Source organism: Marinobacter excellens LAMA 842 (assembly GCF_001574445.1).
In the GTDB taxonomy this organism is placed as follows: Bacteria; Pseudomonadota; Gammaproteobacteria; order Pseudomonadales; family Oleiphilaceae; genus Marinobacter; species Marinobacter shengliensis.
Genome location: NZ_LOCO01000014.1, coordinates 1 through 57671 on the forward strand (window position 1 = coordinate 1; position 57671 = coordinate 57671).

The window sequence follows — 57671 nt, forward strand, 5'->3', positions numbered from 1 at the left end:
CCAACTGAAGCTGGTCGTGGATAACGTACAGTTTCAGGATGGAATACAGGTGGAAGATCAATCTGACAGGAACGCTGCCTGATGGTCATACACCAGATTTGACAATAACTCATGACTACCTCCTGGCCCTCAATGTTAAAGACTGGATTCAGCCTCTGGGCAGGGGTAGGCGCCGAGGATTTGGGCAACAGTGGCACAACAACTCGGGTGTTCAAGCCACTGAGAAGGTCTGACTGAACATCCAGCAGATAGCCAGCCCCATCCTTATTTTCAAAGATATCGAAACGGGCCATCAGAACTGCCGGTGCCGTGCAAGAGGCAGGCCGTTAGCTTCAACGTATGCATTAGAGCTTGCGAGGGCTCTGGCATTTTCTTTCAACCACTTCTGCTGTTTATGAAGCTTCACAGCCTCCGCGATCCCTGCCTCTGCTGATCGTGAAACATTGATTCCCAGAGCTTTCGCCTCTTTTAGGAGGGCACTATCTAGCGACAGGTTCGTTGGCTTTCGTATGGATTTGGTAGCTTGGGCGGATTGCATGGTTCAGTCCTTGCACAGATCGATGCGCCAATTTTATGCGCATGTTAATTGCACATCAATAGCCCGCTGACTCAGACTGATTCGAGAAACAGTAGGCGGCGCGGTGACAAATCCCACTCCAGACTATCCAGAAGATTCTTCAAAGCCAGCCCCAGCTCGGTATCCCCCTCAATCACCAGGCGCCGCTGGAAAAACAGCTGGTCCGGGTCTTGCCGGCGCTCTGCGAGGGTTTTGAAGGCTGCCAGCGAACCCCGAATGGTCGCTTCGCCTGGGCTTTCCACAACGCGAAGCCGGCCAGCCCAGAAACCGATGGTGATGCCCGGTTGACCACCGTTCACTTCCAGCCGGATTGTGCGGCCTTCAAAATCATCGAATTCGCCCTCAGCCAGCGCTTCTGCAAACAGGCGGTTCAGCGGGGCTTCGGCAACCAGTTGTTTGAAGCTGACGGGTATGTTGCGGTCGATGGTGTCCAGCAGCGGCGTCGGGGAGGGCAGGTATTCCTGCAGAACCGCGATGGATTGCTCCAGTAATGGGCTGTGCAAAGACGCGATGGGAGGTAGCGAAAAGGCCATATTTAACTCCGGGCAGGACGACAACCCGCCCAGAGTATCAAAAGGTCGCCGGCGGCGACTTGATTTAACTCAGCCCTTGTGGAGACCTTCTTCCACGGCCCAAACGGCTACTTCAACCCGCGAGCGCAAGTTGAGTTTCTTGAGCAGGTGCTTTACGTGCACTTTTACTGTGCCGTCGCTGATGTCCAGCTTGCGGCCGATCATCTTGTTGGAGAGGCCTTCGGCAATCAGGCGCAGTATGTCTTTTTCACGCGGCGTCAGGCTGTCGAAGTCCGGCCGGGATGACTGCTGCGGTTTGTTGGAACGCAGGGCCTGGGCCAGTAACGTTGTTAGCCGGTCACTGATGACCATTTTGCCAACAGCCGCCTGGTGTAACTGGGCGATCATATCTTCCGGCTCCATGTCTTTCAGCAGGTAGCCGTCGGCACCGGCACGCAGGGCGGCAACCACATCGTCTTCCTGGTCAGACACGGTAAACATGACAATACGCGAGCTGATGTTCTGGTCCCGCAGGTGTTTGAGAGCTTCAATGCCGTCCATCTCGGGCATGTTCAGGTCCATCAGGATCAAATCCGGCTCGGTTTCCAGGGCCAGCTTGATGCCGTCGGCGGCGTTGCTTGCCTCGCCGATCACTTCCATGTCGTCTTCCATGCCGATCAACTGCTTGATGCCCTGTCGCAGCAGGGGGTGGTCGTCAATCAGCAGTATACTTGCGGGTGTCTCAGCCATGGTTTCTCTCGTTGATGTTGGTGTTTGGGTCAGGCCGGTGAAGATTCGGTAGGAATCAGGTTACGGCTTTTGGGAACGAATGTTAATGTCACTTCCACGCCGCCTTCGTCCCGGTTATCAACCTTTACCTTACCCCCGAGCGTTCGGGCGCGGTCCTGCATGATCACCAGGCCGTAATGGTTAACCGGCTGGTCGCCGCCGGGCAGGCCCTTGCCGTTGTCGCGAATACTTGCCCGAACCTGCGGAGACTCGAACAGCACCTTAACGGATATGACCGTAGCGTCGGCATGCTTGACGGCGTTTGCCAGTCCCTCGCGGATAATCTGCAGGGTATGGATTTCCTCGTTTGGCGACAGCGTCTGAGGCGGCAGGTTGTATTCAAAGTCCACCGGGTGGCCCAGCCTTTCGGAAAACTCATCAATGGTTTTGCGCAAGGCGGTGGCCAGGTCTGGCGTGTCCAGTTTCAGGCGGAACGTGGCCAGTAGCTCACGCAATTGGCGGTAAGCGCTGTTCAGACCGGTACTGAGTTCATCCAGAATGTCATCGTGAACAGGCTTCTGGTCGCCGGTGATATTGAGCCGGCGTAGCCGCGTCACCTGCATTTTCAGGTAAGACAGCGACTGGGCCAGTGAATCGTGCAGCTCCCGGGCGATCACGGTGCGTTCTTCCGCCAGGGTCAGTTGCTGTTCCTCGGTTATTTGCCGTTCCAGGAAAATCGCCGTTGCCAGTTGGTCGGTGAGGGTCTCCAGCAGTCGGCGGGAGGTGGCAGACAAGCCTTTTTCTGCCGGGTACCACACCTCCAGGGTGCCGAGTAACTGACCGGGTGTCCGGATGGGCAATAACAGACGGCGCCCATCGTTATTTTCCAATGGCATCTCATCATAGACCTCGGGTGTTACGAGGCAGGCATTACAGTGATGGTCGCGGCAGTAGAACGGGCGCTTGTCTGTGGCCGTGGTGATGGCCTCTACCGGCTCAGCGGATTCTTTGTCATGCAGGAACAGACGGATCGGACCAATGCCCAGCAGCAGCTCCAGCTCCTGCAGCATGGGAATGGCACCATTACAGAGGTCATGATTGGCAAACAGGTCTCTACTGGCCGAATGCATCACCTGCAGGGCCTGGTGGCTGACTTCCAGTTCCTCGGTTTTCTGCCGGGCCTTGGCTTCCAGTTCGTAGTAGGTCAGGGCCAGTTCGCTGGTCATCTGGTCGAAGGCCTGGCCCAGTTGTGCCAGCTCGTCTGCACCTTTCAGGTCGGCTTTCCGGGAGAAATCTTTCTCGCCAACGGCGCCGGCGATAGCCACGAGTTTTCGCAGGGGGCGAAGGATCCGGTTTTTCAGGTCGTAGAACAGGGCGATCACGATCAGCACCGAGAACACCATGCTGATGATCTGAATCAGGTGCAGCAGATCAACACGTGCTTCTGTGCGCTGTTCCAGCATAGTCACCAGGCGGTCAACTTCCTGGATGTAGTCCTCCACAGCCTGAACCATAGCCGGGGTGATGGGTGTGCCTACTTCATGTTGTTCAAGGGCTGGTTTAAGTTCGTCCTGCCATGCCGCCAGCATCTGACGGTACTGTCGTGCCAGAGGGTGGTCGTCTGCGCCGGGAACCGAGCGAAGGATGGCGGTGTCCTCAAGGCGGCGCTCATAATCATTGATGCGTGCGCCTGAGGTAGCCCGTCCATTTTCGTAATCTTCGGTGGCAGAACGGGCAATTAACTGGAAGGCGCCCATTCGCAGCGCTCCGGCCAGGTTGATGGCCGTGGCATTGCCTTCAATGCTGTTGGAAACCGCCAGGGTTGTAGACATGCTGACGATAGCGGTCAGCACGATGGCGCCGATCACCACAGCGAGTCGGTTTACTAGCGGACTTCTGGATGTCATGGGTTGTTGTCTGTTAGGGAGTTCGAAAGGTGCCTTTCCAGGCCAGATTATGACCGAGGAACTGCGGTTCCGATACCTCCTTGAGGATAGTCAATTACCCCAATGGATAGTCCTCCATCATAGCCTTTGACCCTTTGGAGAGCAAAAGCCGACACTAAAGGTTGGTTAATTCGAGGTGACAGGATGCAAACCCGACTGGAGCAGGACGATGACAAGCTGGCATCGCTGGTGGTGATTCTGCCGCTGGCAGTGACAGGCTTTGTTGTTGCGGCAGGATGCTGGACGCTGTTTGCCGTGGCGGGAGTGCACCTCAGGGCCGATCTTGCCTTGAGCAGTCTTCAGTTCGGCATATTGCTGGCCGCGCCCATGGCCGTCAGTGCTGTATTGGCAGTTCCGGCCGGGTTGGCCGCCCAGCGTTTCGGTGCCCGAGCCGTGATGCTCGCCTGCCTGGCAGGGTTGGCAATGTGTATGGGGTTACTCCTGCTAGTCGATAGTTTCTATGGTTACCTGCTGGTTGCCGGCGGGCTGGGGCTGGCCGGTGGATTCTACAGTGCCGGCCTGCAGTTTGTGGTTAGTCACTGCAAGCCGAAACGGTTGGGGCTGGTTCTTGGCGTTTTTGGTGCGGGAGTCACTGGGGCCGGCTTCAGCTATTACCTGGTGCCGCTGTTTCACGATGCGTTCTCATGGCAGGGAGTGCCTCTGGCCTACCTGATTGTATTGCTGCTGGTGATTGCCCTGCTGGTGATGTTGACCGATCCGGAATCCAGTGAATCAGGGGCGGACAGGCCCTGGTCTGTAGGGCAGATGGTTCGAATACTCAGACGTGGTCGCTCGCTCCCGCTCACTGCCTACTTTGGCGTGGTGGCTGGAAGCTTCTTTGCCCTGGCGCTCTGGTTGCCGGATTTCCTGTCGGCACAGTTTGGCTTGTCCCTGGACGCGGGCGCACGCCAGGCCCAGTGGTTCGTTATTCCTGGTGCCCTTGCGCAGATTCTGGGTGGTGGCCTGGCTGACCGGTTTGGCAGTGCCAGGGTCGCCACGCGGTCATTGGTGTTGTGCCTGGTGGCGCTAGCGGTGTTGTCTTACCCGCCAATGACGTTATTTGTCAGGGGGGTGGATGAGATCATCACTGTGGAATTTGCCCTGCCCCTGATGATTGAAGGTAGTTTGATTTTGGTGCTGGGTGTCGCTATGGGGAGTGCCATGGGGAGCCTGCAACGAATGGTGATACTGGTCAATCGTGCCGAGGCCGCCTTGTTCGCAGGCTTCTTGTTGGTCTCCGCCTGTTCCGTTGCGTTTGTTCTGCCGGTCCTGTTTGGTGCCGTCAACCAGTGGCTGGGGGTGCGCACGGCAGTGTTCATGATTCTGTTCCTGTTGCTCAGCAGCAGCCTGCTGATGTTTGCCCGCGACACCCGTCGTGAGGAGCGCAGAACCCTTCTCCACCCGGGGATATAGCTCTGCTACCACCTCGGTGGTACAGCCCGGTTATGTGGTAGTAACCACGCAGATTTCGCGGTTTTTCTCACACACAATGGTCTCAAATCGGAGCAACGATCCGGCAGACGGAGAGAGAGACCATGAGTCATTTGATCGACAAACTGAGTTACTTCAGGAAGAAGCGCGAGCCGTTCGCGGGCGGCCACGGCGAAACCCATGAAGTCAGCCGCGAGTGGGAAGACAGCTACCGCCAGCGCTGGCAGCACGACAAGGTTGTGCGTTCCACCCACGGCGTAAACTGCACCGGCTCCTGCAGCTGGAAGATTTACGTCAAGAACGGCCTGGTCACCTGGGAAACCCAGCAGACCGACTACCCCCGTACCCGCCCGGACCTGCCAAACCACGAGCCCCGCGGCTGCCCCCGGGGTGCCAGCTATTCCTGGTACATGTACAGCGCTAACCGCCTGAAGTACCCACTGATGCGCAAGAGCCTGATGAAGCTCTGGCGTGCGGCCCGAATTCAGTTCAACGACCCGGTGCAAGCCTGGGCGTCCATTGTTGAAGACCCCAAGAAAACCGCCGAGTACAAGCCCCGCCGTGGTATGGGTGGTTTCATTCGTTCCAATTGGGACGAAGTCAACGAGCTGATTGCTGCCTCCAACGTCTACACCGCCAAGAAGTTCGGCCCGGACCGCATCATTGGCTTCTCGCCGATTCCTGCCATGTCCATGGTGTCCTACGCCGCCGGCAGCCGCTACCTGTCGATGATCGGTGGCGTGTGCATGAGCTTCTACGACTGGTACTGCGACCTGCCGCCGGCTTCCCCGCAAACCTGGGGTGAGCAGACCGACGTGCCGGAATCCGCTGACTGGTACAACTCCGGCTACATCATTGCCTGGGGTTCCAACGTGCCCCAGACACGTACCCCGGACGCCCACTTCTTTACCGAAGTGCGCTACAAGGGTACCAAGACCGTTGCCATCACCCCGGATTACGCGGAAGTGTCGAAGCTGTCCGACGAGTGGCTGAACCCCAAGCAGGGCACCGACGCGGCCCTGGGCATGGCCATGGGCCACGTGATCCTGAAAGAGTTCCACGTCGACAAGCCCAGTGAATACTTCACCGATTACGTGCGCCGTTATACCGACATGCCGTACCTGGTCATGCTGGATGAAAAGGACGACGGCAGCTATGTGCCGGGCCGTTTCCTGCGGGCCAGTGATCTGGTGGACGGACTGGGTGAAGAAAACAACCCGGAATGGAAAACCATCGCCATTGACGAGAGCACTGGCGAGCTGACCGCACCGAACGGCTCCATCGGCTATCGCTGGGGCGAGAAGGGCAAGTGGAATCTGAAGCAGACCGCCAAGGGCTCCGATGTAAACCTTCAGCTGTCCATGGTCGAGAAACACGACGACGTTGTGGACGTTGCCTTCCCGTACTTCGGTGGTATTGAGCACGACCACTTCAAGCACGTGGAAATCAAGGACATCCTCAAGCACAAGCTGGGCACCCGTAAGGTCCAGCTGGCTGACGGCACCGAAGGCCGTGTGGTCACCGTTTACGACCTGATGGTGGCCAACTACGGCATCAGTCGTGGCCTGGGCGAGGACGACGGTGCCACTTCCTATGACGAAGTGAAGCCCTACACCCCGGCCTGGCAGGAAAAGATCACCGGCGTGCCCGCGGAGAAAGTGATCCGCATTGCCCGCGAGTTTGCGGATAACGCCGACAAGACCAAGGGCCGCTCCATGGTCATCGTGGGTGCCGGTATGAACCACTGGTACCACATGGACATGAACTACCGTGGCCTGATCAACATGCTGATCATGTGTGGCTGTATCGGCCAGAGCGGTGGTGGCTGGGCCCACTACGTTGGCCAGGAAAAACTGCGCCCACAGACCGGCTGGCAGCCGTTGGCGTTCGGCCTGGACTGGCAGCGCCCGCCACGCCACATGAACTCCACCTCGTTCTTCTACGCCCACTCCGGGCAGTGGCGCTACGAGAAGCTGGGTGTGGATGAAATCCTGTCGCCGCTGGCGGACAAGTCCAAATTCAGTGGCAGCCTGATCGACTACAACGTGCGCGCCGAGCGCATGGGCTGGTTGCCGTCTGCGCCGCAGCTCAACCGCAACCCGCTGGGAATTGCCGCAGAAGCCGAGAAGGCTGGCATGGAAGTTTCCGACTACGTGGCCAAGTCCATGAAGGATGGCTCCCTGGCGTTCGCCAGTGAAGATCCGGAAGCTCCGGAAAACTGCCCGCGCAACCTGTTCATCTGGCGTTCCAACCTGCTGGGCTCTTCCGGCAAGGGCCATGAGTACATGCTCAAGTACCTGCTGGGTACCAAGAACGGCCTGCAGGGCAAAGACCTGGGTGTGGAAGGCGGTGCCAAACCGCAAGAGGTCAAGTGGCGCGATGAGGCTCCGCAGGGCAAGCTCGACCTGCTGGTGACCCTGGACTTCCGTATGTCCACCACCTGTCTGTATTCAGACATCGTTCTGCCGACTGCCACCTGGTACGAAAAGAACGACCTGAACACTTCAGACATGCACCCGTTCATCCACCCGCTGACCGCCGCCACCGATCCGGCCTGGGAAGCGCGCAGTGACTGGGAAATCTACAAGGGCATAGCCAAATCCTTCTCCAAGGCGGCCGAGGGCCACCTGGGTGTCGAGAAAGACGTAGTCACCCTGCCGCTGCTGCACGATGCGCCGGCGGAACTGGGCCAGCCATTCGATGTGAAGGACTGGAAAAAAGGCGAATGCGACCTGATTCCCGGTAAAACCGCGCCCAACTTCATCACCGTTGAGCGGGATTACCCGAACACCTACGCCCGCTTTACCTCCCTGGGTCCGCTGATGGACAAGCTGGGTAACGGTGGCAAGGGCATCAACTGGAACACCGAGAAGGAAGTCAACTTCCTGAAGGAACTGAACTACACCCACCTGGAAGGCGCCAACGCGGGCCGTCCGAAGATTGAAAGTGCCATTGATGCAGCGGAAGTGATTCTGACCCTGGCGCCGGAAACCAACGGGCAGGTCGCGGTGAAGGCCTGGGCCGCGCTGTCTGAAATGACTGGCCTGGACCACACCCACCTGGCGAAAAACAAGGAAGAGGAAAAGATCCGCTTCCGGGACATCGTGGCCCAGCCGCGCAAGATCATCTCCAGCCCGACCTGGTCAGGCCTGGAGGACGAACATGTGTCCTACAACGCCGGCTACACCAACGTGCACGAACTGATCCCCTGGCGCACCCTGACCGGCCGCCAGCAGTTCTACCAGGATCATGAGTGGATGCGTGCCTTTGGCGAGAGCCTGCTGGTGTACCGCCCGCCGATCAACACCAAGGCGGTCGAGAGCATGCAGGACCAGCGCAGCAACGGTAACCCCGAGAAAGCGCTGAACTGGATCACGCCGCACCAGAAGTGGGGTATTCACAGTACCTACAGCGACAACCTGTTGATGCTGACCCTGTCTCGCGGTGGCCCCATCGTGTGGATGAGTGAAGACGACGCCAAAGACATCGGCGTTGAGGATAACGACTGGATCGAGCTGTTCAACAGTAACGGTGCCATTGCGGCCCGGGCGGTGGTCAGCCAGCGGGTAATGCCTGGCATGGTGATGATGTACCACGCCCAGGAACGCAACGTGAACGTACCGGGCTCTGAAATTACCGGTACCCGGGGCGGCATCCATAACTCGGTTACCCGAGTGTGCCCGAAACCGACCCATATGATCGGTGGCTATGCCCAGTATTCCTACGGCTTCAACTACTACGGCACCGTAGGTTCCAACCGGGACGAGTTCGTGGTGGTCCGCAAGATGAAGAACGTGGACTGGCTCGACGGTGAAGGCAATGACTATGCTCAGGAGGCAGTAAAATGAAAATCCGTTCCCAAGTCGGCATGGTGCTGAACCTGGACAAGTGCATTGGTTGCCACACCTGTTCCGTCACCTGCAAAAACGTATGGACAAGCCGTGAAGGCATGGAATACGCCTGGTTCAACAACGTCGAAACCAAGCCCGGTATCGGCTACCCGAAAGAGTGGGAGAACCAGGACAAGTGGAAGGGCGGCTGGATGCGCGACAGCTCCGGCAAGATCCGCCCCCGCATCGGTGGCAAGTTCCGGGTACTGGCGAACATCTTCGCCAACCCGGACCTGCCGGAAATCGATGATTACTATGAGCCGTTCGACTACGACTACCAGCACCTGCACACCGCCGGTGATGTGAAGCACCAGCCGGTCGCCCGGCCCCGGTCGCTGATCTCCGGCGAGCGCATGAAGAAAATCGAATGGGGCCCCAACTGGGAAGAAATTCTGGGCACCGAGTTTGCCAAACGCCGCAAAGACAAGAACTTTGATCAGGTGCAGGCAGACATCTACGGCCAGTTCGAAAACACCTTCATGATGTACCTGCCTCGCCTGTGCGAGCACTGCCTGAACCCGGCCTGTGTGGCCAGCTGCCCGAGCGGTGCCATCTATAAGCGCGAAGAGGACGGCATTGTACTGATCGACCAGGACAAGTGTCGCGGCTGGCGGATGTGTGTCTCCGGCTGCCCGTACAAGAAGATCTACTTCAACTGGAAAACCGGCAAGTCCGAGAAGTGTATTTTCTGCTACCCGCGTATCGAAGCCGGTCTGCCGACCGTGTGCTCCGAGACCTGTGTCGGCCGTATCCGCTACCTCGGTGTGCTGCTGTACGACGCAGACCGCATTGAAGAAGTGGCCAGCGCCCCGGGCGAGCACGAGCTGTATGAAAAGCAGCTGGAAATCTTCCTGGACCCGTTCGACCCGAAAGTGATCGAGCAGGCGAAGAAAGACGGCATCCCGATGAACGTCATCGAAGCCGCCCAGCAGAGCCCGGTCTACAAGATGGCCGTCGACTGGAAACTGGCCCTGCCGCTGCACCCGGAATACCGCACCCTGCCCATGGTGTGGTACGTGCCGCCCCTGAGCCCGATCCAGTCTGCGGCGGAAGCCGGCAAGGTGGAGTTCGACGGCGTGCTGCCGAAGATCGAAAGCCTGCGGATTCCAGTGAAATACCTGGCCAACCTGCTGACTGCCGGTGATGAGAAGCCGATCGTTCGTGCCCTCAAGCGAATCATGGCCATGCGTTTGTACAAGCGGGCCGAGACCGTGGAAGGCAAGGAAGACCTGCGTGCCCTCGAAGAGTGTGGCCTGACCAAGGCCCAGGCGGACGAAATGTACCGCTACCTGGCCATCGCCAACTACGAAGACCGCTTCGTGATTCCGACCAGCCATCGCGAACTGGCCAAGGAAGCCTTCCCGGATGCAGACGCATACGGCGAGCGCGGCGGTTGCGGCTTCAGCTTCGGCGACGGCTGCAACGGTGGTGACAGCGACTTCAGCCTGTTCGGCGGCAAGAAGCAGACCACCAGCATGGTCAGCAAGCTGGCGACCGTAAAGCAGGTCGACCCGAAACAGCTGCAGGATTGAGGAGCGAGTTATGCAACTTCTGAAAGTACTGGCGCGGGTACTCGAATACCCCACCGACGAACTGCAGCAGTCCAAAGACGCCCTGGTAGCCGCTGTCCTGGAGGACAGCCGGCTGCCCCGGCAGAACAAAGAACAGCTGCTGACCTGCATCGACCGCCTGTGCGACGGAGACCTGATGGACCTTCAGGAATCCTACGTAGGCACCTTCGACCGGGGCCGGGCCACCTCCCTACTACTGTTCGAACACGTTCATGGTGAATCCCGTGACCGCGGCCAGGCCATGGTAGACCTGATGGAGCAGTACCGGGCCAACGGCCTGGAGATTGATGCCCGGGAACTGCCGGACTACCTGCCGCTGTTCCTGGAATACCTGTCTACCCGGCCGTGGGACGAAATCAGGAACTGGCTGGAAGACATCCACCACATCCTCGGCCTGCTCGGTGAGCGGCTGTACCAGCGTGAAAGCGTCTACCACGTGGTGATGGATTCCCTGCTGGTGCTGTCCGGCCGCAAGACCAACCGCCAGGAGCTGGCCCGGATCGTCGCCTCGGAAGAGCGCGACGACACGCCAGAAGCCCTGGACAAGGTCTGGGAAGAAGAAATGGTGAAATTTGTGGATGACCAGGGCAGCTCCTGCAGCACCGGTGGCGTGGTTGGACAACGCCGCCGCGAGCTGGAACAGACCCAGACCATTCACCTGAGTGATCAGCTGATGACGAACGCCACACCCCGTCAGGCAGGGCGCGCTTAAGCGCAGGAGGAAATGACAATGTCCTATCTACACACACTGGTTTTCGGGGTATACCCGTACATCGCCCTGGCGGTCCTGTTCATCGGCACCTGGGCGCGCTATGACCACGGTCAGTTCACCTGGAAAGCCCATTCCAGCCAGATGCTGAGAAAGAAAAACATGGTACTGGCCAGCGTGCTGTTCCATGTGGGTATCCTGGTGATCTTCTTCGGCCACCTGGTTGGCCTGCTGGCTCCGAAATGGGCCTACGAATGGCTGCTGACCCCGGGCCAGAAACAAATCGTGGCAGTCGTGGTTGGCGGTATCGCCGGCGTCATGTGTCTGATTGGCGGCGCCATGCTCGCCTGGCGCCGACTGACTGATCCCAGAGTACGTGCCAGCAGCACTATGGCCGACAACCTGGTTATCTGCATCCTCGTGGTACAGGTTACTTTGGGCTTGCTGACCATTATCCCCACCATGGGTCACCTGGACGGCTCCCAGATGCTCAAGTTCTCCGCCTGGGCTCAGGGCGTTTTGACCTTCCAGGGCGGCGTGGCCGTGTATGTTGCTGACGCTCACTGGATTTTCAAGATGCACATCTTCCTGGGCCTGACCCTCTTCGTACTCTTCCCGTTCACCCGACTGGTACACATGCTCAGCGTGCCGGTGGAGTACTTCGGGCGGAAGTACCAGGTGGTTCGCAAACGCGCCTGAATCTGAAGCAGCCACGGACGGCTCGGACTCACACGGACAGGAATGATTTTATACAAGTTCCTGTTCGTCTTTGTCCGTGAATGTCCGTGCCGTCCGTGGCAAAGAATCTTTTTGGAGAAGCAACATGCAAATAATCCCCGTCGGCGAAGCCGGCAAACCCAGAAACCAGTTCCCTCCGGTGTATGTGGGTGACACGCTGATCCACGAAGACGACATCGCCCGGGAAATGCAGCACCATCCCGCCGAAGAACTGGCCCAAGCCTGGCACGACGCCGCCAAAAGCCTCGTCATCCGCGAGTTGCTCCTGCAACAGGCCAGCCGCCTGAACCTGGACCACATCGAAGACGAAGAAGACCGCATCGCCCGGGTACTGGAACTCGAACTCAACGTCCCGGACCCCGATGAACAGGACTGCGAACGCTTCTACGCCGCCAACCCCGGCCGATTCTGCAGCCCCACCATCATGGCCGTCAGCCACATACTCCTGGCTGCCGCCCCGGACGACATCGAAGAACGCATGCGCCAGGAAGAAGCCGGCCGACAACTCCTGTCCGCGCTCCTGGACGGCCGTTCACAGTTCAACGAACTGGCAAAACAATACTCCGCCTGCGAATCCCGCCACCAGGGGGGCAGCCTGGGGCAGATCAGCAAAGGCCAGACTGTCGAAGAATTCGAACGCCCGGTACTCAGCCTCACCGAAGGCCTCAACCCCGAGCTCATAGAAACCCGCTACGGCTGGCACATCGTCCGCGTAGACCAACGCATCGATGGTGAACAGCTACCGTACGAACACGTCAAACCCCAGATTCGCCAATACCTCAGCGAAAGCGTCACCCGCCGCGCCTTCCGCCAGTACCTGCAAGTCCTGGCCGTTGAAACCGGCATCGAAGGCGTCGATCTGGAGCTGCCGGATTCGCCGTTGATGCAATAAATAGGAATATTACTCCGGAGTGCGAAGGCCGGCAGTTGTAGACCCTTCCAAAACCTTGCGGAGCCAGGGATGGCGGAGCAGAGCGTACAGGGATGTATTCACAGCGTGTTTTGGAAGGGTCTACAACTGCTGGCCAAACTCCATGATCTGATTTCCAGTTTGGTTAGCAAAGCGAATAATTGAGTTAAGTCAACTACTCAACAAGAACCCGCCTTATACCCCCATCGGGGGAGCGATTTTTCACCACTATCCCTCTACTATTTAAAACAAGATATTGAATGCATTAATATGCAGAGAGGATACTCCAATGGCCGTCACCCAAAGCGCCGAAAGCCGATACACCAAACCCGTACTCGTCGCCATCAACAAACCGCTTGATGAAGAAGACGGCCTGGAAGCACTACGCAGCCACGCCCTGTTCCGCAGCCTCAAAGCCCACGACCTGGACTACCTCATCCAGCAGTCCCGGCGCCTGCGTCTCGGCCACCACCAGCTGCTCTACCGCCAGGACATGCCAGCGCACCACTTCTTCTTTGTGATCAGCGGCCGCCTCAGACTCTACCGCCTGGACTCCTCCGGCATCGACAGAACCCTCGACAGCATCGCCCCCGGCGACTGCTTCGCCGAAGTCATGATCTACGCCGATCCGCCAAGGTACGCCTGCTACGCCGAAGCACTCAAATCCAGCGAAGTGCTGATGATCCCGGTCAAAGCCTATCAGGACCTGCTCGACCGGCACCCGGAGTACGCCCAGGCCGCGCTTCGCCATTACGCCATGCGCGCCGTCACACGGTTCCACGACCTGGAAATCATGACCGTCCAGAACGCCCGTGACCGCCTGATCCGCTACCTGATTGACCTGCTGCCTAATGGCGCCCTGGAAGGGGGCGAAGTTGAACTGCCCCTGCCCAAATGCCTGGTGGCCTCGCGCCTCGCTATGCAGCCGGAAACCTTCTCCCGAATTCTGGCCGACCTCAAGTCCAACGGCCTGGTCCGGGTGAATCGTAGCAGACTGTTTATTTCCGACCCTCAACGACTGATCGAAATCAGTCAGTAGTTTTCGGGTCCTCCGGGCCCTTTTTTCAATCTTCGCCAAGTCAGGGGCATTTATATGATCAGCAGTTACCAGGACCTTGTTAAGGCCAGCCAGAACGAACATGAGCCCCAGCGATTCCTGTTTGTGTTCTGCAAAGCCGAGCTGCCGGATGATGCATCCGCCGCCGAGCGGGCCGCCTTCCAACGTGGTGAGGGTGGGGCGCTGACCCCGGTAATCTGCGTGGATAAAACCCCTGGGGAAGCGCCAGACTTCACTGTGTTGGCTGAAGAGTCCCGAACCACTGGCCAGGACTGGGATATGGTTTTCGTGGCGGCCATGTCTGGCCGTGGCGGCATAGAACCCTCCAGTGATGAAGCCCAGCAACCCATGACCATGATGGTTGAAAGCATCCGTGTGGGTAACGTCGGCAATTACCTGCCCCTCGATAAAGCCGGTCAGGCCGTGAGCCTGGTCTGAGCTTCGCCGGTTACGCCTTTGGCGTATCCAAAAAGAGGTATGTGATTTTTATCAATTGTCATCCACCCTTGTTGTATTCCATCAGGATTGGGGGTTTGAGTGTTTAACGGATTAGGTCTGGTATTTCTCGCGTTGATGGCTCTCGCCTCGTCCGCCAACGCTACCTCATTGAGCGAGTATGAACCGGTCGCCGGGCGTCAGGTGATTCAGGTCGCCATTCCGTCGGTCACTCGCTATGAGCCCCGGGAAGACAACCGGGCCATCCAGCAACTCTATGCTGGCGATGAACTGGTGGGCTATGCCTACCAGACCCTCGATTTCGTGCAAACCCCGGCATACTCCGGGAAGCCCTTGAATGCCATGGTGGTACTGGATACCGAAGGCGAGATCAAAGGCGCCCGGGTGATCCATCACGATGAACCGATTCTCTTGATCGGTATTCCCGAAGCCAAGATGCATGAGTTCACTGACCAATACGCCGGCCTGAAAGCTGACCAGCGAGTAACCGTTGGGGGTAAATCGTCCGAACGTAGGGTGGCAGTCGATGGTTTATCCGGTGCCACCGTCACGGTCATGGTCATCAATGAAGTCATTATGCGCACGGCGCATCGAGTTGGCGGTGAGCTGGGCCTGGTCGAAGGTGTTGGTGTTGGTAAACGGCCACCCAAGGCTGAAGTGATCAAGGACAGCTTCCGGCAACGTTCCTGGACAGAATTAACCGGTGACGGCTCAATCCGCCGGATGCTGCTGACCCGGGGCCAGGTTGATGATGCCTTTGCCGGTGGGCCGGCAGAAGGTTTTGAAACCGCCGCGCCGGATCAGCGTGACGAACCCCTGATCGATTTGTACGCCGCTTACCTGGATGCCCCTTCCATTGGCCGCAATCTGTTGGGTGATCGCCAGTACGAGTGGCTGATGTCTGAGCTAAAGGACGGCGAACATGCCATTGCGGTGCTGGCTAACGGCTCTTATTCTTTCCGTGGTTCAGGCTATGTGCGCGGCGGCATTTTTGACCGGCTGCAGGTTCGGCAGTTCGGCGATACCTTTAACTTCCGCGACCTGGACTACTACCGCCTGAGTGATGTGTATCTCGGTGATATGCCGCGCCTGCCGGAAATGGCCATCTTCATCATTCGCCAGAAGTACAACTTCGACCCCGGCGAGCCCTGGTCTCTGGAGCTTACGGTTAAACGCCAGACCGGTCCCCTGGACAGTGAATTTGCGGTGTTCCCCCTGGAATACCAGTTGCCTGACAAGTATTACACCCGCGCAGAGCCCGAGCTGACCCAGGAAGAGTGGTTGGAAGAGCAACCCATGTGGGTTCAGGTCTGGTATCAGAAGCAGTTCCAGATCATCGTGGTGGGACTGGGTATTGGCGTGCTGCTGTTTATCCTGTTCTTCCAGGACTGGTTGGTGCAAAAGCCGCGGATGATGCGCTGGATTCGCCACGCATTTCTCACTTACACCCTGTTCTTTATTGGCTGGTACGCCCTGGGGCAGTTGTCGATTGTCAACGTGCTGACCTTTGTAAACAGCCTGATCAGCGGCTTCCGCTGGGAAACTTTCCTGATTGATCCCATGCTGTTCATTCTCTGGTCGGTGGTGGCCGGCATCGTATTGCTCTGGGGGCGTGCGGTTTACTGCGGCTGGCTGTGCCCGTTTGGCGCCCTGCAGGAACTGACCAACGAAATTGCCCGCAAACTGAAGGTGCCCCAGTACACCGTGCCGTTTGCCGTGCATGAACGGCTCTGGGCAATCAAATACATAATTCTGCTGGTGTTGTTTGGCGTCTCGCTGGATTCTCTGGCAACCGCCGAGCGAATGGCGGAAGTGGAGCCATTCAAAACCGCTATTACCCTTAAATTCGATCGTACCTGGCCGTTTGTGGCCTACGCGGTGTTGCTGCTGGTGGTCAATTTGTTCACCCGTAAAGTCTTCTGCCGCTATCTGTGCCCGCTTGGAGCCGCCCTGGCTCTGCCTTCCAAGCTGCGGGTGTTCGACTGGCTCAAGCGCCGCAAAGAGTGCGGCAACCCCTGCCGCCTCTGCGACCACGAATGTGAGGTGCAGGCTATCCATCCGGATGGGCACATCAATTACATGGAGTGCCACTACTGCCTGGATTGCCAGATGACCTATTTCGATGACCACAAGTGCCCACCGCTGATCGTCAAGCGCCGAGGCAAACGCCGTGGTCACAACGCACCGGGCCACCCGGAGGAAATCCCCGTGGTTCAGGTGAACTGAGCAGTACCTGTAAAAAGCCATGAGAAGCTAAAACCGCCATAACCAATAACGGAGTTGTCGCTATGAGCAAGAAAGATGATCTGAGCCAGAACGCACCGGAGGTTCCCGAAGGTGGTCTGAGCCGCCGCCGCTTTATGGGCGCCGCGGCCCTGGCCGGCGTGGCTGGTGCAACCGGCCTGGGTACCACCATGATGACCCGCGAATCGTTCGCCGCCGCTGCCCGTGAAGCCCGTAACAAGGTGCATATCGAGCCAGGCGAACTGGATGAGTACTACGGTTTCTGGAGCGGTGGTCACCAGGGTGAAGTACGTGTTCTGGGCGTTCCGTCCATGCGCGAGCTGATGCGGATTCCGGTGTTCAACATTGATTCCGCCACCGGCTGGGGCATCACCGACGAGAGCAAGGACATTCTGGGCCGGGACAAGCTGTATCCAAACGGCGATTGCCACCACCCGCACGTGTCCATGGAAGACGGCCGTTACGACGGCAAATACCTGTTCATTAACGACAAGGCCAACAGTCGTATTGCCCGTATTCGACTGGATGTGTTCAAAACCGACAAGGTGACCCACATCCCCAATGTTCAGGCGATTCACGGTTTGCGTCTCCAAAAGGTGCCGCGCACGAACTACGTGTTCTGTAATGCCGAGTTTGTCATTCCACAACCGAACGATGGCAGCGATTACAGCCTTGAGAACAGCTACACCATGTTTACTGCGGTTGACGCTGAAACCATGGAGGTCGCCTGGCAGGTCATTGTGGACGGCAACCTGGATAACACCGACGCCGACTACACCGGTAAATATGCGGCCTCAACCTGCTACAACTCCGAGAAAGCCGTAGACCTGGCCGGCACCATGCGAAACGACCGTGACTGGGTGGTGGTGTTCAACGTGGAGCGCATCGAAGCTGCCGTCAAGGCCGGTAACTTCAAAACCATCGGTGATTCCGGCGTGCCAGTCGTTGACGGCCGTAAGGGTTCCACCGTTACCCGTTACATTCCGGTGCCGAAGAACCCGCACGGTCTGAACACTTCTCCGGATGGCAAGTACTTCATTGCCAACGGCAAACTGTCTCCGACAGTGTCCATCATTGCCATCGACAAGCTCGATGACCTGTTTGATGACAAGATCGGTGACCGCGATCCGATTGTTGCGGAGCCGGAGCTGGGTCTTGGGCCTCTGCACACCACGTTCGATGGCCGTGGCAATGCCTACACCACGCTGTTTATCGACAGTCAGGTGGCCAAGTGGAACATCGCGGATGCGATCAAGCACTACAATGGCGAAGACGTGAACTACATCCGCCAGAAGCTGGACGTTCACTATCAGCCGGGCCACAACCACGCGTCGCTGACCGAATCACGCGATGCCGATGGCAAGTGGCTGGTGGTGTTGTCGAAGTTCTCCAAGGACCGCTTCCTGCCGGTAGGCCCGCTGCACGCCGAGAACGATCAATTGATCGATATTTCCGGCGAGGAGATGAAGCTGGTTCACGATGGCCCCGCGTACGCCGAGCCACACGATTGTATCCTGGTACGCCGTGACCAGATCCGGACCAAGAAGATCTGGGAACGGAATGATCCTTACTTTGCCGCTACTCGTGCGATGGCAGAGAAGGACGGGGTGAATCTTGAGTCTGACAGCAAGGTAATCCGTGATGGCAACAAGGTTCGGGTTTACATGACTTCGGTTGCGCCGCAGTTCGGGTTGCTGGAGTTCAAGGTGAAGGAGGGCGATGAGGTTACGGTGGTTGTGACCAACCTGGACTCCATTGAAGATGTGACTCACGGGTTCTGTATGGTGAACCATGGTGTGAGTATGGAGATCAGTCCTCAGCAGACGGCATCAGTGACCTTTACGGCGGGTAAGCCTGGGGTTTACTGGTACTACTGCAACTGGTTCTGCCATGCGCTGCATATGGAGATGGGTGGTCGCATGTTGGTCGAGAAGGCCTGATAGCTTCTGACCTTGGTTCGGGGTCCCTTTTTTGGGGCCCCAGCCTGTTGGTTGGGAGTAGCAACCCAAGTGGAGAGACCTTTCCAAAACACGCTCCTTCGGCACATCCATGTGACGCTTGGGCTCCGCCATCCTTGGCTCCGCACAGTTTTGGAAAGGTCTCTCCACTTGGATTGCCGGATACCGTGCTGTCCTCGGGGCGGCCGAAGGCGCTATGAATTTCCCCGTGGTTCTGTCTCAGGTCGCGACGTCCACGGGTTACTTATCAACCTAGAGAGCATTTGATGTATCAACTTTTGCGTTATGGGGTGGCCCTGTCAGTCGCTCTGATTTCGCTGACCGCAAGTGCCAACCTGCAAGATCAGCTGGATGCCCTGGAGCCCGGGGTGTCGTTCGAGCTTCCTCCCGAGCAGCTTCCGCCATTGGTTATCCGGGTGCCCGGCGTTTCTGTGTCCTGTGCTGAGGATTCGGTGATTGATGCCGGTGGGGCGGGGCATGCGGTGGAGATTCTGGCGGAGGGGGTGTCGTTTTCCGGTTGTGTGGTGCGTAACTGGGGGCAGGATCTGAATAAGTTGGATGCGGGGATTTTTGTGGCTCGGGAGGCGAAGGGGGCGGTTGTTGCGGATAACCGGCTTCAGGGGCCGGCGTTCGGGGTTTGGTTGGACGCCACGCCGGATGTGGTTGTCCGGAATAACGAGATACGCGGGGAGGCCAGCCTTCGTTCTCAGGACCGGGGGAATGGGATTCATCTGTTCAATACCACCGGGGCGTTGATTGAGGGCAACGACATCCGCCAGACCCGGGATGCGATTTATATCGAGACGGCGAATAACAACAAGATTCGCAATAACGTGATGTCGGATCTGCGCTACGGCATTCACTACATGTATTCGATGCACAACCTGCTGGAAGGCAATCTGACCCGTGGCACTCGCACGGGGTACGCGTTGATGCAGAGCAAGTATCTGACGGTGGTGAATAACCGGTCGGAGAATGATGAGAATTACGGGATTCTGATGAATTTCATCACCAATTCTACTCTCAAGGGCAACGTGGTGACCGGGGTGTCTCAGGGGCAAACTGGTGGGGTGATGATTTCCGGGGGCGAGGGTAAAGCGGTGTTCATCTACAACTCGCTGTACAACACCTTTGAGGGCAATTATTTCGGTCACAGCAATATCGGGATTCACCTGACCGCCGGTTCTGAGCAAAACGAGGTGTTTGATAATGCCTTTGTGAACAACGAGCGGCAGGTGAAGTATGTGGCCACTCGTACCCAGTCCTGGGCGAAGGATGGGCGGGGGAATTTCTGGAGTGATTATCTGGGCTGGGATCGTAACCAGGATGGCATTGGTGATGTGCCGTATGAGCCTAATGACAACGTGGACCGCCTGTTGTGGAAGTACCCGGAGGCCCGGGTGCTGATGTTCAGCCCGGCGGTGGATACCCTGCGTTGGGTGCAGGATGCGTTTCCGGTGGTGAAGTCTGCCGGGGTGAGTGATCCCAAACCGTTGATGCGAATTCCCGAACACCTGCAATCGGAGATCCGATGAACTGCTTTCGACTGGACAATGTGAGCCACCGCTACGATAAGGCGACGGTGCTCCACGGCGTGGACTTGCGGCTGGAGCCGGGGGAAATTCTCGGACTGTTTGGCCACAACGGGGCGGGTAAAACCACTTCGATCAAACTCATTCTGGGTTTGATGAAACCGACCCAGGGCAAGGTTTCTGTGTTGGGTGGCGAAGCCGGTGATCCCCACGTAAGCCAACACATAGGCTATCTGCCGGAGAACGTGATGTTCTACCCGCAGCTGACTGGGCGGGAAATCCTCAGCCATTTTGCCCGGCTCAAAGGTGCCAGTCTCACGCAGGTGCCGGAACTTCTGGAGCAAGTCGGGCTGGATGACGCCATGGATGCCCGTACCAAAACCTACTCCAAAGGCATGCGCCAGCGCCTTGGCCTGGCCCAGGCGTTGCTCGGCAAGCCGAAACTGTTGATGCTGGACGAGCCCACCGTGGGCCTGGACCCGGTGGCAACAGCCGATCTGTACCGGTTGCTGCGGCGCCTGCGGGATGAGGGCACGGGCATTGTGTTGTGCTCCCACGTGCTGCCGGGGGTAGAGCCCTATATCGACCGCGCCGCCATTCTGACCGATGGCGCCCTGAAAGCCGCCGGAGACCTGCCCGCGCTGCGCCGGCAAGCCAACATGCCGGTCACCCTCAGCCTGGAGCCGGCCACTACCATGGCCGCCCTGGAGAAAGCGATTGACGGTGCAAGCCCCAAGGCCGGGTTGATGATGAAAAGCAACAACGGCCGACTGCAGGTAGATGTGGGGCCAAAGGAAAAAATGGCGTTGATACACGCATTGATGAACTCCGGAGAGGTGGCGGACCTGGGAATACACCAGCCCAGCCTGGAAGATATCTACGTCCACTTCATCGGATCGGGCGGACTAGCCCACCGGGGAGGCAGCCAATGAACGCCATCTGGACCATTGCCCGTAAAGAACTTAGCGACAGCTTCCGCAATCGATGGCTGGTAGCCATTTCCCTGGTGTTTGCCACCCTGGCCCTGGGCATTGCCTGGTTTGGCGCCGCGGCATCCGGGCAGGTGGGTTACGCATCCACCCCGGCCACCATTGCCAGCCTGGCCAGTCTTGGTATTTTCCTGATTCCTTTGATAGCGCTGCTGCTGGCCTACGACGCCATCGTGGGTGAAGAAGAGGGCGGCACGCTCCTGCTGCTGATGACCTACCCACTCAGTAAAAACCAGCTCTTGCTCGGCAAATTCCTCGGCCACGGCCTGACCCTGGCCCTGGCCACACTCATCGGCTTCGGCGTTGCCGCCATCGCCATCGCCGTGCTGGTGGACGATGTGGCTGTCGGCGCCCTGGCGGCCGCCATGGGCCGGTTCATCGGCTCAACCGTTCTGCTGGGGTGGGGCTTCATCGCCCTGGCGTACCTGGTCAGCGTCCGAGTCAGCGAGAAACCGGTCGCCGCAGGCCTGGCCCTGGCCATCTGGTTCTTCTTCGTGCTGATCTTTGACCTGATGCTACTGGGCATCCTGGTTGCCAGCGAGGGCAAGCTCAACCCGGAGCTGCTGCCCTGGTTGCTGATGCTGAACCCCACCGATATCTACCGCTTGCTTAACATCGTGACCTTCGGTGATGGCAACCAGCTGAGCGGTGTACTCAGCCTGGGCTCAGACCTGCCCATCGGCACCGGAGGACTCTGGCTGGGCCTGGCGCTCTGGTGTGCCACACCGCTGATTGGCGCCCTGTTGTTATTCAAAAACCGAAAAATCTGATACCACCGGAGAACAGAACCATGCCCACACCGCTCACCAAATGGCTTATAGCGGCCCTGACGGCGATCACCCTCGCGGGTTGCTCCAACGGCGAACAACAAACCGCTGCCAAACCCGACCCCGTTCACTTTGACTCCGGCGACGAATGCCACGTATGCGGCATGGTCATCACCAACTTCCCCGGCCCCAAAGGCCAGGCCTTCACCGAGCGCCAGCAGCACACCCGCAAGTTCTGCTCCACCAAAGACATGTTCGCCTGGTTCCTGCAGCCGGAAAACGAAAACCGCGACCACACCCTCTACGTCCACAACATGGCCGAAACCCACTGGGACCACCCGGACGACACCCACCTGATCGACGCCCGTGAAGCCTGGTACGTCGTCGGCTCAGAACGCACCGGTGCCATGGGGCCGACCTTGGCCTCGTTCGAAACAGAATCCGAAGCGACCGACTTTGCCGCAGAATACGGCGGTCAGGTCATCGGTTTTGCGGATATCACGCTGGAGCACCTGAATGCTGGTATGGCAATGCATGGCATGGAGGGGATGGATGGCATGCACGATATGCATAATCAGGAAGATGCCGGTATTCGTTCCGGTCAGATGACTGACAATCATAGCAGTCACAATGTCCATTGAGATGCCCGACGGCTGGATCAGATAACCACGAGAGGCTTGAGATAGCCTGTAAAGGCGAATTCCGAGAAGTAAGAGAGAGCAGGTGAGGGAAGGCTTTACAAAAATTTGCGGAGCCATGGATGGCGGAGCAGAAGCGCCACAGGGATGTGCCGAAGGAGCGGTTTTTGGAAAGCCTTCCCTCACCTGCTCTGACGCCAGGCCCGGCAGGCTAGGAGCCGAAACAGACAGTCAACCGCCAGTCATATTCATAAACCGAAGAATCTGAACATCACCATTGGTAGAAAAGTGATGCCGCTCCGGCTTCAGATCCATCGCATCAATGATCGCCTGCTGAAGCTTGTCATCCGTCACCGGATTGCCCCGCAGAACCCGCCGCAAATCCACCGAATGCTCATTGCCAAGGCACAGCAAAAGCCGCCCCTCAACCGTCACCCGAACCCGGTTACAGGTCGAACAGAAATTATGGGAATGCGGTGAAATAAACCCGACCCGAACATCGCTGTCCGGCATCTGATAGTAACGTGCCGGCCCGCCAGAATCCTTGGCCACCGGAATCAGCTCATGGCGCTGACGGATGATATCCCGCACCTCCTCGCTGGTGCACAAAGCAAGACCACGATCATGCTCCGAAATCTCGCCCAGCGGCATCTCCTCAATAAAACTGATATCCACCTGCTTCCTGCGGGCAAACTCAATCAGCTCCGGAATCTCTTCATCATTGCGGCCTTTCATCACCACCGTATTCAGCTTGATACCGCGGAAGCCGGCATCCCGGGCGGCATCAATGCCGTCCAAAACCTGCTGAAGATTGCCGGTGCGGGTAATGGAACGGAATTTTTCAGAATCCAGGGAATCCAGACTGATATTGAGACGGTGCAGGCCCGCCTTACGCAGTTTCTCCGCCATGGTCGGCAGCTGGCTGCCATTGGTGGTCATGGCAAAGTCCCGCAAACCATAGGTGCCTACTTCGCGGACCAGTTCAAGGATGTCTTTGCGGACCAGGGGTTCGCCGCCCGTCAGGCGGATTTTCTCGGTACCCAGGGCAACAAAGTTGCGAGCCAGCCTGGCGATCTCCTCCAGCGTCAGAACCTGCTGGCGGGGCAGAAAGGTCATGTCCTCCGCCATGCAGTACACACAGCGGAAGTCGCAGCGGTCAGTTACCGACAGGCGCACGTAATTGACGGTGCGGCCAAATCGATCGGTCAGCTTGGCTTGCGGCATGGGCAGGTTTCCCTGTCTGGAGTCATATGTATAAAGGATAGTCAAAGTATCACAGATATCCCAGCTCAATCCGATACCTCTCGGGGGGTAATCCTTCGTTCTAACCCCAGATGAGGAAAAGGCGCGTCTTGTTTGCGGGTATTTTTTCTGTTTGATTTTCAAGCACAGCCGATGTATCTTTTAATAAGTAAAAAGTATACATGTTTAATGGGGGCGATCATGGAACGCTTTGAAAAATGGCTGGTCATATCAAACGCTGCGGTTCTGGTGTCGTTCCTGGGATTGCTGTTGACGGTGATGCTGGCTTACCCGCTGGCCGATGCCTTGGCACTGCCAGTGCAGATTGCCGCCCACATGGGAACCCTTTTATTCGCGGTTGGGGTGAAAATTGCCTACGTTGCCCGTCTGGCCTTTCTGAGCAAGTTGGGCAGACCCGTACATTGATTCACGGTAGAATAGATGTAGTTATGAATCGTTCCGAGACCCGTGCCATGAAAGCACCTTCCGGTAAAACCGGTTTCCGGATACTTGCGTATATGTCTGTAGCGATTGGTGCCGCCGGGGTTGTTCTTCCGCTGTTGCCGACCACGCCGTTTGTCATACTGGCGGCTTACTTTGCCAGTAAAGGGTCTCCGGAGTTTGCCCGGTGGCTTGAAGAGCACCCGACTTTCGGCCCGGCAATTGCCCAGTGGCAAGAGCGCAGGGCCATTCCGGTTAAGGCGAAGATTCTCGCCTGCGCCATGATGGCGTTGAGCTGGAGCATGTTGGTCTGGCTGGGTTCAACAGTATTTGTATTGACGGTTTCGGGGCTGTTCCTGCTGAGCGTTGCAGGTTATCTGCTCACGAGGCCATCCTGTTAAAGTTTTCCGTCATATTTATGGAGTTATGAATGCACATCACCCGCTATACAGATTATTCCTTGAGAGTTCTGATTTATCTGGCTGAACAGGGTGATCGTCTGGCCACCATTCAGGAAATTGCAGACAGCTACGAAATTTCCAAGAATCACCTGATGAAAGTGGTTCATCAGCTCAACAAGAAAGGCTACATCGAGACCATTCGGGGCAAGAAAGGTGGTATGCGCCTGCACATGGCGCCCAATGAGATCAACATCGGTGTTCTTGTCAGGGAAACGGAGCAGGACCTCAGCATTGTTGAGTGCTTTTCATCAAAGAATGCCTGCAAGATCACCCCGGTGTGCGGCCTGAAGGCCATGTTTGCCGAAGCCTTGAAGGCATTCCTTGAAACACTCGACAAATACACTCTGGCCGATGTTATCCAGGATAAACACCGGCCACAGCTGGTGCGCTTGCTTCAGATCGCCTGAAGCTCGCGCTTTCCTTCCAATCGGGTTCTTACCACGTCCGGCAGCGAGAATTTGCCGATACGTTTGAGGACGGTGCCATACTGTTTGGCAAAGCTCCCGGTGTTGTATGGAATGTCGTATTTCTCGCACACTGCCTGAACCTTCTCGGAAATCTCCGGGTAGCGGTGAGCCGGCAGGTCGGGGAACACGTGGTGTTCAATCTGGTAACTCAGGTGTCCACTCAACACGTGCAGCCACTTACCGCCGGTGAAGTTGGATGAACCGGTGAGCTGGCGCAGATACCAGTGGCCTTTGCTTTCACCCTCGCATTCTTCCTCGGTAAAGGTCTCCGCATCTTGGGTGAAGTGCCCGCAGAAGATAACGGTGGATGCCCAGATGTTACGAATCAGGTTAGCACCCACGTTGCCTGCCAGAACGATAGGAGCGACAGGCAGGGTCAGTAGCGGGAAGAATACGTAATCCTTGAATCCCTGGCGACCGCCCTTACGGGCAAAATCCTTCAGGAACGGCAGCTTGTCGCGCCAGCGCAACTCACCCCGGCGGATCTTCTCGCTCTCCAGTTCGTGTACCCCGACGCCCCACTGGAACAGCACGGTCAGCAGAATGTAGTTGATGAACTGCAACAGGTGGCCCGGGTGCCATTTCACGTCATCACTCAGGCGAAGCACTGCATAGCCATAGTCCCGATCTTTGCCAATGATATTGGTGTAGGTGTGATGTTCGTAGTTGTGGGTCCGGCGCCAGGAATCGCTGGTGCAAACGGTGTCCCATTCATAGGTTTGAGAGTTAAGGGCCGGGTCATTCATCCAGTCGTATTGGCCATGCATGACGTTATGGCCGATTTCCATGTTCTCTATGATTTTTGCGATACCCAGCGTTGCGGTAGCGGCCACGAATACGGGTGGAATGAAGCCAAAGGGCATCATCACCCGGCCGCCCACTTCCAGGGTGCGGTGCAGGCGGATGATCTTGCGGATGTACTTGGCATCCCGCTCGCCCAGGTCTGCAATGACCTCGTCACGGATGGCGTCCAGATCTTTCTGCAGCTCGTTCAGTTGGTCTTCGTTAAGCTTTTTCATATCGATGACTCCCTGCGGCAATAATCGCCGCAATACAAAAGAATGGGGTTAGACGTCCAGGGCGACAGGCCCTTGGGGAACCGAAACACAAAGTTGAACAGGCTCTTCACCCGGGCCGGAGACCTTGCCGGTAAGCCGGTTAACCACGATGCCGCTGGTTTTGCGGCAGCTGCACTGGTGGCAGATGCCCATGCGGCAGCCATATTGGGGTTTCAGGCCAGAGGCTTCGGCAATCTCCAGCAGGTTGGCATCGCCTTCTGAGCCCACTTTCAGGTTGCTGTTGGAAAAGGTCACTTCACCACCCAGTTGATCGCTATCCAGAGATGCCTGTGCCGGGGGCGCAAAAAAGGTACTGTGTATCTGCTTCTCCTTCAGGCCGCGCTTGGCCAGAAGTTCCGTTGCCAGGTCCATCAGACCTTTGGGTCCGCACAGGAATACTTCTCTGGCCTTGATGCCCGCGACGGTCTCCAGGTCGCTGTCCCGCAGATAACGAGGCTCGTCGCTCTCATTGGTTGCGATGATGGTCAGTGACAGCGCAGGCCAGCGTGCTGCCAGGGCCTGCAGTGCTTCCCGGGCGATCACGTCATTCTGGGTGCGCACGTAATAGAGCAGGGTAACGGGGGCCCGATAGTCCTCTGCTGCCATGGTCTGAAGCTGGCTCAGGATAGGGGTGATGCCGCTACCGCCGGCGATGAACAGCACGGGTTGCGCCGGCTCGGGAATCAGGAACTCCCCAAACGCCTCTGTAAGCCCAATCACATCTCCCGGTTGCAGGGCGTCGTGCATCCAGTTGGTGACCAGTCCACCGGGCAGGCGCTTGATGGTCAGGGTGATCTGCCCCTCGGACTGCCACAACAACGGTGAGCTGGACAGGCTGAAGGTGCGGGTGCGGCGAACACCCTCTATATCGGTACAGATGTTCACATGCTGACCTGCCTGGAACCCGGCCCATCGTTTTGCCGGCTTCAGAACGAAGGTTTTGGTGTCAGCTGTTTCGTCAATAATGTTCTCTACTCGTGCCGGTGTGTACTCTTGTACCCACATCGGGTTGATGGCTTCGGCCAGCGGGTCGAAATAGCCGGCCGGGTTGTCCCGGTTCAGTAACTGCCGGCCAAGCCAGTGAAGTGCTTTGGTGTTTGAGAGTCGTGCCAGCATGATTGGTTCTCCATACTTGTTGGTACTTGTTCCACTGCATGTGTACAAGTGTCCACTAATGTGTACGACTGTACACACAAGTTTGACTTTCAACAATTACCTGGCGTGATGGTTGGCTCGAAATGACAAGTCAGGTGGTTCTTTCTCCGGTCTAATGTGTACACTTGTGAACCTGGTTAAGCGGTACGGGAAGAGGAATGGCAGACAAACAAAGGCGCAAGCCAGGGGAAACCCGCGAGAAGCTGATGAGTGCGGCTCTGGCATTGGTGGGTAAAGGCCGGCATTTCGCCAGCCTGGGCATTCGGGAGGTCACCCGGCAGGCCGGTGTTGTGCCTACATCCTTTTACAGGCATTTCCGGAGCATGGACGATCTGGGTTTGCAGCTGGTGGATGAGCTGGGCCTGGTGCTACGCCGAATGATGCGGGAAGCGCGAGCCAATGTGTTGCAGGCAGACAAGCTGATTGAAGAGTCCGTGGGTATCTTCGTGGCTCATGCCCAGGCCAACCGCAGTTTCTTCCTGTTTATGGCTCAGGGCCTGGCGGGGGAAAGTCGGGCGGTACAGGAGGGGATTCGCAGTGAAATGCGTTTCTTCGCCAGCGAGCTGGCCAACGATCTTCGCCGGCTCAGGTTAATGGAGCATCTTAGTGACGCCGATCTGGATGTAACCTGCGATCTGGTAGTGCGAACCGTGGCCTTCAGCCTGACCGACCTGCTCAGCATATCAGAAGACGACGATTACCAGATCGGCCAGGTGCGTAAGCGCACCACCCGTTTCCTGCAGATGGTGTTTGTCGGCGCTGCCAACTGGAACAGCGACAGCGCCTGATTTGATTACTTGGCCGCAGGCTTTTTGGTCCTGGTTTTGCGTGGCTTGGGAGGTAAAATCAGGCTCTCCAGCTCATCCAGTGCTTCCCCGGTGTACACCGCCAGCTTCTGCATGCTGGGTAGAGTGTCGCGGCAGCCGGTGTAACCGAAGTTCAGTGAGCCGGCATAGCTCAAACAGGTAATGTTCAGGGCCCCGCCGTGGGCAATCAAAGATACCGGGTACATGGCTTCCAGCTTTGCGCCCTCGTAGTAAAGCGTTCGCTCCGGCCCCGGGACGTTTGAAATCGTCACGTTAAACACTGGCCGCATGCGCCCGCCCAGGCCAGACATAAGCTGCAGGATATAGGGTGACATCAGCAGCATGGTGTATTGGGTCAGTGCACTCTTCGGCAGTTTTTGCAGATGTTCCTTGGCCCGTCGGGTAGACGTCTTGATTTGCTGAAGCCGGTTCAGCGGGTCTGCTTCATCGGTAGCAAGAGAGGCAATCATGAAACTGATCTGGGTCCCCGTACCTTGGTCGTCGGCCGGGCGGATGTTAACCGGAATGCCGGCCGTCAGGGGTATGTCGGGTAGCTGGCCTTGTTCCAGCAAAAATCGGCGCAATGCCGTTCCGCACAGATACAGTACGATATCGTTCAGAGAACCACCGGATTGGTGCGCCAGAGCTTTCAGGCGATCCAGCTGATAGTGTTGGGTAGCGAAACGGCGCTGACCGGTTACCCGGTGATTCAGCAAAGAGACGGGGCCCGTGAAGGGAGCCGTCAGGCCGTCTTCCGGGTGCCGCACCGAGTGAACCAGGCGGTTGCCAGCCTGCCAGAGTCTGGGTGCCATATCAGCCTGAAGTTTCAGGGCATCCATCGCCTGCGACACCGCCGCCGGTACGCTGGCTTCTTTATCGGTTTTACTGCCCCGGCGCCGCTCCGGCCGTACTGTCCAGGGCGGGGGCATCTTGGTGCGTTCCGGGTCTGTGGTCAGTACCCGCTGCATCAGGCGTACACCACTGATGCCATCAATCATGGAGTGATGCATCTTGGTGTACAGGGCAAAGCGATTGTTTTCCAGCCCCTCGATGACATGGCATTCCCACAGCGGGCGGGAAAAATCCAGGGGATTGGAGTGCAGGCGCGACACCAGGATGCCAAGCTCCCGCTCGCCGCCAGGGCGCGGCAGGGCTGAGTGTCGTACGTGGTAGTCGAGATCGATATCCTTGTCGATTTTCCAGGCAGGGGAGACCAGCCTCCCGAGAAAGCCGGACCAGGCCAGCTTGTATCCCCAGGGGGGGGCTACATCATCCGCCTCTTTCATACGGGAGACCATGTCCCGCAGGAAAGTTTCCGGGGCTCCCTCCGGCAGTGAGAATATCTGCAGGTTACCCACGTGCATCGGGGTGTCTTCAGATTCTACCGCCAACCATGAGGCGTCCAGTGTTCCGAGACGTTTCATTCCTTGTGTATCTCCGTCACTCAGTCATTTTTTGATTGTTACACGCAAGTATACTGATTACCGCAGTAACACACGATCAAAACGCCCATTTAGTTCTGGCTTTTACGGGGGGTTGCAGTTACACAATGTAGCCATCCGGCGCTGCCGATCTGTCGGGTAGTGTGCTAATTTCTCTCTGCAAACAATCAATAACAAAGAATGACGGAGGTTTCGTGGAATCCAGCCCGCTGATCTCGGCAGGTTTGCCGGTGGCGCTCTTTATCATCATGATCGGTATCGGGATGACCCTGACCGTTCGGGACTTTCGCCAGGTGGCGGTTTACCCGCGCGGCATGGTGGTCGGCACCATCGCCCAGATATTGTTGATGCCGCTGGCTGCGTTTGCGCTGGCCTACCTGTTTGGGGTGTCGCCTGCCATCGCGGTGGGGCTAGTGATTATTGCAGCCTGCCCTGGCGGCACCACATCCAACCTGTTCGTTTTGCTGGCCAGGGGTAACATTGCCCTGTCTATTGTGTTGACCGTCATAGCTAGTCTGATCACCATCATATCCCTGCCGCTTTTTACCAATATGGCCTTGCAGCACTTTATGGGCACGGCGGAGGACATCTCGCTACCAGTGGGCAAAACCATCGGCATGCTGGTGGGCATCGTGTTGTTCCCGGTGGCTCTTGGCATGATTGTGCGCACTCACAAGCCTGAGCTGGCACGTAAAGCTGAGAGTGTGGTCAGCATTTTCGGGGGCGTGGTCCTGGCGGTTCTGATTGTGGCCCTGCTGTTCGGTGTTCGTGACCAGATTGGCGATTTGTTGAAGCAGGCTGGCCCTTCAACCATCATGCTCAATGTGGTGGGCATTGTTCTGGGCCTGCTTGCCGGGCGTGCGGCGGGCCTGACTCAGCGCGAATCACTGGCCGTGGCGGTTGAGCTGGGTGTCAAGAACGCGACCATTGGCCTGATGGTTACCCTGACGCTGCTGGAATCCAGTGCCATGTCCATCCCCGCTGCCGTATACGGTGTGCTTATGTTCCCCATCGGGTTCTTGCTGGCGGTGTATGGTCGCAGCATTATTCCCAAATCCAATGTGCAGACCACCGCCGCCCAGCCAATCGATTGACATATTTGGCAGCCGCATTCCAACTATTGTTGGGTATTCAGTCGCCGGCTTAGTCGTTATGCTCAGGCCTGCGCGGATGTGATCGGGTTCGCGGCTGGTGCGTATCATGCAACTGATGGCAGGGGGGAAGTGAAGTGAAAGAGGAAGCCCAGGGGCATGGTTACTCACAGCGGTTGGTGATTGCGTTCGCCATTGTGTCGGTCATGATGCCGTCAAGCGAGTTGGTGGCACAGGTTGCGGACGAGGGCGAGGCGATTGGGGAAATCGTTCTGGAAGTGACCTCACCTCGCCTGGCTCGTGACCTTTACGATACCCCCGCTGCGGTCAGCGTAGTGGACGCTCCCGCCATCCGCCAGGGCCAGCAGCGCCTGCAACTGGACGAATCCCTCAATACCGTGCCTGGCCTGTTCTTCCAGAACCGTTATAACTTCGCCCAGAATCTGCGACTGTCGACTCGGGGTTTCGGGGCTCGCGCGCCCTTCGGTATTCGTGGTATCCGCATTCAGGTAGACGGCATTCCCTACACCCTGCCGGATGGCCAGTCGCAGATCGATGCCATTGACCTGGATTCCGCCCAGCGTATTGAGATTATTCGGGGCCCGTCCTCGGTGCAGTATGGCAATGCCGCCGGTGGCGTGCTGGATATCACCACGGCCCGTGGCGATGATTTGCCCCCCGGTGCCCGGCTGCGCCTTGATGGCGGCAGCGATGATTACCGCAAGGCCGCCATTCAGGGTAATGGCGTTCGCGGCGACACCAGTGCCATCGCAACGCTGTCCTGGATGAATGTAAACGGCCACCGGGAGCAGAGTGAGGCGGAAAAGGGCCTGTTCAACGCCCGACTTTCCCATGAGCTGGATTCCGAGAGGGAGCTGACCGCCACCTTCAACGCCTTGCATAACCCGAAAGCCCAGGACCCGGGCGGCTTGACCCTGTCCCAGGTAGAGGATGATCCGAACCAGGCTACCTTTATGGCCAATCGGCTGGACAGCGGCCAGACGGTGAATCAGCAAACCCTGGGGCTGCAGTATCAGGATGCCGCTGTATTGCCCGGTGAGGTCACCGTGAACACCTTTTACAGTCATCGGGATTTCGCCCAGCAGTTGCCTTTCCCCGGCGCCAGCCGCGTGGCCTACGACCGCCATTTTTACGGCATCAGTTCCCAGTACCAGCAAGGTTCCGAGCTGGCCGGGCGACCTTTGACCTGGGTAACCGGCGCGGATGTCCATCGGCAGTCGGATGACCGCCGGCGCTACCAGGTGTCACCCATGGGCGAGATTACCGGGCAAACCCAGGCCGAAACCCAGAACGCGACAAACGTGGCTGTATTCGCCCAGGGGGATCTGGCGCTGACGGATCGGTTGAATTTTTCACTCGGGACCCGCTGGGATCACCTGCGCCTGTCGGTCGATGATGACCGGCTTGAGGACGGAGATGATTCCGGCAGCCGGACGTTCCGGGAAGTCAGCGGCGTGGTTGGCCTGAGCTATCGCCTGGCGCCCCGGCATCAGGTATATGCCACCGTTGGTACGGCGTTTGAGTCTCCCACGTTTACCGAGTTTGCCAACCCCTCGGGTGCCGGTGGCTTTAACCCGGATGTGGAACCGCAAAAGGCGCTGAACAGGGAGATTGGTGTTCGTGGTTTATGGGGTAATTCGCTCAGCTATGACCTGGCGCTGTTCTCCATCCGGGTTAAGGATGAAATCCTGCCCTACGAACTGGATGGCCGTACCTTTTACGAAAATGCCGGCGAAACCCGCCGTCAGGGCCTGGAGCTGGGCATCGACTGGGACATTTCCTACAACTGGCGAGTCACCAGTGCCCTGACCCTGGCCGACTACGAGCTGCGGGACTTCACCGACGAGCAGGGCAATAACGCCAACGGCAATGAAATCCCTGGATTGCCGTCGACCCTGTGGGTGAACGAGGTGAAATGGCAGGGGGCGGGCGGCCGGTTTGCCGCGCTGGAAAGCCAGTACATTGGCGAGTTCTACGCTGAAAACAGCAACCAGACCGAAGTCAGCGATGTCTGGCTGCTGGGCGTTCGGGTGGGCGACCGGTTCCTGATCAGCGACCAGTCGTTCAGCCTGTACGCAGGCCTGCGGAACCTTTTGGATGAGGACTACTTCGCCAACGTTCGCATCAACGCCAACGCTGACCGAGCCGTGGCCGACCGGGGCTACTTCGAGCCGGGCCCCGGCCGTACCTTCTACGCGGGCGTGGAGTGGTCGTTCTAACCCTCTTCTTCCCGACCTTTGTGGAACTGCGTGCCGCCGCCGTCGGAATTCAACTGACAGATGGCGGACGGCACGCCGTCCGGGGTCAGCCTGAGATCGCCAATTCCGGCACCATTCCACAGGCGTTCACCGGCTTCCCGGCCTTCGGGCAGGCGCGGTGCAATGCGCATGCGCCGGCGTTTGGTAAACCAGTTCAGCGGTGACCAGGGCGCAAACAGCCAGCGGTTCAAGCGGTCCAGCCATTCCAGCAGGCTGTTGGGGAATTCGTTCTTGATGCCGCTGCTGGTGATCTGCCAGATGCGCGGGCTGTCGGTTTTGTGCCGAAGCCGAACGTCATAGGCGAAGGAATAGTGCACGTCACCGGAGAGAATCACGAAATGTTTCGGGGTTTTCGGGTGGCCGAAAATATTCAGCAACACGTTTGCGGCCCCACGATGGGCCATCCAGTTTTCCGCATCCACCATCAGCGGTTTTCCGAACCAGGTGAACACCCGCTGGATCATTTCGATCAGTTTGACCCCGAACATGGGCGCAGGGGATACCACCACGACCGCGTCTTTGCCCATCACCGCCTGCTGAAAATCGGTCAACGCCTCCCAGTCCATCAATCCGGACGGATGGCTGCGGCGCACTTCGCTGCGCCAGCGCCGGGTGCGGGTATCCAGCACCACCAGCGGCGGTTCGGTGGCCAGGGTGTAGTGCCAGTGGTGGAAGTGGAACAGGGTATCGATCAGTTCGTCCTGCAGGCCGGCATCGAGGTCTTCCCGGGGCGCTTCCGCCGGTAACAGCGCGGCACATTGCTCGATCAGCTCGTCAAATACGGCCGGCTGGTTGCCCCAGCCCTGACACAGCAGATAGCCAAGCAGGGCGTTGCCAATGATGCGGCGGGAAAACGGGTGGTCGTAGGCGGTGCTCTCCCACAGAGCCGACAGGTTCCAGTCGTCGGTGACGTCGTGATCATCGAAGATCATGTACACCGGCACGTTGGCCAGGGCCCGCGCGGCATCGGGCAGAGTGGCCCGGAACCGGTCGATGTGTTCCTGCTCCCGTCGATAGCGGGCCTGGTCATCCGGTTGGCTGACCGGCATCGCCTCGGTGACCAGTTGCCAGGGTGCCGGCGACCAGACCAGCAGGTACATGGCGAATACTTCGGCAAAACTGATCAGGTGATTACCCGCGTGGGCGGTGGTGAACACCGGTTTGCGCACGCCGCCGAAGAACTTTTCCGTCAGGTCTTCATTGAACTCTGATTCCGGCAGCAGGCGATCCCGGTGATAGTAGGTATCGGCATTGTCGGCCAGGGCACTGCTGTGGGTCAGATCGGCACCGGCAAGTGTTTCCTGAGCCAGACTCAATGCCTGCACCACCTCGTGAATGGCGTGCAGCATGGGGCCGGCGACGTCATCAGCGTAAATCTGATCGCCGGTCATCAGCAGCAGGGCGGGACGGTCGTTGGGGGAAGCGGCATTCGCCAGTTCCTGATCCACCCGAACCAGCCCATCGGTAGCTGGATGGTGAGGACGCCGGCAGGAACCGTGCAGAAGGCGGTCCAGCCGGGGTTTGATCACAAATGTTGGCCGGGTGTGGCCGTCATGACACAGGTGCGGCGCCCAGTCCTGAATGCGGCCCGCGCTGGTGCAGTCAGCGTTCGTCAGGTGCAGGTCGTAGCCGATCAAACGGGAAGCCGGTAAGGGCGTGTCCGGCTGAAAACGGATCAGATGAAGCCAGGCCAGTTGCCCGACGCGCAGCCTGGTGTGCTCTTCGGCGTTGGCCTTGCGGCTGAGAATAGGGTTGTCACCGTCGAACAGCTCGACGGTGACCGACACAGGGTCGCGGGTTACCAGCCAGAGGGTCAGGGACTCGCGATCGGTGTGGCGAAGAATTGGGCCGGCCAGCACGGCGGGAACCGTGCTGGCGTCTTGTGGGTGATATGTTGGTGTCGTCAGTGGGGTCTGACTCACATTCAGTCGTCCCGTTCTACCCGCACCGGCTCAAGGCTGTCGCTGCGGAAGTCAATTTCCAGCTCCTGGTCCCGATCGTCATCGCCTTCGACGGTGATGTTGCCGCGGGAGCTGATTTCGAATTCATCAAACCAGACCATACCATACCTTCACGACCGGCGGCGTCCAGGTAGTCCAGCACCGCGTCTGCAGACAAGCCGAAGCGTTCACGATCGTACCGGCTGCGACTTTCACGCTCGATGTTGCCGTTGTCGTCGAATTCCAGTTCAACGTACCACTGGTCGTCCAGCCAGCCTTCAATTTCCACGTCATCCTGATGGTCATCATCAAATTCGATGCTGCGGAACTCGACGATGCCATAATCCGTGCCCATTGCAACTGCGTTCTTCGCGTCGTCCAGACGGGCGTCGGCCATCGCCAGAGGGGCTGCGGTGATGCCGGCAATCAGTCCAAGCGCAGTCAATGTTTTCATATCAGTCTCCTCATTCATCAGATGTGAATCACTGACGGCGTTGCGTTTCCTGTCAGCTTGGAGGCATTCTGGAACAATCAGACTGACACCAGCGTGAGCGGTTCGTTCATGATTCATTCATTTTGCATCTGACACCATTGGACGTGTGACTAACGTTAGGATAAACAAACCCATGGCAGTATTACGCGCAATGCCCGCTGATCAGTTTACCCGCCGGATGCTGGTGGGTTGCCTGCTGGTGGCGGCGCTGGCGGTGTCCATTGTCAAAGACCTGGTGCAGTTGTACGGCGGCCAGCTATCGCTGGTCCGCTCGGAACTCGGCGGATTGAAGGTTAGCGCCTGGTTTCCCGCCAGGGCGCTGTAAGTTCCGGTTTACTCTTCGTCCACCGCTCTTGGCGGACAGTGGTGCTCTTCCACCACGGTGCCGTCGTCCACGCTTTCCAGATGCACATCAAAGCCCCACAGCCGGAGCACGTGCTTGAGCACTTCGTCGGTTTCCGCTCCCAGTGGCACCCGGTCTACCGGCACGTGGCGCAGGGTCAGCGACCGGTCGCCCCGCACGTCCACGTTCCAGACCTGAATGTTCGGCTCCCGGTAGCTCAGGTTGTACTGGCGAGCCAGTTTCTCCCGCAGGGTGCGGTAGCCGGGGTCGTCATGAATGGCGGTCACCCGGTAGTGGTCTTCCCGGTCGTCGTTCTCAATGGCGAACAGTTTCAAATCCCGCATCACTTTGGGCGACAGGAACTGCTGGATAAAACTCTCATCCTTGAAGTTGCGCATGGCGAAATGCACGGTCTCCAGCCAGTCTTTGCCGGCGATGTCCGGGAACCACTCCCGGTCTTCCTTGGTGGGGTTCTCGCAGATGCGCCGCAGGTCGGTGAAGATGGAGAAGCCCAGGGTGTAGGGGTTAATGCCGGAATACCAGGGGCTGTTGAATGGTGGCTGGTACACCACGGCGGTGTGGCTTTGCAGGAATTCCAGCATAAAGCCGTCGGTCACCAGGCCTTTCTCGTACATCCGGTGCAACAGGGTGTAGTGCCAGAAGGTGGCCCAGCCTTCGTTCATCACCTGGGTCTGGCGCTGCGGGTAAAAGTACTGTGCCAGTTTGCGCACAATCCGCACCAGTTCCCGCTGCCAGGTTTCCAACAGTGGCGCGTTCTTCTCGATGAAGTACAGCAGGTTTTCCTGGGGCTCTTCCGGGTAGCGGGGTTTACGCTTGACCGGGTCGTCGTCTTCGTCCGGTTTCGGGATGGTTCGCCACAGATCGTTGATGCGCCTTTGCTGGTATTCTTCCCGCTCTTTTTGACGCTGGGCTTCTTCCGCCGCGGAAATGGGTGCCGGGCGTTTGTATCGGTCTACCCCGTAGTTCATCAGGGCATGACAGGAATCCAGGATCTCCTCCACCGCATCCACACCATGGCGCTCTTCGCATTCGGCGACATAATTGCGGGCGAACACCAGGTAATCGATGATCGCACTGGCGTCGGTCCAGGTGCGGAACAGGTAGTTGCCTTTGAAAAACGAATTGTGGCCATAGCTGGCGTGGGCGATCACCAGGGCCTGCATGGGCAGGGTGTTCTCCTCCATCAGGTAGGCGATACAGGGGTTGGAGTTGATCACGATCTCGTAGGCCAGGCCCATCTGTCCCCGTTGGTAGCCCTTGGAGGTCTGCAGGAATTGCTTGCCGAACGACCAGTGGTGATAGCCCACGGGCATACCCACGGAACTGTAGGCATCCATCATCTGCTCGGCCGTAATCACTTCCACCTGGTTAGGGTAGGTGTCCAGGCCGAACTCGGCGGCGCACTTGGCAATCTCCTCGTCGTACTTCTGGATAAGCTCAAAGGTCCATTCTGAGCCGGTGGAAATGGGCGTTCCTGCCTTGGGTTGTTCGCTCTCCGGTGCGTTCGGGCGATCAATCAGGCTGCTCATGCCGCTTTCCTCTCGAACAACTGTCGGAATACCGGGTAAATATCGCCAGGGTCTGCAATTTGCTGCATGGCAAAACTCTGGGGAAACTGTTCTAGGATCTTCTCGTACTCGTACCAGAGCATCTGGTGGTCCTGGGGTGTGATTTCGATGTAAGAGTAGTACTGCACCAGCGGCAGAATGCTGTTGGCCAGCAGTTTGCTGCAAACCGGGGAGTCATCGTTCCAGTTGTCACCATCCGATGCCTGGGCAGCGTAGATGTTCCATTCCGCCGGTGAGTATCGGGCCTCGATGATCCGGTGCATCAGCTTCAGGGCGCTGGAAACAATGGTGCCGCCGGTTTCCCGGCTGTAGAAGAATTCTTCTTCGTCCACTTCCTTGGCACTGGTGTGGTGGCGGATAAACACCACATCGATCTTCTTGTAGTTCTTCTTCAGGAACAGATACAGCAGGATAAAAAAGCGCTTGGCGATGTCTTTGTGCATCTGAGTCATGGAGCCGGACACATCCATCAGGCAGAACATTACGGCGCTGGTGGCGGGCTTGGGCTGCTTCTGGTGCTGGCGGTAACGCAGGTCGATCTCGTCGATAAACGGAATGCGTTTGACGTTGGCTTTCAGGCGCGCAATTTCGTCTTCCAGCACCTTGATCTGGTCTTCATGGCTGAAGGCCGGGTCCAGATCTTCAGGCGCGCTTCTCAGGACTTCCAGCTGCTTTTCCAGATCCTTGATTTTCTTCTTGCGGGCGCCGCCGAGGCCGAGCCGGCGGGCATGGGCGCCCCGCAGGGAGCGCACCACATCCAGTTTGGCGGGCACACCCTGGCTGGTGAACCCGGCGCGTACGTAACTGAAGGCTTCGGTATCCTTGAGTTTCTTGCGGGCCAGGTTGGGCAGTTCCAGGTCATCAAACAGGAATTCCAGGAATTCCTCCTGGGTGATCTGGAAGGCAAATTCGTCCATGCCTTCACCGTCGGGGCTGGCCTGGCCTTGCCCCTGGCCTTTGCCGCCACCGCCCGGGGGTTTGGGAATGGTGTCACCGGCTACCCATTCCTGGTTGCCCGGGTGTACCACTTCCCGCCGACCACCGGGACCATGGTGGAAGATGGGTTCCTGTATATCCCGGGCCGGAATGCTGACTTTCTCGCCCCGTTCAATATCCGTAATGGAACGTTTCTGGACCGCTTCGGACACCGCTTTTTTGATGTGATGGCGATAGCGGCGCAGGAACCGTTCCCGGTTCACCGCGCTTTTGTTTTTACCGTTCAGTCGCCGGTCGACTATGTGGGTCATACCCATGGGTCTGCTCCCGCTGGCCGTTAATGGGACTTACGCACACGCAGATACCACTCAGCGAGCAAGCGGACCTGTTTCTCCGTGTACCCACGTTCGACCATGCGTTCCACAAACTGTTTGTGCTTCTTCTGGTCTTCCTGGCTGGCTTTCGGGTTGAAGGAAATCACCGGCAGCAGGTCTTCGGTGTTGGAGAACATCTTCTTCTCGATCACGCTGCGCAGCTTCTCGTAACTGAGCCAGCTGGGATTCTGGCCCTGATTGTTGGCCCGGGCCCGCAGCACAAAGTTGACCACTTCGTTGCGGAAGTCTTTCGGGTTGCTGATGCCCGCAGGCTTCTCGATTTTTTCCAGCTCGTCGTTGATGGAGGCGCGGTCCAGAATTTCCCCGGTTTCCGGATCCCGGAACTCCTGGTCCTGTATCCACAGGTCGGCGTAGGTCACGTAACGGTCGAACAGGTTCTGGCCGTATTCGCTGTAGCTTTCCAGATAGGCGGTCTGGATTTCCTTGCCGATGAATTGCACATAGTGCGGTGCCAGGTATTCCTTGATGAACCTCAGGTATTTTTCCTGAATCTCAGACGGATACTGTTCCTGCTCGATCTGTTTTTCCAGCACGTACAGCAGGTGCACCGGGTTGGCCGCTACTTCGGTGGTGTCGAAGTTGAATACCTTTGACAAAATCTTGAACGCGAAGCGGGTAGACAACCCATCCATGCCTTCCATCACCCCGGCGGCGTCCCGATATTCCTGGATGGACTTGGCTTTCGGGTCGGTGTCTTTGATGCTCTGGCCGTCGTACACCTTCATCTTGGAGAAGATGCTGGAGTTTTCCGGCTCCTTGATGCGCGACAGCACCGAGAACTGGGCCAGCATGTCGAGGGTGTCTGGGGCACAGGGGGCGCCGGCCAGGGAGCTGTTTTTCAGCAGCTTGCGGTAGATCTCGATCTCTTCGGTAACCCGCACACAATAGGGCACCTTGACGATGTATACCCGGTCAAGGAAGGCTTCGTTGTGCTTGTTGTTGCGGAAGGTCTGCCACTCGGATTCGTTGGAGTGGGCCAGGATAACGCCGTCGAAGGGCACGGAACCCATACCTTCGGTGGTGTTATAGTTGCCTTCCTGGGTGGCGGTCAGCAGTGGATGCAGCACCTTGATGGGGGCCTTGAACATCTCCACAAATTCCATCAGCCCCTGGTTGGCTTTGCACAGGCCGCCACTAAAGCTGTAAGCGTCTGGATCCTCCTGGGAGAAGTCTTCCAGCATACGGATGTTGACCTTGCCCACCAGTGCCGAAATATCCTGGTTGTTGTCATCACCGGGTTCGGTCTTGGACACCCCGATCTGGTCGAGCACCGACGGGTAGCGTTTCACCACCCGGAACTGGCTGATGTCGCCACCATACTCGTGCAGGCGTTTGACGGCCCAGGGCGACATGATGTTTTTCAGGTAGCGGCCGGGAATGCCGTATTCTTCCTCCAGAATCGGGCCGTCTTCGTCCGGGTCGAACAGGCCCAGGGGGCTTTCGTTGACCGGCGAACCTTTAATGGCATAGAACGGCACCTTCTGCATCAGTGCCTTGAGTTTTTCCGCCAGGGAGGATTTGCCGCCGCCCACCGGGCCCAGCAGGTAAAGAATCTGCTTCTTCTCTTCCAGGCCCTGGGCGGCGTGGCGGAAGAACGACACGATGTTTTCCACGGCTTCTTCCATGCCGTAGAACTCGGAGAATTCCGGGTATCGCTTGATGACTTTGTTGGAAAAAATGCGTGACAGGCGAGGGTCACGGGAGGTGTCGATCAGTTCTGGTTCGCCGATGGCTATCAGCATTCGCTCGGCGGCGGTGCTGTAGGCTGTTGGGTCCTTTTTGCAGATCTCCAGGTATTCCTCAAGGGAGTATTCTTCCTCCTGAGTGGATGCATACCGGTCTTTGAAGTGCTGCAGAATGCTCATAGATGGCCCCTCGCTTGCTCTTGCTTGTTATAAAACCGCTTTAACTCACGCAATATCCCCGTTGCTGAAACGCCGCCGGTCCGGGCGGTGTGCTCTGGTTAATAGGTTGATGGGATGGTTCTGTTAAACAGGTATACGTTATCCGGAGCTTTCCGGCCTGCTTAATCTGAGCTTAGTTCAGAGTTCGGGGGTTGGACAGGTGGGGTTCACCTTAGGTTCATTAAATTATGTTACGGGGCGTATCGGATTGGTGGCCTTCTGGGCGTCCTGGGTTGGGGGGCTGACGTACACCGGGGCAGGATTTTCTTGGGCAAACTGAAACTCGCTTTGCTCAGACATTCAGTTTGCCCAAGAAAATCCTGCCCCGGCATACGTCGATCGAGACCTCGAAGGGGCCGCTTTTGGACTGCGGTGGGCCACTTATTTCTTTATTAGTGTAAACACGCTTTCTGCGGCGCCGTTTCTCAGGCCTCTTCTTTTGGCGAAGGGGTTGTCGTGGGCCATGTCGCGCTTCAGTACGTGGTTAACTTCGTAGTCCTCGCTATACAGCTGGAACACTTCCTCGTCGCTGACGTTGAAGGGAGGGCCTTGCATTTCGTTGCTGTCGTAATCGAGGGTGATCAGCAGGATTCTGGTGCCGTCCGGGATGATGGCGGTCAGGTGGTCCACATAGCCTTTGCGCATTTCCGGGGGCAGGGCGATGAGCGCTGCACGGTCGTAGACGAGGCGGATGTGTTTGAGGTCATCGGGCACCAGTTGGAAGAAGTCGCCGCACCAGATTTGCAGGTCGTCGTGTTTGAAGGTAGTGAAGGGTTCGCCCGGATGCACCTTGGCTTTCTCGCCGGCCTCTTCGAAGAAATCCTTGCAGGCGATGTCGCTGATTTCCACGCCAATGATGGGGTGGCCACGGTCGTGGAGCCACCACATGTCATGGGCTTTGCCGCACAGGGGCACGAACACGGCTTCGGTGCCCTGGCCGGCCAGCTCCGGCCAGTGGTCATGCAGGTACTGGTTTACCGTGCCCTCGTGGAAGCCGATTTGGCTCTTTTCCCAGCGTTCGTGCCAGAATTCGTGTTCCATGGTTTGCCTCCCTGAGTTTGCTCGTTTTACTCAGTCTACCTTAATCTGTGCGGTTCTTGAGTTGGGAGAAAAGTATGAAAGCGGTGTTTCTTGATAGCCAGACCCTTGGCAGTGATGTGGATCTGTCGCCGATTGAGCAGGTAACCGGTGGCCTGACCTGTTATGACCGAACCTCGCCCGAGCAGGTTGTGGAGCGGATTCAGGGTTTTGATACGGTGCTGGTGAACAAGGTGGTGCTGGGCAGGGAGCATTTCGACGCCTGCCCGGAGCTGAAGACGATTGCGGTGGTGGCCACGGGGCTGAACAACATTGACCGGGCGGCGGCAAAGGAGCATGGGATCACCGTGATGAACGTGACCAACTATGGCCGTTCCACCGTGGCCCAGCACACCATGGCGCTGATTCTGGCGCTGGCCACGCGGTTGCTGGATTACAATCGGGATGCCCGAAATGGTACCTGGGGTAAGAGTGATATGTTCTGCCTGATGGACTACCCGATTATGGAGCTGGAGGGCAAAACGCTGGGTATTGTCGGTTATGGCGACCTGGGGCAGGGTGTTGTGGAACGGGCAAAGGCCTTTGGTATGAACATTGTGCTGGGTTGTCGGCCGGGGCAGCAGCCCGGAGAGGTCGATGGCTATTCCCGGGTTCCGCTGGACGACCTGTTGGCGCAGGCCGACGTACTGTCTCTGCACTGCCTGCTGACCGATGACACCCGGAATATGATTGGTGAGAGGGAACTGGGGTTGATGAAACCCACAGCGTTGCTGATCAACACCAGCCGGGGAGGTCTGGTAGATGAAGCGGCGTTGGCGAATGCCCTGCGCAACGGTCAGATCGCCGGGGCCGGGTTTGATGTGCTGACTGAGGAGCCGCCACGCCACGGGAATCCATTGCTGGCGGAGGATATTCCGAACCTGATTCTTACCCCCCACTCCGCCTGGGCCAGTCGTGAGGCCCGTCAGCGAATTGTGGGGATTACCGCAAGGAATCTTGCGTCACGGGCATGATCTGCCGGTTCCGAACTCATTGGCTAGAGAATCGGCTTGTTAACAGCCGGTTGGCTGATAAGCTGTAGAAAACACTGACAAGCAGGATCTTGCGTGGCATCAATTCAAACCAAAGAGCGGCTTCAGGCGGCGGAGAAGTGGATTCTCGCCAACCCCAATCCACCGCAGAAATGGCCCTGGACCTGGCTCTATAAAACCGGGCGTTCTGTGTATGCCGTGGCTAGGGATGTCATCAGCGGGCAGCTGACCCTTCACGCCATGAGCCTGGTCTACACCACCTTGCTAAGCATTGTGCCCTTGCTGGCTCTGAGCTTTTCGGTGCTTAAAGCGATGGGTGTGCACCAGCGCATGGAGCCCTTGCTATACCAGTTTTTTGAGCCGATGGGCCCCCAGGGCATGGAGGTTGCAGAGCGCATCCTGGGTTTTGTCGATAACATGAGAGTTGGCGTGTTGGGCTCTGTGGGCCTGGCGTTGCTGGTGTACACCGTCATCTCGCTGGTCCAGAAAATCGAACGTTCGTTCAATATGATCTGGCGCGTGCCCGAGATGCGATCCATGGCCCAGCGCTTCAGCAACTATCTGAGCGTGATCATGGTTGGCCCACTGCTGATGGTCTCAGCCATTGGCGTGACCGCCACCATTTTTTCATCCAACGTTGTGCAGCGGTTCATGGAGATTGAACCGTTCGGTTCTTTGATTGTGATGGTCAGCCGCTTCACCCCGTTCTTCCTGGTGGTGGGGGCCTTCACGTTTGTCTATGTGTTCATCCCCAATACCCGCGTAAAGCTGCGTTATGCGTTCATTGCTGGTTTGATAGCAGGGGTCTCCTGGCAGGCGGCGGGCATGCTGTTTGCGTCCTTTGTGGCCAATTCGACCAAGTACGCGGCGATCTATTCGGGGTTCGCGGTGGGCATTATTCTGCTGATATGGACCTACCTGAACTGGATGATCCTGCTGCTCGGCGCCAGCCTGGCCTTTTACATGCAGAATCCGGGGTCTGTGGCCAAGCGTCAGAATGTGCAGCTGGCGCCGGAGTTGCAGGAACGGGTGGGCCTGGCGTTGATGTGGATGGTGGCCAAGCCGTTCAGCCTGGGGCAGCCTGCACCGCAGCAAGAGGCACTGGAGTATGAGCTGCGTGTACCTGGGGAGGTTACACGGAGCATCAGTGACAAGCTGATTCGCGCCGGACTGTTGAGTCTGGCGGGGCGCAATGGTGATCAGTTGGTACCCGGCAAGGCATTGCACCTGATCACAGTCGGGAGTGTGCTCCAGGCCATCCGCCGGGATGAGGACCGGGTTGTTGACCGCCTTCCAAGCAGTGCCATGCCGGTGCAGCTGAGAGATCTGGTGGGTCACGGTAAGGATGTCAGTTTCGCGGAGTTGCTGGCTGGCGGGGAAGATTCCCCAGACAGCGCCACGGATGCCTCGAAGGTGTCAGGCGTCAGCTTTTGAGCTTTTGCCTTCCTGTAGCATCCTGAGCACGGCCTTGCGCACCGGGGTGACCTGCTCCGGTGTCAGGTGCACGATTTGAGCCAGCTTGTCTTCCGGCAAATTGCGCTGGCGAGCATGGCGCAGTACTTCACGGGTTCCCAACAACAAGCCATCGGTGAGCGCCGAATGGGCTTGCCTGGGCGCCGGGCGTTCGGCCGAGAGCAGCCAGGCATGATATTTCGGCGGCAGGTTCCAGACATTGGCCAGCAGTTGGCAGGCTGCCCATTGATGTCGGATCAGGGCTGTCCTCAGAACCGCTGGCTCTGGCTCGCTGCCGGCACTCTGAGCCCGGTAGATGCGGCCAAGCTCCCGGCGAATGGTAATATAGGCAAGTGCCGGCAGCAGCCCCACCATGAAATGGGCACTGGTGTCGTCGCGGTGAATGCGGGCAATCAGTTCCGTTGCCCGGGCGCAGGTCAGCCCCCAGCGCCAGGCACGCTGTGCAAACAGGGCTTCCCGACTGTTTCTTGCCGCCATCATCGGGCGCATGACCGCCGCTGAAATGACGTTCCGGATGCCATCCAGCCCCAATACAAATACGGCTTGATCCACCGACTCTATGGTGCTGTCACCGGGCCGGAAGTAGGGGCTGTTGGCTACCTGAAGGAGTTGGTCTGTGAGCGACGGGTCACTCAGGATGATGTCGGTAATCTGCTTGCGGTCGGTTGTTTCGTTAGACAACGCCCGCATCAGCATGGGCAGGCTGCCGGGCCTGCGCGGTAGCTCTTCCATCTCACTGGTGCGCAGGCGGCGCTCCAGTTCGGTCAGTATTTGTTCTGCCCCGGCGGGTTCGGATCGGAGCATGGCCGGAGAAGCGTCAAGCAGCCAGCAGAACAGGTGATCTTCCAGCTGTTTGACAACTACGGCGTCTGAAGCGTGTTGTTCGGGGCTGTGACTTTGCGCCGGGTTAAACAGGCGTGTCTCGGTGGCCGCCGCGGCAGGCGGCGGCGTCGCAAACAAGCCTGATATCCAGGAAAAAAAGCCCGGCATCCATTGCCTCCGATTTAACGTGTATTTAAAAGTGACCGTTCACCGGATCAGTATAGTGGCGTTATGCAACCCTGCACAGTCTTGTGTGGCTTCAGAAGAAGGCTTCTCCAAACACGAATACCAGTTGGCACACACCGGCGACGAAGCCCAGAAAAGCCCCAACCAGAATCAGTTTGATTTCGTCTTCCTGGAAACAGGGGCGCAGCAGATCCTGGAATTCTTCTGATGACAGCGCAATCATCCGCTCAACCATGATCGATTCGACGGCGCGGGCACGGTCCTGCTCGAACACAGGGTTGTTGAAGGAGCTTTGGGAGATCTGGATGGCTTTCTCGCCCACCTGATTTTTCAGGGTGGCAAAGCCGGTCGGGCCGAAGGCCATCTGGGTCAGGGCTTTGCCCATGCCAGCGGTTTCATCCACCAGAGGTTTGATGTGTTTCTTGACCATATTACGGGCACGGTCGCCCTTGGGGCCTTCAAGTATGGAGTTGATGATGTTGCCCACGGTGAGGATTTCATGGGTCACGATGTGACAGAAAGACTCGGCAACTTCCGGCTGACGCTTGAGAAACAGGCCCTGGAGCCGAAGTGGGCCCACTTTGTGTTCATGAAGTGGTCGGAAGATCACGTTCAGGGCAATCCAGTTGGTGGCCCAGCCCACCAGAAGGCCGAACAGGGGCAGTACCCAGATGGCGGGGTAGAAGTACCAGACGGCCATCTGGATCAAGCCGAACAGGAAACCGAAGTAGAGGCCGGAGTTGATGATGAAGCGGAACTCTACGTCGCCGCATTCCAGGAAAATGCGGTTGAGCAGTTTTTTGTCGCGAGCCAGGCGCTCGATGACCATGCCTTTGATGTCCAGCAGGTCTTCGATGTTGTCTGAGATGTCGTCAACCAGGTTGTCGACCAGTTGGGGTGTGGACTTTCGAACCCTGTCGTAGACCATTTTGCGGGCGGATGCTGGCAGGTTTTCCCAGAAGGAGGGGTATTCCCGGAGCATGAGTTCGTCTACGTATTCTTCGATGCGTGGGTCGACGGTGTAGATGATGTGGGCGGCCAGGACTTTGGGGTCGATCTGGTCGAAGATTTCCTGGACGGTGCCGATTTTGGAAATGGTGGCATCGACGCTGATGGCGGCCATCTTTCTGGCTTTGGACGGGATGATGCCTTGCCAGCCCAGGAGCGGTGGTTTACCAATGAATTCAAGGGGGTAGAAGGTCATTTTGATGGCGAGCCAGTTGGTGCTCCAGCCGATCAGGGCCGCTATCACGGGGATGCTGAGGTATTGCCAAAACTCTGGATTGGTAAGTAGATCTGTCATCCTGGGCTCGCGAATCTATTTATTTTTACCTGGTCCTTGGTGCCCGGCAGCGGGTTGCGGAGAGGCTTTCCAAAACACGCTGTGAATACGTCCTTGTACGCTCCGCTCCGCCATCCATGGCTCCGCAGGGTTTTGGAAAGCCTCTCCGCAACCCGCTGCCCCTAAATCGGCAATGGCTTCAGGCTTTTTTGTCAGACAAGGATAATGTTGGTCGGGGCCAGATCTGTCAATGACTGCGATGCCCGCAGGTTTGCCAATCAGGGCCACAAACCTCAGCTGCCGATGTCTCCCCACAGCCACTGGCACAGCGCAATGGCAGCGACCGGGGCGGTTTCGGTGCGCAGTACCCGGGGGCCAAGGGCCACGGGCAGGAAGCCGTTTTGTTCTGCAAGGTGGATTTCATCGGCGGTCAAACCGCCCTCCGGGCCGATCATCAGGGCAACGCTGCCCGGCTTGGTGAGGGTGTTCAACGACTGCTCCGTGCGGTGGTGGAGTACCAGTTGCAGGTCGGCGGTCTGGCTGTATTGCAGCCATTCGGCAACGGTCATTACTGGCAGTATGTTCGGTACCCTCGCCCGGCCGCATTGTTCGGCGGCGCTGATGGCGACTTGCTGCCAGTGGCGCAGGCGTTTTTCTTCCCGGTCACCTTTGAGTTTTACATCGGAGCGTTCGGTGGTCAGGGGTGCGATGGTGGTGGCGCCCATTTCGACCGCTTTCTGCACCGCGTAATCCATCCGGTCGCCTTTGGATAATGTCTGGCCCAGGATGATGTTCAGGGGAGATTCGGTGTTGTTGGTTTCCGCCCCGGTTATTTCTACCTGAACGTTTTTCTTGCCGGCCTGGGTGATGGTGGCGGTGTAGTCCTGGCCGTCGCCGTTGAACAGGCGCAACTCCTGGCCTGGCTGCATGCGCAGTACCCGGCCCACGTGGTTGGCGGCGTTTTCGTCAAGCTCGCAGAGACTGCCCGCCTGGAGTGGGCTGTCTGTGAATATCCTGGGTATGCGCATGGGCTGCCCTCAGCCTTTTACCGCGATGCCGATGCCTTCGGTCGCTACCTGTGCCAGGTGGCGTATCTGGTCTTCGGTGATGACATACGGGGGCATGAAGTACACCACGTTGCCCAGGGGCCGTAGCAGTGCCTGGCGGGTGAGGGCGTGTTGGTAGACTTTCAGACCCCGGCGTTCCTGCCAGGGGAACGGGGTTTTACTGGCTTTGTCTTTAACCATTTCGATGGCCAGGGTCATGCCGTGCTGGCGGATGTCACCGACGTTGGGGTGGTCGGCCAGGTGGGCGACGGATTCAGCCATGCAGCGGGACAGCTGGCGGTTGTTTTCGATGACGTTTTCGTCCCGGAAGATGTCCAGGGTGGCCAGGGCGACGGCGCAGCCGATGGGATTGCCGGTGTAGCTGTGGCTGTGCAGGAAGGCGCGCAAGGTTTCGTAGTCGTCGTAAAAGGCGTTGTACACGGTTTCGGTGGTCAGCACGGCGGACAACGGCAGGTAGCCGGCGGTAAGTCCCTTGGACAGGCACATGAAATCCGGGGTAATGCCGGATTGTTCACAGGCGAACAGGGTGCCGGTGCGACCAAAGCCCACGGCGATCTCGTCGGCAATCAGGTGCACGTTGTAGCGGTCGCAGGCTTCCCGGAGCTTGGTGTGGTATATCGGATGGTGCATGCGCATGCCGCCGGCGCACTGGATCAGGGGCTCGACCACCACAGCACAGATTTCATCGTGCCGTTCGGCCAGCAGTTTCTCCATGGCCTCGAACTGGCGCAGGGCATAGTCTTCGTCGGTTTCACCCGGTTCTTTGTTGTAGGCATCGGGGGATGGGGCGGTAAGAACCTCCATCAGCAGCGGCTGATAGGTGTCTTTATAGAGCGCCACATCACCGAGCGCCAGTGCACCCAGGGTTTCGCCGTGGTAGCTGTTGCTGAGATTGACGAAGTTTTTCTTGCCGGGCTGGCCCAGGTTTTTCCAGTAGTGGTAGCTCATCTTCAGGGCAGCTTCGATGGCGGATGAACCGTTATCCGCGTAGAAGCACTTGCTGAGCCCTTCGGGCGTGACTTCGATCAGGCGCTCAGACAGGCTGACCACCGGTTCATGGGTAAAACCGGCCAGAATCACGTGTTCCAGCTGGCCAATCTGTTCCTGGATAGCGGAGTTGATCCGCGGGTTGGCGTGGCCGAACAGGTTCACCCACCACGAACTGACCGCATCGATATACCGGTTGCTCTCGAAGTCTTCCAACCACACGCCTTCGCCGCGCTTGATGGGAATCAACGGCAGGCTTTCGTGGTCTTTCATCTGGGTGCAGGGGTGCCACACGGATTTGAGGTCCCGTGCGACCAGATCAGCATTACGCATCGTGTTCTCCTGTCTTCCCGGCTGGGGCATTTTGTTTGAGACCGCCCATGATACTTCCCGGAGCGCTCGGTTAACAGCGCCCCGGTTGTGACCCAGAACAGCGGTGGCGTGTGAACCAGTCGGATGGCTTCCATGCCAGAAACGCTCGTTCGGGCGGCCAATGTGAGGATGGCCGGCTGCAGCAACAATGAATTCAACATAACAGGAGGCGATTATGGAGCTGACTCTGGAGCATGCCTATGAGGTAGGGCTGGATCACATCATCGAACGGTTCTTCAGTGAGCATCACATTATTGAAAAGAACCAGAAGCTTGGTTCCCGGAACCTTCGTGTAGCTGAGCTCCAACGGGACGATGCTGCGGCCAAGCTGGTCATTGAGCGGGAAATGATGGCGTCAGCCCCGGTCCCCGGCATGCTGGCCAGCTTTCATCGGGAGTGGAACCGGGTGCGCCAGGAAGAGCACTGGTTCAAGAAAGACGATGGCGAGTGGCACTGTGAGTTCCGGGTAAAGATTGATGGGGTGCCAGCTCGAATCAAGGGCATTATGCGTTTGCTGGGCAATGGTAATCGCTGCATCAACTACGTGAACCTGTCTGTTCACTGCGATGTGCCTTTCCTCGGCAAGAAGGTGGCTAAGTTTCTGGCAGAAGATTCTCACGCAAAGATTGAACGGGAGTATGAGGTTACGCGTCAGTTGTTGTGACGTTTGCTAACCGCCGCCCGGTGATGGTCATGGCGGGTGTTCATTTGCTGGTGTAGTCTCTTGTTTAAACGTTCCAAAACAAGAGCCTGGTAACGGAAGGACTGAATTACTATGCCCGCACAAACTGTCTGGATTACCGGAGCCTCCTCCGGCATTGGCGAGGCGCTCGCCCTTCGATATGCGAAACATGGCGCGCGTCTTGTGTTATCTGCCCGCCGTAAAAGCGAACTGGAGCGAGTTGCAAGCCGCTGCCTTGAGGCCGGCCTGGAGGAGGGGCATGTGCTGGTCTTGCCGCTGGATGTGACTGACTGGGCTTCTTTGCCCGGTGCCGTTCAGGCGGTGCTGGAGGCCTTCGGTACTATCGATCTGCTGGTCAACAACGCAGGCGTCTCTCAACGCTCCTTGTGCAAAGATACCGATATGGCGGTCTATCAGAAGCTGATGGACGTGGATGTGATGGGCCAGATTGCACTCACCAAGGCGGTGCTGCCCCATATGCTGGAGCGTGGCGCCGGGCACCTGGCGGTCACCTCCAGTGTGGCTGGCAAAGTCGGTGCCCCCATGAGAACCGGATATTGCGCCGCCAAGCATGCGGTGATGGGCTTTTTTGATGCCCTTCGTGCGGAAGTGGAGGGTGAGGGTGTTCAGGTGTCTACCATTACACCCGGTTTTATTCGCACGGATATTTCCCGCAATGCCCTTTCGGGCGATGGCTCTGCTTTTGGTGAGGAAGATGCAGATATTGCCGGTGGCATGGACGTAAACGAATGTGCCGAGGTGATTTTCAAGGGGCTTCAAGCGAAGAAGCGCGAAATCCCGGTGGGTAAGGGCAAGGAAATGGCGGCGCTCTGGGTTAAGCGGCTGTCGCCGGAGTTGCTGTTCCGCCTGGCCAGAGCGTGACTGCAGGCCTCGGTAAGCCTTAGACAACTACCGAGGCCAAACGAACCGGGTGCGAGGCGGTCAGTGCGCCAGCACCCGTGAAAGAAATGCCTGGGTGCGCTCGTTCTGGGGGTTGTCGAAGACGTCGTCGGGCCTGCCTTCCTCGACAATCTGGCCCTCATGAATGTAGATCACCCGGTCTGCGACTTCCCGGGCAAATCCCATCTCGTGGGTAACCACCATCATGGTCATCCCCTCCTTGGCCAGCTCTCGCATGACATCCAGCACCTCCCCGATCATTTCCGGGTCCAGCGCCGAGGTAGGTTCGTCGAACAGCATCAATCGGGGTTCCATGGCGAGGGCCCGGGCGATGGCTACCCGTTGCTGCTGGCCACCCGACAACTGGCTGGGGTATTTGTCGGCCTGGTTGCCGATGCCTACTCTGTCCAGCAAGCGCTCTGCGGTGGCGTTGGCCACTACCTGGGACGCCTTTTTGACTTTCATGGGGGCCAGCATGATGTTCTTTCGTACCGTCAGGTGAGGGAACAGATTGAACTGCTGGAACACCATGCCCACTTCCTTGCGTATTTCCGACAACGCCTGCTGGTTGCCACCTTTGGGCGCGAGTTTCTGGTTATCTACTTCCAGGACGCCGGATTCATACTCTTCAAGGCCGTTCACACAGCGGATCAAAGTGGACTTGCCGGAGCCGCTGGCACCGATAATCACCACTACTTCTCCCTGCTCGACGGTCAGGTCAATATCCTTGAGGACATGCAGTTTGCCGAAGTACTTGTTCATGCCCTTCATTTTCACAATCTGAGTCATTACTCGGGCTCCTTCAGACAGACGCTACGCCACGGCGCTCAAGCAAACGCAGGAGCAGGGACAGAGTTAAGGTGATGGCCAGGTACATGAGTGCGACCACGAAATACACCTCAAACGCGGTAAACGTGTTGGCAATGTACACCTGCCCCTGACGGACCAGTTCACCTACGCCGATGACAGAAAACAGGGACGTGTCTTTGATGCTGACAATGCCCTGGTTGCCCAGTGGCGGAATCATGCGCCGGAACGCCTGGGGCCAGATGATGGACCAGAAGGTCTGGGTTCTGGAGAGCCCGAGCGACAGGCCTGCTTCGGTCTGGCCCTTGTCGATGGACTGCACGCCACCGCGCACCACTTCGGAAATATAAGCGCCGGAATTGAGTGCGATGGCTGCAATGCCAGCGGTGAGCGGGTCGATGGGCCCACCGACCAGGTCTGGCAGCCCGTAGAAAATAAACAGGACCTGAACCAGAATCGGCGTGCCACGAAAAATCTCGATGTAGGCAATGGCGGGCCAGCGCAGGAACCAGCTTTTGTTGATGCTCAGCAAACCGAACAGGATGCCCAGCACAAAGCCGATGGCCAGGCCGCCAAAGGAAATCATCAGAGTGTAGGGGATGCCTTTGGCCAGAAATGGAATGGCATGGATTGCTGCCTGCCAGTCAAACTGAAACTGGAATTCCACAGTGTGAGTCTCCGTTGAGTTGGGAGGAACCGGTCAGGGCGTTGTACGCCCTGACCAGAACGGATGGCGGGTTACTTGTCTTCAGGCATGGGGCCAAACCATTTTTCATAAATGGTCTTGTAGGTACCGTCTTCCTTAATAGAGGCAAGTGCTTCGTTGACCGGGCCAACCCATTGGCTGCCCTTTTTCAGGGCGATACCGTACTGCTGGCCTTCATAAAGCTGGCCGACGGTTTTCACCCGGCCTTCGCCACGGGTGCTGGCAAAGTAGCCAACGTTCGGGGCATCGTAGAACACCGCATCAATGGCTCGGGACATCAGTGCCATATACATATCGGAGCTGCCCGGGTACGGCGTGACACCGCCATTGTTATCCAGGTTTTGCATCAGGAAGTCGTAACTGGTGCTGCCGATCTTGGTGCCAACTTTTTTGCCCTCAAGATCAGAAAGCTCATCGACATCACTGTTGTTTGCCCGCACCAGAATCCGCAGGCCGGAGTCGTAGTAGGGGTCAGAGAAATCGACAATCTGCTTGCGCTCTTCGGTGATGGTAATGCCGGCGATAGCGATATCCACGTTGCCGGTTTGCAGGGCCGGGATAATGCCATTGAAATCCATGGTCTGCAGGTTGTACTCAAAGCCCGCGCGCTCGGCCACCTCAGAGATGATATCCATGTCGAAACCGATCATCTCGCCGGTTTCCTGGTCCATCATTTCAAAGGGGACAAAACTTGGGTCGGTCACCACTCGGAGGGTTTCTGCACTAACGGTTGACGCTGCAACCGACAATGCCAGACCAGCGCCCAGTGTTTTCAGCCATTTCGTGCTCATGTGTTCTCCTTTCTGTTTTTTGTGCTCCGTTTGCCCGGTAAGGCAATCCGCACAGGTAACCGCTTTTAGCGCATGCCCTGCGGGGAGCGTTGATGGGAATACATCAGATACAGGTTAGACCAGAAAACGAGGATTTGCAGAAAATCAGTTGGTTATAGCGGCAGGAGGATAAAACGAAAGCCCTCTGCAGAGGTGCAGAGGGCTTCGGGGAGCAGATCAGAAAGCGATCTTCTCCCGGTCGCTGATGCCCAGATTCTTCCAGATGGAGATACTGGGTTCAGCCTGGTTCAGGGTGTAGAAGTGCAGCCCGGGCGCCCCGGCTTTCAACAGCTTTTCGCACATTTCGGTGACCACTTCTTCGCCGAACTTGCGGATGCTGTCGGTGTCGTCGCCGTAGGCTTCGAGTTGCTTGCGGATCCAGCGGGGGATTTCCGCACCGCACATATCCGAGAACCGCACCAGGCTGGAGAAGTTGACGATCGGCATGATGCCCGGCACCACCGGAATGGTGACGCCCATCTTCTCCAGGCGGTCGATGAAGTAGAAGTAGCTGTCGGCGTTGAAGAAGTACTGGGTGATGGCGCTGTTGGCACCGGCCTGTACCTTCCGTGCGAAGTTCTTCAGGTCTTCCTCGGCGTTGCGCGCCTGGGGATGAAACTCCGGGTAGGCAGCCACTTCCAGATTGAAGTGATCACCGCTGTGCTCCCGGATAAACTCCACCAGCTCGTTGGCGTAACGCAGCTCACCGGAGGCACCCATGCCTGAGGGCAGGTCGCCGCGCAGGGCGACAATCCGGTTGATGCCGTTCTCTTTATACAGATCCAGCAGCTCCCCGATCTCTGCGCGGGTACCACCCACGCAGGACAGATGCGGTGCTGTGGAAATGCCCTGCTTGTGCAGGTTCAGTACCGTTTCAATGGTGCGGTCCCGGGTGGAACCGCCGGCGCCGAAGGTGACCGAGAAGAAATCCGGGTTCACCTCGGCCAGCTGGTTGCGCACCGCCTGGAGTTTTTCCTTGCCCTGATCGGTCTTGGGCGGGAAAAACTCAAAGCTGAAACGGCGCTTGAATTGCTTCTGGGATTCCATGATCGTTTCCGCTTAGTACCTGTAGCTTTCCGGCTTGTACGGGCCTTCGACCGGCACACCGATGTATTTTGCCTGGTCCGGCGTCATCTTGGTGATCACGCCACCAAAGCCTTCCACCATGGCGCGGGCCACTTCTTCGTCCAGCTGCTTGGGCAGAACCTGAACGTAAACGCCCTTGGCCTTGGACTCTTCTGGCAGGTCAGCAAACTTGCGCTCGAACAGGTACATCTGGGCCAGCACCTGGTTGGCGAAGGAGCCATCCATGATCCGGGACGGGTGACCGGTGGCGTTGCCCAGGTTCACCAGGCGACCTTCGGACAGCAGGATCAGGTGGTCGTTGGCGGCCTTGTCGCGGTACACCACGTGCACTTGCGGCTTGACCTCGTCCCACTCCCAGTTCTTGCGCATGTAGGCGGTGTCGATTTCATTGTCGAAGTGGCCGATGTTGCACACTACGGCGCCGCTCTTCAGGGCCTTCAGCATGTTCGCGTCGCACACGTTGACGTTACCGGTGGTGGTTACCAGCAGGTCAGTGGTGCCCAGCAGCTCGGTGTTGATGCCCTGCTCGGTGCCGGTGTTGATGCCATCGATGTACGGAGACACCACTTCAAAGCCGTCCATGCAGGCTTGCATGGCGCAGATCGGGTCGGCTTCGGTCACTTTTACGATCATGCCTTCCTGACGCAGGGAAAGGGCAGAGCCTTTACCTACGTCACCGTAACCGATCACCAGCGCTTTCTTGCCAGACAGCAGGTGGTCGGTGGCGCGCTTGATGGCGTCGTTCAGGCTGTGGCGACAGCCGTACTTGTTGTCGTTCTTGGACTTGGTGACCGAATCGTTCACGTTGATCGCCGGGATCTTCAGGGTGCCGTCACGCAGCATTTCCTGCAGGCGGTGAACGCCGGTGGTGGTTTCTTCGGTTACGCCGTGGCACTTGGCAATTACCTGTGGGTATTCCTTGTGCAGCAGCTCGGTCAGGTCGCCGCCGTCGTCCAGGATCATGTTCGGCTCCCAGCCGTCTACGTCCGCACCGACGGTTTTGTGCAGGCACCATTCGTATTCTTCGTCAGTCTCACCTTTCCACGCGAACACGGGAATGCCTTGCGCTGCGATGGCGGCTGCGGCCTGGTCCTGGGTGGAGAAGATGTTGCACGAGGACCAGCGCACGTTGGCGCCCAGCTCGACCAATGTTTCGATCAACACGGCGGTCTGGATGGTCATGTGGATGCAGCCCATGATGTTGGCGCCTTTCAGCGGCTGCTCGGCTTTGTATTTCTCGCGCAGTTTCATCAGGGCGGGCATTTCGCCTTCGGCGATTTTGATTTCCTTGCGACCCCAGTCGGCGAGGGTGATGTCGCGGACTTTGTAGTCTTCAACCGTGGTCAGTTTTTCTGCCGGAGTGCTCATTTGGGTGTTCTCCTGTCAGCCTTTCTCTACGGTCCCGGAACATTATCGGGTACCGCCTGTATGGGTTGTGTCGGAGATGGGGAACGTCTTTCGCGGAACCGCTACGAGCACATCCATGTGCGCTTCTCTCAGGCCATCCTTGGCCTTCGAAATTCCGCGAAAGACGTTCCCCATCTCCTCTCTCAAAATTTTGGCGTATGCCGTCTCCGGTACGCCGAAATACTGAATTTGGCCTTCTTTCAGCGTCTTGCATGAAAGAGTTTTCGATAAGCCCTCACCACAAGTGCAAAAGCGGTGGTGAGGAACGTCTTTCCGGGACTATCTTTGGCCATGGATGGCCAAAGCTAAGCGCCCACGGACGGCTTGAGCGTGTCCCGGAAAGACGTTCCTTGCCGCCGCCCACTCCAAAATCAGAGTGCCGGGCCAAAATAGGGCCGAACTCAAAGAGTCAGACCTAAAATCATCAGATACCAGCGGCATCCTTCAGAGCCGCAGCGCGGTCGGTCTTCTCCCACGGGAACGCGGTGAAGGTCTTGCCGCCAACGGTCATCTCGTACGGGTCGCGGCCGAAGTGGCCGTAGGCTGCGGTGGCCCGGTACATCGGGTGCAGCAGGTCCAGCATGTTGGTGATCGCATACGGGCGCAGGTCGAAGTGCGCGCGTACCAGGTCGATGATCTTGTCGTCGCTGATCTTGCCGGTGCCGAACGTGTTCAGGGAAATGGAGGTCGGCTGGGCTACACCGATGGCGTAGGACACCTGGATCTCGCATTTCTCGGCCAGGCCTGCGGCCACGATGTTCTTGGCCACGTAACGGCCGGCATAGGCGGCAGAACGGTCAACCTTCGAGGGGTCTTTGCCGGAGAACGCACCACCGCCGTGACGGGCCATGCCGCCGTAGGTGTCTACGATGATCTTACGGCCGGTCAGGCCACAGTCGCCCACCGGGCCGCCGATCACGAACTTGCCGGTCGGGTTGATGTGGAACTGGGTGTCTTTGTGCAGCAGTTCTTCCGGCAGCGTGTGCTTGACGATCAGTTCCATCACCGCTTCTTTCAGGTCTTCCTGGGTCACGTCCGGGTCGTGCTGGGTGGACAGAACCACGGCATCGATACCGACAACCTGGCCGTTCTCATAGCGGCAGGTGACCTGGCTCTTGGCGTCCGGGCGCAGCCACGGCAGCAGGCCGCTCTTGCGGGCTTCGGCCTGGCGCTGTACCAGCCGGTGAGAGAAGGTAATCGGGGCCGGCATCAGCACGTCGGTTTCGTTGCTGGCGTAGCCGAACATCAGGCCCTGGTCGCCGGCGCCCTGGTCTTCCGGCTTCTGGCGGTCAACGCCCTGGGCGATGTCGACAGACTGTTTGCCGATGATATTGATCACGCCACAGGTGTCGCCGTCGTAGCCCACGTCTGAGGAGGTGTAGCCGATGTCTTTGATCACACCGCGCACCAGGTCTTCCAGGTCTACCCAGGCGCTGGTGGTGATTTCACCGCCAACGATGGCAACGCCGGTCTTGACCATGGTTTCGCAGGCCACGCGGGCGTGCGGGTCGTCGGCCAGGATGGCATCCAGTACCGCATCGGAAATCTGGTCGGCCAGTTTGTCCGGGTGGCCTTCAGAGACCGATTCGGAGGTGAAGATGTTGTAGTCAGACATAGCGGTGCTCCTTTGTGAGCGTTTTCAAAGTCAGTGTACGTATTTCTACGTACGACAATATCAAAGTTTTTTGATGTTCCAGTATCCGCTCGGGCCTCAGGCCGTTGCGGACGTTTTCCAGAATTCCCGTACCTGCACCTGAAAACCGTTGCGCAGGCCAATAAACAGTTGTTCTCCGGCGCTCAAGCCGGCATCAGCGGCCCAGGCGGTCAGCTCTTCCGGCTCAAAGCCAAGCCAGAGGTCGCCGCAATTCTCTTTCGCCCAGTCCTGATCATGGCTGCACAAATCACTGACGATAAAACAGCCACCGCTGTTCATCAGTGCCGCGGCATCCAGGAAGATGTCCGCCGGGCTGGGCACATGGTGCAGCACCATGTTGGCGACGATCAGGTCAAAGGCATCACCGCGGGCCAGCAGCGTGTCGGTGACGCCTTCAATCAAATCCACATTATTCAAACGCTCATCAATACAGGTGCGGGTGGCCGTGGCCAGCATGTCCTTGCTGTTATCCAGCGCTACCACGTGTTCAAACAGGGCTGACAGTACGGGCAGGAAGGCACCTTCACCTGGGCCGATTTCCAGCGCACTGCGCCATTCTTGCCGGGTAGTGCGCTTGCGGATCAGCTCTGCTGTGGGCTCGGCATAAAGGTCAAAGGCTGCAATCAATTCCTGTTGTTCCCGGAA

Annotated in this window: 51 protein-coding genes (1 of these 51 running past the window's edge); 25 read left to right on the forward strand and 26 right to left on the reverse strand. The window is 58.0% G+C overall.

Annotated elements, in window-relative coordinates:
• The 5 genes from J122_RS24810 to J122_RS12325 all read right to left on the reverse strand — a co-directional run.
• Positions 1-293, reverse strand: a 293-nt coding sequence (locus J122_RS24810) for a CcdB family protein (protein ID WP_227510191.1), incomplete at its 3' end; no start/stop codon positions are given.
• Positions 293-538, reverse strand: a complete 246-nt coding sequence (locus tag J122_RS12310) for a type II toxin-antitoxin system CcdA family antitoxin (RefSeq protein ID WP_061332598.1) — start codon at positions 536-538, stop codon at positions 293-295. The genes J122_RS12310 and J122_RS24810, both read right to left, overlap by 1 nt.
• 71 nt (positions 539-609) lie before the next feature.
• Positions 610-1110, reverse strand: coding sequence for a ubiquinone anaerobic biosynthesis accessory factor UbiT (gene ubiT / locus J122_RS12315; protein ID WP_082780587.1), 501 nt, complete (start codon positions 1108-1110; stop codon positions 610-612).
• A gap of 69 nt (positions 1111-1179) precedes the next feature.
• A complete protein-coding gene (gene narL / locus J122_RS12320) occupies positions 1180-1839 on the reverse strand; it encodes a two-component system response regulator NarL (protein WP_058092689.1) in 660 nt (219 codons plus the stop codon).
• Between the two features lie 29 nt (positions 1840-1868).
• Positions 1869-3725 (reverse strand): histidine kinase, encoded by a 1857-nt coding sequence (locus tag J122_RS12325; protein ID WP_061332599.1) that lies wholly within the window; start codon positions 3723-3725, stop codon positions 1869-1871.
• A 183-nt stretch (positions 3726-3908) separates the two neighbouring features.
• Here J122_RS12325 and J122_RS12330 point away from each other — a divergent pair, with 183 nt between their 5' ends.
• From J122_RS12330 to J122_RS12395, 14 genes are all read left to right on the forward strand, one after another.
• Positions 3909-5177: an MFS transporter gene (locus J122_RS12330; RefSeq protein WP_061332600.1), complete on the forward strand. Its 1269-nt coding sequence runs from the start codon at positions 3909-3911 to the stop codon at positions 5175-5177.
• A gap of 122 nt (positions 5178-5299) precedes the next feature.
• Entirely contained in the window at positions 5300-9043 is a 3744-nt protein-coding gene (locus tag J122_RS12335; RefSeq protein ID WP_061332601.1) for a nitrate reductase subunit alpha, read from the forward strand.
• Positions 9040-10617 (forward strand): nitrate reductase subunit beta, encoded by a 1578-nt coding sequence (gene narH, locus J122_RS12340; protein WP_058092693.1) that lies wholly within the window; start codon positions 9040-9042, stop codon positions 10615-10617. The genes J122_RS12335 and narH overlap by 4 nt, the downstream gene beginning before the upstream one ends.
• Positions 10618-10627: 10 nt before the next feature.
• Complete coding sequence (gene narJ / locus J122_RS12345) at positions 10628-11368, forward strand: nitrate reductase molybdenum cofactor assembly chaperone (RefSeq protein WP_058092694.1); 741 nt, start codon at positions 10628-10630, stop codon at positions 11366-11368.
• 18 nt (positions 11369-11386) lie between these two features.
• The gene (gene narI / locus J122_RS12350; protein WP_058092695.1) at positions 11387-12064 is read left to right on the forward strand and encodes a respiratory nitrate reductase subunit gamma; all 678 of its coding nucleotides are present in this window, start codon (positions 11387-11389) and stop codon (positions 12062-12064) included.
• A gap of 124 nt (positions 12065-12188) precedes the next feature.
• Entirely contained in the window at positions 12189-12995 is an 807-nt protein-coding gene (locus tag J122_RS12355; RefSeq protein WP_058092696.1) for a peptidylprolyl isomerase, read from the forward strand.
• Between the two features lie 307 nt (positions 12996-13302).
• Positions 13303-14052 carry a Crp/Fnr family transcriptional regulator gene (locus tag J122_RS12360; protein ID WP_058092697.1) on the forward strand — a complete coding sequence of 250 codons (750 nt, stop codon included), beginning with the start codon at positions 13303-13305 and terminating at the stop codon, positions 14050-14052.
• A gap of 54 nt (positions 14053-14106) precedes the next feature.
• Positions 14107-14508, forward strand: a complete 402-nt coding sequence (locus J122_RS12365) for a hypothetical protein (protein ID WP_058092698.1) — start codon at positions 14107-14109, stop codon at positions 14506-14508.
• Between the two features lie 135 nt (positions 14509-14643).
• Positions 14644-16752, forward strand: a complete 2109-nt coding sequence (gene nosR, locus J122_RS12370) for a transcriptional regulator NosR (protein WP_058092699.1) — start codon at positions 14644-14646, stop codon at positions 16750-16752.
• 62 nt (positions 16753-16814) lie between these two features.
• Positions 16815-18710 (forward strand): TAT-dependent nitrous-oxide reductase, encoded by a 1896-nt coding sequence (gene nosZ / locus J122_RS12375; protein WP_061332602.1) that lies wholly within the window; start codon positions 16815-16817, stop codon positions 18708-18710.
• 284 nt (positions 18711-18994) lie between these two features.
• Positions 18995-20263 (forward strand): nitrous oxide reductase family maturation protein NosD, encoded by a 1269-nt coding sequence (locus J122_RS12380; RefSeq protein WP_058092701.1) that lies wholly within the window; start codon positions 18995-18997, stop codon positions 20261-20263.
• The gene (locus tag J122_RS12385) at positions 20260-21192 is read left to right on the forward strand and encodes an ABC transporter ATP-binding protein (protein ID WP_058092702.1); all 933 of its coding nucleotides are present in this window, start codon (positions 20260-20262) and stop codon (positions 21190-21192) included. Before J122_RS12380 ends, J122_RS12385 begins: the two co-directional genes overlap by 4 nt.
• On the forward strand, positions 21189-22019 hold the full coding sequence (locus tag J122_RS12390; protein ID WP_061332603.1) for an ABC transporter permease: 831 nt from the start codon (positions 21189-21191) through the stop codon (positions 22017-22019). The genes J122_RS12385 and J122_RS12390 overlap by 4 nt, the downstream gene beginning before the upstream one ends.
• 20 nt (positions 22020-22039) lie before the next feature.
• The gene (locus tag J122_RS12395; protein WP_082780588.1) at positions 22040-22657 is read left to right on the forward strand and encodes a nitrous oxide reductase accessory protein NosL; all 618 of its coding nucleotides are present in this window, start codon (positions 22040-22042) and stop codon (positions 22655-22657) included.
• Between the two features lie 228 nt (positions 22658-22885).
• On the opposite strand, the gene moaA is transcribed toward J122_RS12395, so the two are convergent.
• Positions 22886-23878: a GTP 3',8-cyclase MoaA gene (gene moaA, locus J122_RS12400; RefSeq protein ID WP_061332604.1), complete on the reverse strand. Its 993-nt coding sequence runs from the start codon at positions 23876-23878 to the stop codon at positions 22886-22888.
• A 219-nt stretch (positions 23879-24097) separates the two neighbouring features.
• Here moaA and J122_RS12405 point away from each other — a divergent pair, with 219 nt between their 5' ends.
• Genes J122_RS12405 through J122_RS12415 form a run of 3 tightly spaced genes read left to right on the forward strand, consistent with a single transcriptional unit; the run spans position 24098 to position 25205 of the window.
• Positions 24098-24322, forward strand: a complete 225-nt coding sequence (locus tag J122_RS12405) for a hypothetical protein (protein ID WP_058092705.1) — start codon at positions 24098-24100, stop codon at positions 24320-24322.
• A 23-nt stretch (positions 24323-24345) separates the two neighbouring features.
• Positions 24346-24738: a YbaN family protein gene (locus J122_RS12410; RefSeq protein ID WP_227510192.1), complete on the forward strand. Its 393-nt coding sequence runs from the start codon at positions 24346-24348 to the stop codon at positions 24736-24738.
• A 29-nt stretch (positions 24739-24767) separates the two neighbouring features.
• Positions 24768-25205 (forward strand): RrF2 family transcriptional regulator, encoded by a 438-nt coding sequence (locus J122_RS12415; RefSeq protein WP_058092706.1) that lies wholly within the window; start codon positions 24768-24770, stop codon positions 25203-25205.
• Here J122_RS12415 and J122_RS12420 read toward each other — a convergent pair.
• Together J122_RS12420 and J122_RS12425 are read right to left on the reverse strand one after the other, a co-directional pair.
• Positions 25193-26284, reverse strand: coding sequence for a fatty acid desaturase family protein (locus tag J122_RS12420; RefSeq protein WP_058092707.1), 1092 nt, complete (start codon positions 26282-26284; stop codon positions 25193-25195). The genes J122_RS12415 and J122_RS12420 overlap by 13 nt on opposite strands.
• Positions 26285-26332: 48 nt before the next feature.
• Positions 26333-27439, reverse strand: coding sequence for a ferredoxin reductase (locus J122_RS12425; RefSeq protein ID WP_058092708.1), 1107 nt, complete (start codon positions 27437-27439; stop codon positions 26333-26335).
• Positions 27440-27636: 197 nt separating this feature from the next.
• Between J122_RS12425 and J122_RS12430 the strand changes: the two genes are divergently transcribed.
• Positions 27637-28266: a TetR family transcriptional regulator gene (locus J122_RS12430; RefSeq protein WP_058092709.1), complete on the forward strand. Its 630-nt coding sequence runs from the start codon at positions 27637-27639 to the stop codon at positions 28264-28266.
• 5 nt (positions 28267-28271) lie between these two features.
• Here the strand turns inward: J122_RS12430 and J122_RS12435 are convergent, their stop codons facing one another.
• Positions 28272-29708, reverse strand: a complete 1437-nt coding sequence (locus J122_RS12435) for a WS/DGAT/MGAT family O-acyltransferase (RefSeq protein ID WP_058092710.1) — start codon at positions 29706-29708, stop codon at positions 28272-28274.
• A 212-nt stretch (positions 29709-29920) separates the two neighbouring features.
• Between J122_RS12435 and J122_RS12440 the strand changes: the two genes are divergently transcribed.
• Both J122_RS12440 and J122_RS12445 read left to right on the forward strand, forming a co-directional pair.
• Positions 29921-30820, forward strand: coding sequence for a bile acid:sodium symporter family protein (locus J122_RS12440; RefSeq protein WP_058092711.1), 900 nt, complete (start codon positions 29921-29923; stop codon positions 30818-30820).
• 134 nt (positions 30821-30954) lie between these two features.
• Positions 30955-33057, forward strand: a complete 2103-nt coding sequence (locus tag J122_RS12445; RefSeq protein ID WP_227510193.1) for a TonB-dependent receptor family protein — start codon at positions 30955-30957, stop codon at positions 33055-33057.
• Here the strand turns inward: J122_RS12445 and J122_RS12450 are convergent.
• The gene (locus tag J122_RS12450; protein ID WP_058092712.1) at positions 33054-34955 is read right to left on the reverse strand and encodes an alkaline phosphatase D family protein; all 1902 of its coding nucleotides are present in this window, start codon (positions 34953-34955) and stop codon (positions 33054-33056) included. The genes J122_RS12445 and J122_RS12450 overlap by 4 nt on opposite strands.
• Before the next feature lie 79 nt (positions 34956-35034).
• Positions 35035-35490 (reverse strand): hypothetical protein, encoded by a 456-nt coding sequence (locus J122_RS12455; RefSeq protein ID WP_156471756.1) that lies wholly within the window; start codon positions 35488-35490, stop codon positions 35035-35037.
• Between the two features lie 172 nt (positions 35491-35662).
• Between J122_RS12455 and J122_RS22500 the strand changes: the two genes are divergently transcribed.
• Positions 35663-35854, forward strand: coding sequence for a hypothetical protein (locus tag J122_RS22500; protein ID WP_156471757.1), 192 nt, complete (start codon positions 35663-35665; stop codon positions 35852-35854).
• 8 nt (positions 35855-35862) lie between these two features.
• Here the strand turns inward: J122_RS22500 and J122_RS12460 are convergent, their stop codons facing one another.
• The 4 genes from J122_RS12460 to tmpT form a co-directional block, all read right to left on the reverse strand.
• Positions 35863-37422: a SpoVR family protein gene (locus tag J122_RS12460; protein WP_058092714.1), complete on the reverse strand. Its 1560-nt coding sequence runs from the start codon at positions 37420-37422 to the stop codon at positions 35863-35865.
• A complete protein-coding gene (locus tag J122_RS12465; RefSeq protein ID WP_227510196.1) occupies positions 37419-38708 on the reverse strand; it encodes a YeaH/YhbH family protein in 1290 nt (429 codons plus the stop codon). The genes J122_RS12460 and J122_RS12465 overlap by 4 nt, the downstream gene beginning before the upstream one ends.
• A gap of 26 nt (positions 38709-38734) precedes the next feature.
• Entirely contained in the window at positions 38735-40657 is a 1923-nt protein-coding gene (locus J122_RS12470) for a PrkA family serine protein kinase (protein WP_058092716.1), read from the reverse strand.
• Between the two features lie 420 nt (positions 40658-41077).
• The gene (gene tmpT / locus J122_RS12475) at positions 41078-41737 is read right to left on the reverse strand and encodes a thiopurine S-methyltransferase (protein ID WP_058092717.1); all 660 of its coding nucleotides are present in this window, start codon (positions 41735-41737) and stop codon (positions 41078-41080) included.
• A gap of 74 nt (positions 41738-41811) precedes the next feature.
• On the opposite strand from tmpT, the gene J122_RS12480 reads away from it, so the two are divergent.
• Entirely contained in the window at positions 41812-42747 is a 936-nt protein-coding gene (locus J122_RS12480; protein ID WP_058092718.1) for a D-2-hydroxyacid dehydrogenase, read from the forward strand.
• 93 nt (positions 42748-42840) lie between these two features.
• On the forward strand, positions 42841-44199 hold the full coding sequence (locus tag J122_RS12485) for a YihY/virulence factor BrkB family protein (RefSeq protein WP_058092719.1): 1359 nt from the start codon (positions 42841-42843) through the stop codon (positions 44197-44199).
• On the opposite strand, the gene J122_RS12490 is transcribed toward J122_RS12485, so the two are convergent.
• The 4 genes from J122_RS12490 to J122_RS12505 all read right to left on the reverse strand — a co-directional run bounded on the left by J122_RS12490 (position 44182) and on the right by J122_RS12505 (position 48915).
• Positions 44182-45228: an HDOD domain-containing protein gene (locus tag J122_RS12490; RefSeq protein ID WP_058092720.1), complete on the reverse strand. Its 1047-nt coding sequence runs from the start codon at positions 45226-45228 to the stop codon at positions 44182-44184. The genes J122_RS12485 and J122_RS12490 overlap by 18 nt on opposite strands.
• A gap of 91 nt (positions 45229-45319) precedes the next feature.
• Positions 45320-46549, reverse strand: coding sequence for a DUF445 domain-containing protein (locus tag J122_RS12495; protein ID WP_058092721.1), 1230 nt, complete (start codon positions 46547-46549; stop codon positions 45320-45322).
• Between the two features lie 272 nt (positions 46550-46821).
• Positions 46822-47556 (reverse strand): 16S rRNA (uracil(1498)-N(3))-methyltransferase, encoded by a 735-nt coding sequence (locus J122_RS12500; RefSeq protein WP_058092722.1) that lies wholly within the window; start codon positions 47554-47556, stop codon positions 46822-46824.
• 9 nt (positions 47557-47565) lie between these two features.
• Positions 47566-48915, reverse strand: a complete 1350-nt coding sequence (locus tag J122_RS12505; protein ID WP_058092723.1) for an adenosylmethionine--8-amino-7-oxononanoate transaminase — start codon at positions 48913-48915, stop codon at positions 47566-47568.
• A 214-nt stretch (positions 48916-49129) separates the two neighbouring features.
• Between J122_RS12505 and J122_RS12510 the strand changes: the two genes are divergently transcribed.
• Both J122_RS12510 and J122_RS12515 read left to right on the forward strand, forming a co-directional pair.
• Positions 49130-49618, forward strand: coding sequence for a DUF2505 domain-containing protein (locus J122_RS12510; protein WP_058092724.1), 489 nt, complete (start codon positions 49130-49132; stop codon positions 49616-49618).
• A 111-nt stretch (positions 49619-49729) separates the two neighbouring features.
• Positions 49730-50518, forward strand: a complete 789-nt coding sequence (locus J122_RS12515; RefSeq protein ID WP_058092725.1) for an SDR family oxidoreductase — start codon at positions 49730-49732, stop codon at positions 50516-50518.
• A gap of 60 nt (positions 50519-50578) precedes the next feature.
• Here the strand turns inward: J122_RS12515 and J122_RS12520 are convergent, their stop codons facing one another.
• The 7 genes from J122_RS12520 to J122_RS12550 form a co-directional block, all read right to left on the reverse strand.
• Entirely contained in the window at positions 50579-51325 is a 747-nt protein-coding gene (locus J122_RS12520; protein WP_058092726.1) for an amino acid ABC transporter ATP-binding protein, read from the reverse strand.
• A 13-nt stretch (positions 51326-51338) separates the two neighbouring features.
• On the reverse strand, positions 51339-52010 hold the full coding sequence (locus J122_RS12525; protein ID WP_058092727.1) for an amino acid ABC transporter permease: 672 nt from the start codon (positions 52008-52010) through the stop codon (positions 51339-51341).
• A gap of 71 nt (positions 52011-52081) precedes the next feature.
• Complete coding sequence (locus tag J122_RS12530) at positions 52082-52840, reverse strand: transporter substrate-binding domain-containing protein (protein WP_058092728.1); 759 nt, start codon at positions 52838-52840, stop codon at positions 52082-52084.
• Between the two features lie 216 nt (positions 52841-53056).
• Positions 53057-53926, reverse strand: a complete 870-nt coding sequence (gene metF / locus J122_RS22505; protein WP_061332605.1) for a methylenetetrahydrofolate reductase [NAD(P)H] — start codon at positions 53924-53926, stop codon at positions 53057-53059.
• 12 nt (positions 53927-53938) lie between these two features.
• Positions 53939-55333, reverse strand: coding sequence for an adenosylhomocysteinase (gene ahcY / locus J122_RS22510; RefSeq protein ID WP_061332606.1), 1395 nt, complete (start codon positions 55331-55333; stop codon positions 53939-53941).
• A gap of 463 nt (positions 55334-55796) precedes the next feature.
• Positions 55797-56987, reverse strand: a complete 1191-nt coding sequence (metK, locus tag J122_RS12545; protein WP_061332607.1) for a methionine adenosyltransferase — start codon at positions 56985-56987, stop codon at positions 55797-55799.
• Between the two features lie 96 nt (positions 56988-57083).
• A protein-coding gene (locus J122_RS12550) for a metalloregulator ArsR/SmtB family transcription factor (RefSeq protein ID WP_061332608.1) crosses the window boundary here: on the reverse strand, positions 57084-57671 show its 3' portion. Its footprint extends 414 nt past the window's final position; 588 of the gene's 1002 nt are visible here — the last part of the coding sequence; its start codon lies off the right edge, out of view; it ends in the stop codon at positions 57084-57086.

Excerpts from the sequence above, each read along its gene's own strand:
- J122_RS12310 (WP_061332598.1), bottom strand. The coding sequence starts at position 538 with ATGCAATCCGCCCAAGCTACCAAATCCATACGAAAGCCAACGAACCTG.
- ubiT (WP_082780587.1), bottom strand. The coding sequence starts at position 1,110 with ATGGCCTTTTCGCTACCTCCCATCGCGTCTTTGCACAGCCCATTACTG.
- narL (WP_058092689.1), bottom strand. The coding sequence starts at position 1,839 with ATGGCTGAGACACCCGCAAGTATACTGCTGATTGACGACCACCCCCTG.
- J122_RS12325 (WP_061332599.1), bottom strand. The coding sequence starts at position 3,725 with ATGACATCCAGAAGTCCGCTAGTAAACCGACTCGCTGTGGTGATCGGC.
- J122_RS12330 (WP_061332600.1), top strand. The coding sequence starts at position 3,909 with ATGCAAACCCGACTGGAGCAGGACGATGACAAGCTGGCATCGCTGGTG.
- J122_RS12335 (WP_061332601.1), top strand. The coding sequence starts at position 5,300 with ATGAGTCATTTGATCGACAAACTGAGTTACTTCAGGAAGAAGCGCGAG.
- narH (WP_058092693.1), top strand. The coding sequence starts at position 9,040 with ATGAAAATCCGTTCCCAAGTCGGCATGGTGCTGAACCTGGACAAGTGC.
- narJ (WP_058092694.1), top strand. The coding sequence starts at position 10,628 with ATGCAACTTCTGAAAGTACTGGCGCGGGTACTCGAATACCCCACCGAC.
- narI (WP_058092695.1), top strand. The coding sequence starts at position 11,387 with ATGTCCTATCTACACACACTGGTTTTCGGGGTATACCCGTACATCGCC.
- J122_RS12355 (WP_058092696.1), top strand. The coding sequence starts at position 12,189 with ATGCAAATAATCCCCGTCGGCGAAGCCGGCAAACCCAGAAACCAGTTC.
- J122_RS12360 (WP_058092697.1), top strand. The coding sequence starts at position 13,303 with ATGGCCGTCACCCAAAGCGCCGAAAGCCGATACACCAAACCCGTACTC.
- J122_RS12365 (WP_058092698.1), top strand. The coding sequence starts at position 14,107 with ATGATCAGCAGTTACCAGGACCTTGTTAAGGCCAGCCAGAACGAACAT.
- nosR (WP_058092699.1), top strand. The coding sequence starts at position 14,644 with ATGGCTCTCGCCTCGTCCGCCAACGCTACCTCATTGAGCGAGTATGAA.
- nosZ (WP_061332602.1), top strand. The coding sequence starts at position 16,815 with ATGAGCAAGAAAGATGATCTGAGCCAGAACGCACCGGAGGTTCCCGAA.
- J122_RS12380 (WP_058092701.1), top strand. The coding sequence starts at position 18,995 with ATGTATCAACTTTTGCGTTATGGGGTGGCCCTGTCAGTCGCTCTGATT.
- J122_RS12385 (WP_058092702.1), top strand. The coding sequence starts at position 20,260 with ATGAACTGCTTTCGACTGGACAATGTGAGCCACCGCTACGATAAGGCG.
- J122_RS12390 (WP_061332603.1), top strand. The coding sequence starts at position 21,189 with ATGAACGCCATCTGGACCATTGCCCGTAAAGAACTTAGCGACAGCTTC.
- J122_RS12395 (WP_082780588.1), top strand. The coding sequence starts at position 22,040 with ATGCCCACACCGCTCACCAAATGGCTTATAGCGGCCCTGACGGCGATC.
- moaA (WP_061332604.1), bottom strand. The coding sequence starts at position 23,878 with ATGCCGCAAGCCAAGCTGACCGATCGATTTGGCCGCACCGTCAATTAC.
- J122_RS12405 (WP_058092705.1), top strand. The coding sequence starts at position 24,098 with ATGGAACGCTTTGAAAAATGGCTGGTCATATCAAACGCTGCGGTTCTG.
- J122_RS12410 (WP_227510192.1), top strand. The coding sequence starts at position 24,346 with ATGAATCGTTCCGAGACCCGTGCCATGAAAGCACCTTCCGGTAAAACC.
- J122_RS12415 (WP_058092706.1), top strand. The coding sequence starts at position 24,768 with ATGCACATCACCCGCTATACAGATTATTCCTTGAGAGTTCTGATTTAT.
- J122_RS12420 (WP_058092707.1), bottom strand. The coding sequence starts at position 26,284 with ATGAAAAAGCTTAACGAAGACCAACTGAACGAGCTGCAGAAAGATCTG.
- J122_RS12425 (WP_058092708.1), bottom strand. The coding sequence starts at position 27,439 with ATGCTGGCACGACTCTCAAACACCAAAGCACTTCACTGGCTTGGCCGG.
- J122_RS12430 (WP_058092709.1), top strand. The coding sequence starts at position 27,637 with ATGGCAGACAAACAAAGGCGCAAGCCAGGGGAAACCCGCGAGAAGCTG.
- J122_RS12435 (WP_058092710.1), bottom strand. The coding sequence starts at position 29,708 with ATGAAACGTCTCGGAACACTGGACGCCTCATGGTTGGCGGTAGAATCT.
- J122_RS12455 (WP_156471756.1), bottom strand. The coding sequence starts at position 35,490 with ATGAAAACATTGACTGCGCTTGGACTGATTGCCGGCATCACCGCAGCC.
- J122_RS22500 (WP_156471757.1), top strand. The coding sequence starts at position 35,663 with ATGGCAGTATTACGCGCAATGCCCGCTGATCAGTTTACCCGCCGGATG.
- J122_RS12460 (WP_058092714.1), bottom strand. The coding sequence starts at position 37,422 with ATGAGCAGCCTGATTGATCGCCCGAACGCACCGGAGAGCGAACAACCC.
- J122_RS12465 (WP_227510196.1), bottom strand. The coding sequence starts at position 38,708 with ATGACCCACATAGTCGACCGGCGACTGAACGGTAAAAACAAAAGCGCG.
- J122_RS12470 (WP_058092716.1), bottom strand. The coding sequence starts at position 40,657 with ATGAGCATTCTGCAGCACTTCAAAGACCGGTATGCATCCACTCAGGAG.
- tmpT (WP_058092717.1), bottom strand. The coding sequence starts at position 41,737 with ATGGAACACGAATTCTGGCACGAACGCTGGGAAAAGAGCCAAATCGGC.
- J122_RS12480 (WP_058092718.1), top strand. The coding sequence starts at position 41,812 with ATGAAAGCGGTGTTTCTTGATAGCCAGACCCTTGGCAGTGATGTGGAT.
- J122_RS12490 (WP_058092720.1), bottom strand. The coding sequence starts at position 45,228 with ATGCCGGGCTTTTTTTCCTGGATATCAGGCTTGTTTGCGACGCCGCCG.
- J122_RS12495 (WP_058092721.1), bottom strand. The coding sequence starts at position 46,549 with ATGACAGATCTACTTACCAATCCAGAGTTTTGGCAATACCTCAGCATC.
- J122_RS12500 (WP_058092722.1), bottom strand. The coding sequence starts at position 47,556 with ATGCGCATACCCAGGATATTCACAGACAGCCCACTCCAGGCGGGCAGT.
- J122_RS12505 (WP_058092723.1), bottom strand. The coding sequence starts at position 48,915 with ATGCGTAATGCTGATCTGGTCGCACGGGACCTCAAATCCGTGTGGCAC.
- J122_RS12510 (WP_058092724.1), top strand. The coding sequence starts at position 49,130 with ATGGAGCTGACTCTGGAGCATGCCTATGAGGTAGGGCTGGATCACATC.
- J122_RS12515 (WP_058092725.1), top strand. The coding sequence starts at position 49,730 with ATGCCCGCACAAACTGTCTGGATTACCGGAGCCTCCTCCGGCATTGGC.
- J122_RS12520 (WP_058092726.1), bottom strand. The coding sequence starts at position 51,325 with ATGACTCAGATTGTGAAAATGAAGGGCATGAACAAGTACTTCGGCAAA.
- J122_RS12530 (WP_058092728.1), bottom strand. The coding sequence starts at position 52,840 with ATGAGCACGAAATGGCTGAAAACACTGGGCGCTGGTCTGGCATTGTCG.
- metF (WP_061332605.1), bottom strand. The coding sequence starts at position 53,926 with ATGGAATCCCAGAAGCAATTCAAGCGCCGTTTCAGCTTTGAGTTTTTC.
- ahcY (WP_061332606.1), bottom strand. The coding sequence starts at position 55,333 with ATGAGCACTCCGGCAGAAAAACTGACCACGGTTGAAGACTACAAAGTC.
- metK (WP_061332607.1), bottom strand. The coding sequence starts at position 56,987 with ATGTCTGACTACAACATCTTCACCTCCGAATCGGTCTCTGAAGGCCAC.